50 protein-coding genes and 1 pseudogene (1 of these 51 running past the window's edge) are annotated in these 56,622 nt (G+C 66.5%); 17 read left to right on the forward strand and 34 right to left on the reverse strand.

The features are described 5' to 3' along the window. On the reverse strand, window positions 1-475 hold the 5' portion of the coding sequence (gene tpiA, locus AC1DIQ_RS02320; protein ID WP_121038430.1) for a triose-phosphate isomerase. It extends 281 nt beyond the left edge of the window; 475 of the gene's 756 nt are visible here — the first part of the coding sequence; its start codon is at window positions 473-475; the stop codon falls past the left edge of the window. Window positions 476-1,144: 669 nt separating this feature from the next. After that, window positions 1,145-2,080: an isopenicillin N synthase family dioxygenase gene (locus tag AC1DIQ_RS02325; protein WP_121038433.1), complete on the reverse strand. Its 936-nt coding sequence runs from the start codon at window positions 2,078-2,080 to the stop codon at window positions 1,145-1,147. Window positions 2,081-2,477: 397 nt separating this feature from the next. Between AC1DIQ_RS02325 and AC1DIQ_RS02330 the strand changes: the two genes are divergently transcribed. Continuing rightward, window positions 2,478-3,629: a glycosyltransferase family 4 protein gene (locus tag AC1DIQ_RS02330; RefSeq protein WP_121038436.1), complete on the forward strand. Its 1,152-nt coding sequence runs from the start codon at window positions 2,478-2,480 to the stop codon at window positions 3,627-3,629. Beyond that, entirely contained in the window at window positions 3,616-4,470 is an 855-nt protein-coding gene (locus tag AC1DIQ_RS02335; RefSeq protein ID WP_121038438.1) for a polysaccharide deacetylase family protein, read from the forward strand. The genes AC1DIQ_RS02330 and AC1DIQ_RS02335 overlap by 14 nt, the downstream gene beginning before the upstream one ends. A gap of 72 nt (window positions 4,471-4,542) precedes the next feature. On the opposite strand, the gene glmM is transcribed toward AC1DIQ_RS02335, so the two are convergent. From glmM to trpB, 5 genes are all read right to left on the reverse strand, one after another. Then, on the reverse strand, window positions 4,543-5,895 hold the full coding sequence (gene glmM / locus AC1DIQ_RS02340; protein WP_121038441.1) for a phosphoglucosamine mutase: 1,353 nt from the start codon (window positions 5,893-5,895) through the stop codon (window positions 4,543-4,545). Then, on the reverse strand, window positions 5,895-6,779 hold the full coding sequence (gene accD / locus AC1DIQ_RS02345) for an acetyl-CoA carboxylase, carboxyltransferase subunit beta (RefSeq protein WP_019182669.1): 885 nt from the start codon (window positions 6,777-6,779) through the stop codon (window positions 5,895-5,897). Before accD ends, glmM begins: the two co-directional genes overlap by 1 nt. A gap of 138 nt (window positions 6,780-6,917) precedes the next feature. Beyond that, on the reverse strand, window positions 6,918-7,730 hold the full coding sequence (trpA, locus tag AC1DIQ_RS02350; RefSeq protein ID WP_121038444.1) for a tryptophan synthase subunit alpha: 813 nt from the start codon (window positions 7,728-7,730) through the stop codon (window positions 6,918-6,920). A 1-nt stretch (window position 7,731) separates the two neighbouring features. After that, on the reverse strand, window positions 7,732-8,430 hold the full coding sequence (locus tag AC1DIQ_RS02355) for a hypothetical protein (RefSeq protein ID WP_478049386.1): 699 nt from the start codon (window positions 8,428-8,430) through the stop codon (window positions 7,732-7,734). Continuing rightward, window positions 8,427-9,653: a tryptophan synthase subunit beta gene (trpB, locus tag AC1DIQ_RS02360; RefSeq protein ID WP_121038450.1), complete on the reverse strand. Its 1,227-nt coding sequence runs from the start codon at window positions 9,651-9,653 to the stop codon at window positions 8,427-8,429. Before trpB ends, AC1DIQ_RS02355 begins: the two co-directional genes overlap by 4 nt. 95 nt (window positions 9,654-9,748) lie before the next feature. On the opposite strand from trpB, the gene AC1DIQ_RS02365 reads away from it, so the two are divergent. Further along, complete coding sequence (locus AC1DIQ_RS02365) at window positions 9,749-10,639, forward strand: LysR family transcriptional regulator (protein WP_478049387.1); 891 nt, start codon at window positions 9,749-9,751, stop codon at window positions 10,637-10,639. 75 nt (window positions 10,640-10,714) lie between these two features. Here the strand turns inward: AC1DIQ_RS02365 and AC1DIQ_RS02370 are convergent, their stop codons facing one another. From AC1DIQ_RS02370 to prmB, 8 genes are all read right to left on the reverse strand, one after another. Beyond that, complete coding sequence (locus AC1DIQ_RS02370; protein WP_088433287.1) at window positions 10,715-11,371, reverse strand: phosphoribosylanthranilate isomerase; 657 nt, start codon at window positions 11,369-11,371, stop codon at window positions 10,715-10,717. Continuing rightward, window positions 11,368-12,141 carry a tRNA pseudouridine(38-40) synthase TruA gene (gene truA / locus AC1DIQ_RS02375; RefSeq protein ID WP_121038456.1) on the reverse strand — a complete coding sequence of 258 codons (774 nt, stop codon included), beginning with the start codon at window positions 12,139-12,141 and terminating at the stop codon, window positions 11,368-11,370. The genes AC1DIQ_RS02370 and truA overlap by 4 nt, the downstream gene beginning before the upstream one ends. 49 nt (window positions 12,142-12,190) lie before the next feature. Further along, complete coding sequence (locus AC1DIQ_RS02380) at window positions 12,191-12,574, reverse strand: VOC family protein (RefSeq protein ID WP_121038459.1); 384 nt, start codon at window positions 12,572-12,574, stop codon at window positions 12,191-12,193. Then, entirely contained in the window at window positions 12,571-14,640 is a 2,070-nt protein-coding gene (locus tag AC1DIQ_RS02385; RefSeq protein ID WP_478049388.1) for a motility hub landmark protein FimV, read from the reverse strand. Before AC1DIQ_RS02385 ends, AC1DIQ_RS02380 begins: the two co-directional genes overlap by 4 nt. A gap of 88 nt (window positions 14,641-14,728) precedes the next feature. After that, window positions 14,729-15,754 carry an aspartate-semialdehyde dehydrogenase gene (locus AC1DIQ_RS02390; RefSeq protein WP_102788063.1) on the reverse strand — a complete coding sequence of 342 codons (1,026 nt, stop codon included), beginning with the start codon at window positions 15,752-15,754 and terminating at the stop codon, window positions 14,729-14,731. A 161-nt stretch (window positions 15,755-15,915) separates the two neighbouring features. Then, the gene (locus tag AC1DIQ_RS02395; RefSeq protein ID WP_478049389.1) at window positions 15,916-16,971 is read right to left on the reverse strand and encodes a 2-hydroxyacid dehydrogenase; all 1,056 of its coding nucleotides are present in this window, start codon (window positions 16,969-16,971) and stop codon (window positions 15,916-15,918) included. Beyond that, window positions 16,964-18,067, reverse strand: a complete 1,104-nt coding sequence (gene aroC, locus AC1DIQ_RS02400) for a chorismate synthase (RefSeq protein ID WP_152154511.1) — start codon at window positions 18,065-18,067, stop codon at window positions 16,964-16,966. The genes AC1DIQ_RS02395 and aroC overlap by 8 nt, the downstream gene beginning before the upstream one ends. Continuing rightward, window positions 18,064-18,993 (reverse strand): 50S ribosomal protein L3 N(5)-glutamine methyltransferase, encoded by a 930-nt coding sequence (prmB, locus tag AC1DIQ_RS02405; RefSeq protein ID WP_478049390.1) that lies wholly within the window; start codon window positions 18,991-18,993, stop codon window positions 18,064-18,066. Before prmB ends, aroC begins: the two co-directional genes overlap by 4 nt. 511 nt (window positions 18,994-19,504) lie before the next feature. Between prmB and AC1DIQ_RS02410 the strand changes: the two genes are divergently transcribed. Then, a complete protein-coding gene (locus AC1DIQ_RS02410; protein WP_478049391.1) occupies window positions 19,505-20,155 on the forward strand; it encodes an SCO family protein in 651 nt (216 codons plus the stop codon). Continuing rightward, window positions 20,152-20,994 (forward strand): archaetidylserine decarboxylase, encoded by an 843-nt coding sequence (gene asd, locus AC1DIQ_RS02415; protein WP_461770137.1) that lies wholly within the window; start codon window positions 20,152-20,154, stop codon window positions 20,992-20,994. Before AC1DIQ_RS02410 ends, asd begins: the two co-directional genes overlap by 4 nt. Before the next feature lie 152 nt (window positions 20,995-21,146). Here asd and AC1DIQ_RS02420 read toward each other — a convergent pair whose 3' ends face one another. Both AC1DIQ_RS02420 and AC1DIQ_RS02425 read right to left on the reverse strand, forming a co-directional pair. Then, window positions 21,147-21,488, reverse strand: coding sequence for a ribonuclease E inhibitor RraB (locus AC1DIQ_RS02420; RefSeq protein WP_121038480.1), 342 nt, complete (start codon window positions 21,486-21,488; stop codon window positions 21,147-21,149). 114 nt (window positions 21,489-21,602) lie between these two features. Next, the gene (locus tag AC1DIQ_RS02425) at window positions 21,603-23,207 is read right to left on the reverse strand and encodes a transglycosylase SLT domain-containing protein (RefSeq protein WP_121038484.1); all 1,605 of its coding nucleotides are present in this window, start codon (window positions 23,205-23,207) and stop codon (window positions 21,603-21,605) included. Window positions 23,208-23,328: 121 nt separating this feature from the next. Between AC1DIQ_RS02425 and AC1DIQ_RS02430 the strand changes: the two genes are divergently transcribed. Both AC1DIQ_RS02430 and greB read left to right on the forward strand, forming a co-directional pair. Continuing rightward, window positions 23,329-24,834, forward strand: a complete 1,506-nt coding sequence (locus tag AC1DIQ_RS02430; protein ID WP_478049392.1) for a helicase HerA-like domain-containing protein — start codon at window positions 23,329-23,331, stop codon at window positions 24,832-24,834. 55 nt (window positions 24,835-24,889) lie between these two features. Beyond that, a complete protein-coding gene (gene greB, locus AC1DIQ_RS02435) occupies window positions 24,890-25,393 on the forward strand; it encodes a transcription elongation factor GreB (protein ID WP_478049393.1) in 504 nt (167 codons plus the stop codon). 22 nt (window positions 25,394-25,415) lie between these two features. Here the strand turns inward: greB and AC1DIQ_RS02440 are convergent, their stop codons facing one another. Next, a complete protein-coding gene (locus AC1DIQ_RS02440; RefSeq protein ID WP_478049507.1) occupies window positions 25,416-26,246 on the reverse strand; it encodes a DUF3025 domain-containing protein in 831 nt (276 codons plus the stop codon). Next, window positions 26,246-27,610: a 30S ribosomal protein S12 methylthiotransferase RimO gene (gene rimO / locus AC1DIQ_RS02445; RefSeq protein ID WP_121038495.1), complete on the reverse strand. Its 1,365-nt coding sequence runs from the start codon at window positions 27,608-27,610 to the stop codon at window positions 26,246-26,248. Before rimO ends, AC1DIQ_RS02440 begins: the two co-directional genes overlap by 1 nt. Window positions 27,611-27,814: 204 nt before the next feature. On the opposite strand from rimO, the gene AC1DIQ_RS02450 reads away from it, so the two are divergent. The 3 genes from AC1DIQ_RS02450 to AC1DIQ_RS02460 are packed head-to-tail and all read left to right on the forward strand — an operon-like array spanning window position 27,815 to window position 29,094. Further along, window positions 27,815-28,492 (forward strand): dienelactone hydrolase family protein, encoded by a 678-nt coding sequence (locus AC1DIQ_RS02450; protein WP_461770139.1) that lies wholly within the window; start codon window positions 27,815-27,817, stop codon window positions 28,490-28,492. Further along, window positions 28,489-28,911 (forward strand): HIT domain-containing protein, encoded by a 423-nt coding sequence (locus AC1DIQ_RS02455; RefSeq protein ID WP_121038502.1) that lies wholly within the window; start codon window positions 28,489-28,491, stop codon window positions 28,909-28,911. The genes AC1DIQ_RS02450 and AC1DIQ_RS02455 overlap by 4 nt, the downstream gene beginning before the upstream one ends. A 15-nt stretch (window positions 28,912-28,926) precedes the next feature. Beyond that, a complete protein-coding gene (locus tag AC1DIQ_RS02460) occupies window positions 28,927-29,094 on the forward strand; it encodes a LiaI-LiaF-like domain-containing protein (RefSeq protein WP_019182647.1) in 168 nt (55 codons plus the stop codon). Window positions 29,095-29,214: 120 nt separating this feature from the next. Here AC1DIQ_RS02460 and dcd read toward each other — a convergent pair whose 3' ends face one another. Both dcd and apbC read right to left on the reverse strand, forming a co-directional pair. Continuing rightward, window positions 29,215-29,787, reverse strand: coding sequence for a dCTP deaminase (dcd, locus tag AC1DIQ_RS02465; RefSeq protein WP_088433273.1), 573 nt, complete (start codon window positions 29,785-29,787; stop codon window positions 29,215-29,217). Window positions 29,788-29,887: 100 nt separating this feature from the next. Further along, a complete protein-coding gene (gene apbC, locus AC1DIQ_RS02470; RefSeq protein ID WP_183073681.1) occupies window positions 29,888-30,745 on the reverse strand; it encodes an iron-sulfur cluster carrier protein ApbC in 858 nt (285 codons plus the stop codon). A 204-nt stretch (window positions 30,746-30,949) separates the two neighbouring features. Here apbC and AC1DIQ_RS02475 point away from each other — a divergent pair, with 204 nt between their 5' ends. From AC1DIQ_RS02475 to AC1DIQ_RS02490, 4 genes are all read left to right on the forward strand, one after another. Further along, entirely contained in the window at window positions 30,950-33,751 is a 2,802-nt protein-coding gene (locus AC1DIQ_RS02475) for a TonB-dependent receptor domain-containing protein (protein ID WP_121038505.1), read from the forward strand. A gap of 530 nt (window positions 33,752-34,281) precedes the next feature. Next, window positions 34,282-37,095, forward strand: coding sequence for a TonB-dependent receptor plug domain-containing protein (locus tag AC1DIQ_RS02480; protein ID WP_461770140.1), 2,814 nt, complete (start codon window positions 34,282-34,284; stop codon window positions 37,093-37,095). A gap of 219 nt (window positions 37,096-37,314) precedes the next feature. Further along, window positions 37,315-39,423: a M13 family metallopeptidase gene (locus AC1DIQ_RS02485; protein WP_282262111.1), complete on the forward strand. Its 2,109-nt coding sequence runs from the start codon at window positions 37,315-37,317 to the stop codon at window positions 39,421-39,423. A 144-nt stretch (window positions 39,424-39,567) separates the two neighbouring features. Then, complete coding sequence (locus AC1DIQ_RS02490; RefSeq protein WP_121038511.1) at window positions 39,568-41,580, forward strand: M13 family metallopeptidase; 2,013 nt, start codon at window positions 39,568-39,570, stop codon at window positions 41,578-41,580. A gap of 100 nt (window positions 41,581-41,680) precedes the next feature. Here AC1DIQ_RS02490 and AC1DIQ_RS02495 read toward each other — a convergent pair whose 3' ends face one another. The 7 genes and pseudogenes from AC1DIQ_RS02495 to AC1DIQ_RS02525 form a co-directional block, all read right to left on the reverse strand. Further along, entirely contained in the window at window positions 41,681-42,355 is a 675-nt protein-coding gene (locus AC1DIQ_RS02495; protein WP_121038514.1) for a rhomboid family intramembrane serine protease, read from the reverse strand. Window positions 42,356-42,444: 89 nt separating this feature from the next. Next, window positions 42,445-42,897, reverse strand: a complete 453-nt coding sequence (locus tag AC1DIQ_RS02500) for an MGMT family protein (RefSeq protein ID WP_428999405.1) — start codon at window positions 42,895-42,897, stop codon at window positions 42,445-42,447. Beyond that, the gene (locus tag AC1DIQ_RS02505; protein WP_152154425.1) at window positions 42,804-43,724 is read right to left on the reverse strand and encodes a DMT family transporter; all 921 of its coding nucleotides are present in this window, start codon (window positions 43,722-43,724) and stop codon (window positions 42,804-42,806) included. Before AC1DIQ_RS02505 ends, AC1DIQ_RS02500 begins: the two co-directional genes overlap by 94 nt. Window positions 43,725-43,846: 122 nt before the next feature. After that, complete coding sequence (gene gorA, locus AC1DIQ_RS02510; protein ID WP_478049394.1) at window positions 43,847-45,202, reverse strand: glutathione-disulfide reductase; 1,356 nt, start codon at window positions 45,200-45,202, stop codon at window positions 43,847-43,849. Then, window positions 45,199-45,342, reverse strand: a pseudogene (locus AC1DIQ_RS02515) (amino acid dehydrogenase); the annotation flags it as partial. The gene gorA and the pseudogene AC1DIQ_RS02515, both read right to left, overlap by 4 nt. Window positions 45,343-45,357: 15 nt before the next feature. Beyond that, a complete protein-coding gene (locus AC1DIQ_RS02520) occupies window positions 45,358-46,605 on the reverse strand; it encodes a DUF418 domain-containing protein (RefSeq protein ID WP_121038520.1) in 1,248 nt (415 codons plus the stop codon). Window positions 46,606-46,688: 83 nt separating this feature from the next. Beyond that, complete coding sequence (locus AC1DIQ_RS02525; RefSeq protein WP_088433264.1) at window positions 46,689-47,168, reverse strand: FKBP-type peptidyl-prolyl cis-trans isomerase; 480 nt, start codon at window positions 47,166-47,168, stop codon at window positions 46,689-46,691. 111 nt (window positions 47,169-47,279) lie between these two features. Between AC1DIQ_RS02525 and AC1DIQ_RS02530 the strand changes: the two genes are divergently transcribed. The 3 genes from AC1DIQ_RS02530 (at window position 47,280) to AC1DIQ_RS02540 (ending at window position 50,310) form a co-directional block, all read left to right on the forward strand. After that, window positions 47,280-47,819 carry a C40 family peptidase gene (locus AC1DIQ_RS02530; RefSeq protein WP_282262091.1) on the forward strand — a complete coding sequence of 180 codons (540 nt, stop codon included), beginning with the start codon at window positions 47,280-47,282 and terminating at the stop codon, window positions 47,817-47,819. A 131-nt stretch (window positions 47,820-47,950) separates the two neighbouring features. Then, complete coding sequence (locus AC1DIQ_RS02535; RefSeq protein WP_121038526.1) at window positions 47,951-48,727, forward strand: C40 family peptidase; 777 nt, start codon at window positions 47,951-47,953, stop codon at window positions 48,725-48,727. Between the two features lie 245 nt (window positions 48,728-48,972). Then, on the forward strand, window positions 48,973-50,310 hold the full coding sequence (locus AC1DIQ_RS02540) for a sigma-54 interaction domain-containing protein (protein WP_478049395.1): 1,338 nt from the start codon (window positions 48,973-48,975) through the stop codon (window positions 50,308-50,310). A gap of 36 nt (window positions 50,311-50,346) precedes the next feature. Here the strand turns inward: AC1DIQ_RS02540 and AC1DIQ_RS02545 are convergent, their stop codons facing one another. From AC1DIQ_RS02545 to AC1DIQ_RS02570, 6 genes are all read right to left on the reverse strand, one after another. Continuing rightward, window positions 50,347-51,663 (reverse strand): hypothetical protein, encoded by a 1,317-nt coding sequence (locus AC1DIQ_RS02545; RefSeq protein ID WP_478049396.1) that lies wholly within the window; start codon window positions 51,661-51,663, stop codon window positions 50,347-50,349. 48 nt (window positions 51,664-51,711) lie between these two features. Next, the gene (locus AC1DIQ_RS02550; RefSeq protein ID WP_478049397.1) at window positions 51,712-52,476 is read right to left on the reverse strand and encodes a hypothetical protein; all 765 of its coding nucleotides are present in this window, start codon (window positions 52,474-52,476) and stop codon (window positions 51,712-51,714) included. A gap of 9 nt (window positions 52,477-52,485) precedes the next feature. Beyond that, complete coding sequence (locus AC1DIQ_RS02555) at window positions 52,486-53,145, reverse strand: C39 family peptidase (RefSeq protein ID WP_226956711.1); 660 nt, start codon at window positions 53,143-53,145, stop codon at window positions 52,486-52,488. Between the two features lie 183 nt (window positions 53,146-53,328). Beyond that, window positions 53,329-54,807: an adhesin gene (locus AC1DIQ_RS02560; RefSeq protein ID WP_152154177.1), complete on the reverse strand. Its 1,479-nt coding sequence runs from the start codon at window positions 54,805-54,807 to the stop codon at window positions 53,329-53,331. 44 nt (window positions 54,808-54,851) lie between these two features. Beyond that, on the reverse strand, window positions 54,852-55,490 hold the full coding sequence (locus AC1DIQ_RS02565) for a hypothetical protein (RefSeq protein WP_478049398.1): 639 nt from the start codon (window positions 55,488-55,490) through the stop codon (window positions 54,852-54,854). After that, window positions 55,487-56,017, reverse strand: a complete 531-nt coding sequence (locus AC1DIQ_RS02570) for a hypothetical protein (RefSeq protein WP_478049399.1) — start codon at window positions 56,015-56,017, stop codon at window positions 55,487-55,489. The genes AC1DIQ_RS02565 and AC1DIQ_RS02570 overlap by 4 nt, the downstream gene beginning before the upstream one ends. Window positions 56,018-56,622: the final 605 nt, after the last annotated feature.

Here is a 56,622-nt window from a genome sequence, read left to right on the forward strand (position 1 = left end):
CGAAGCCGGCGGCGCCGACCAGTTCCAGCACCGGGGCGAGCTGGGCGGCGATGACCGCCTCGGTCTGATGGGCCTCGCGCTGTTCGAGGGTTTCGCCCACGCACAGGATGGGGGTCAGGCCGGCATGCAGGGCGGCGGCGAACTTGCGCGCGACCAGCTCACTGCTTTCGGCATGGTACTGGCGGCGTTCGGAGTGGCCGACCAGGCCATAGCGGGCACCGACTTCAGCCAACATGGTGGCCGAGACTTCGCCGGTGTAGGCGCCCTTTTCGTTGCTGCTGACATCCTGGGAGCCAAAGGCGACGGCGCGCCCTTCGAAGGCTTCGACCAGTTCGCCCAGGTATGGGAGCGGCGGCAGGACCACGACTTCGACGCCCTGCAGTGGGAGGTCGGCAACCAGGTCACTGACCAGGTCGGTGGCGAATTGGCGGCTGCCGTGCAGCTTCCAGTTACCGGCGACGATCTTGCGGCGCATGGCGGGGGCTCCTTTGGGTATCAGCCGGCCATGATAACGGATGCAACGAAATGGCGTTGGCGAGAAAACGCTTACATTTCAATTGGATATTTATTTTTCGTTGCGGCCCCAAGTCAAAAGCAAGGGCGACGGGGCCGGTGGACGTGCCCGGACTGGGCGGGCGTGGGTGGGTTGGCGGGACACGCCGTAAACCCCGCTCCGCGGCCCGGCCCAGCCGCTGGCGGCTGTGCGTTCGAACGCATGCGAGGCAGTGCCTCGCAAGCAATGCGCTCTCACCCATGGGGGCTCGAGATGCGCCTTCCATGGCGCATAACGGTCCCGCCAACCCACCCACGCCCACCCTCTGACAGTGTGTCGGCTTGCATGGGACGGCTAAGACGCGGTGGGTCGGCGTTGAATCTGCCCTGCTCTCCGGCGAGGCAATCTGTCGGGGCGAGCGCTGCCATGCCCAGCCGGGACCGTCGGGCGCCATGGATGGCGCACGTCGAGCCCCCATGGACGGGTTTACGGCGCGTCCCGGCTGGGCATGGCAGCGCTCGCCCAACACGGGGCAGCGAATAGCCAAATGCAACCAGGGCAGCAATGTTTGGAGCCAGCCAGAGGCAGGCAATACACGAAACGAAGAAGGCCGCCTTTCGGCGGCCTTCGTTCTTGCTCCGGTAGGATCGCTTACTTCAGCTTGATCTCGCGCAGGCGCTCTTCCAGGAAGCCGTGGGCGGTGATCGGCTCCGGGTAGCGGCTCGGGTTTTCCGGGGTGATGCAGGTCGGCAGCACGTCGATCAGGAAATCCGGGTTCGGGTGCAGGAAGAACGGCACCGAATAACGCGGCTGGCGCGCCTGCTCGCCCGGGGGATTGACCACGCGGTGGATCGTCGAGGGATACACATGGTTGGTCAGGCGCTGCAGCATGTCGCCGATGTTGACCACGATGGTGTCCGCGTCCGAGGTGAACGGCACCCACTTGCCCTCGTGCGACTGCACTTCCAGGCCGGCGGCGCTGGCGCCGACCAGCAGCGTGATGAAGTTGATGTCGCCATGGGCACCGGCGCGCACGTTCGGGATGTTCTCCGCGGTGATCGGCGGGTAGTGGATCGGACGCAGGATCGAGTTGCCGTTGTTGGTCTTGTCGGCGAAGAAATCCTCCGGCAGGCCAATGTGCAGGGCCAGCGCCGACAGGACGCGCGAACCCAGCTTGTCCAGCGCCTGGTAGATGGCGTAGCCGCGTTCACGGAAGTCCGGGACCTCGCTCGGCCACAGGTTCGGGGCCATCACGTCACGGTACTTGGAGTCGTCCGGGATCTCACGACCGATGTGCCAGAACTCCTTCAGATCGAAGTGCTGCGAACCCTTGGCGGTCTCCACGCCGAAGGCGGTGTAGCCGCGCGCGCCGCCGCTGCCGGGCACGTGGTACTGGCGCTTGGTCTCTTCCGGCAACGCGAAGAAGGCCTTGAAGACCTCATACGCGGCGTCGATGTCGGCCTGCGGAATGCCGTGGTTGCGGATGCCAGCAAAGCCCCATTCGCGGTAGGCCGCACCCAGCTCGGCCACGAACGCGTCGCGGTCGGTGTCAAAACGGGTGATATCGAGGGTGGGGATCTGGCTCACAGCGATTCCTGCTTGTTCATGGTGGTCGGTGGGCCAGCTGTGGCCCGGCTGAACATTGTGCCAGAACGGGCCAACCCCGCCACCGATACATTGATACAAACCGATACAATGCGCGCGCCCAGACGGCCAGAACGGGCTAACGGCGACGCTCACGCGCCGCCCCCCTTTACTCCCAGCGTCGCCCGGTCCGCCTCATGGATGCCCTGCCCTCCCCTCATCGCCGACGGCGTTGCGCTGGCTCACGCCGGCAGGGCCCAGCGTGTGGCCAATGGACCCGCATGACCCTCCACCCACGGCACCGCACAGCGCATGGGATGCGCTGGCGCGATCCCGCAGGCAATGACGATGGCCGCCCGCGCATGCCACGGGCGCTTTTCCACACATGGACTGTCCACCGATGAACGTGCCACTGAAAATTCTCCATACCGAGGCTGCCAAGGGATTTGGCGGGCAGGAGATCTACATCTATCGCCACATGCTGGCCATGCGCGAGCGCGGCCATGACGTCTCCCTGCTCTGCCAGCCCGGCGCCCGCCTGGGCGAGATGGCGCGCGAAGCCGGCTTCACCGTCCACGCGCTGAAAATGGGCGGCCTGCTGCGCATGCTGCGGGGGATCTGGTCAGTCTCGCGCCTGGTGCGCCGCCAAGGCTACGACGTGGTCAACACCACCAGCCGCCGCGACAGCCTGATCGCCGCTGCCGGCGCACGCCTGGGCGGCACGCCACTGGTGGTGCGCTCGCGCCACCTGATGAGCCCGATCAACTCGCTGCTGACCTACACCGGCCTGCCCCACCGGGTGATGACGGTGAGCAGTTTCGTGAAGAAGCTGATGGTCAGCCGCGGCATCGAGGACGCGCACGTCGGCATCGTCCCGCCGATCGCAGTACCGCCGCAGTGGTCGCAGATCGCCAAGCGCGATCCTTGGCAGTGCCTGCAGGACACCCGCGCGGACGTGCGCGCGGAGCTGGGCTTCAACGACGAACAGATCGTGGTCGGCTGCGTCGCGGTGCTGCGCGAGCCCAAGGGCCACCTGGAACTGCTGCAGGCCATGGCGCCGCTGTGCCGCGCCGATGCGCGCGTGCAGCTGGTGATCGTCGGCGACGGCCAGCCGGTGATGGACCGCCTGATCGCCCTGCGCGAGCAGCTCGGCATCGCCGCCCAGGTGCACTTGCTGGGCTACCGCCAGGGCGCTTGCCGGCTGATGACCGGTTTCGATATCTTCGCTCTCGCTACCCACAAGGAGGCAGCCGGCACGGTGTTTCTCGAAGCTGCGTACGTCGGCGTGCCGATCGTCGCCACGCGCGTGGGCGGCGTGCCGGAGATGGTGGTGGAAGGCAGCAACGCCCTGCTCGCACCGCTGGGCGATCAGGCTGCGTTGACCAACGCACTGCGCACCCTGATCGAGCAGCCCGACCGCCGCCAGCAGATGGGCCTGGCGGGCTGGGAGTGGATGCGCAGCGCCCACCGTTTCACCCCGACCGGTCACACTGAAGCGACCGAACACTATTACCACCAGTGGTTGAAGGAACTGGGCCATGGCCAACGCTAGATCCGTCCCGGTGCTGATGCACCACCATGTCTCCCCCTCTCCGGGGATGATCACGGTGTCGCCGGAGAACTTCGAAAGCCAGATCGCCTGGCTGGCGGCCAACGGCTGGACCTCGCTGACGCTGGACCAGTACGCAGGCTTCCTCGCTGGCAAGCCGACCCCCGCCAAGTCGATCGTGATCACCTTCGATGACGGCTACCTGGACAACTGGGTGTACGCGCACCCGATCCTGGCCAAGTACGGCATGCACGCGGTCGTGTTCGTGGTCACCGGCTGGATGGGCGAAGGCGATGTCCGCCCGCATGCCGGCCAGGCCGGCGCCACCCTGCCCGCAACGCCGGACCATCGCGGCTGCGAGGCGGCGATCCTGCGCGAGAACCGCCCGGACGAGGTGATGATGCGCTGGAGCGAAGCGCGCGCGATGATCGCCGCCGGCACGTTCGAGGTGCACTGCCATACCCACACGCACACGCGCTGGCTCAAGCAGGATATCTCCCGCGAGCACAAGCGCCAAGGCATCAGCGGCGACCTCTCGGTGGCACGCGAAGTGCTGCAGCAGCAGCTGGGAACGGTCTCGGACACGCTGTGCTGGCCGTACGGCGATTTCGACGAGGACTACGTGCAGATCGCACGGGCGCAGGGCTTCAACTACCTGCATACCACGCATCCGTTCGGCCGCAACGTGGTCGGCGGCGATCCGGGGCACATCTATCGGTTCGCGATCCGCAACCGGCCGGCGAGCTGGCTGCGCAAGCGCATCGCCTACAGTTACCACCCGTTGATCGCACCCCTGTTCAATCGCTTCAAGGCGAAGAAGAAGAAGATGGTGGCGGGGCCGTAACGCACCACGCCGCTGCAACGAAAACGCCCCGGTCTCCCGGGGCGTTTTCAGTTTCCGGCATCCCTGCCCGGCTCAGGCCGCGGCAGCTGCCTTCACCGCTGCCGAGAGGCTGTCCAGCGTGGACTGCATCAGCTCGGCGCTGTCGGCCTCGACGGTGACGCGCACCACCGGCTCGGTGCCCGAGGGGCGCAGGAACGCACGCCCACGCCCTTTCACTGCCTGCTGCGCAGCCGCCAGCGCGGCCTGCACGCTCTCGGCCTGCACGGTCGCCTTGGCCGCGCCCTGCAGACGCACGTTGACGGTCTTCTGCGGCACCTTGTTGAGCACCGACAGCGCCTGGCGCAGCGAGGTCCCGTCACGGCGCAGCACTTCCAGCACCTGCAGCGCGCTGACGATCGCATCACCGGTGGTGGCGCGATCCAGGCACAACAGGTGACCGGAGGCTTCGCCGCCGAGCACGCCATTGTTTTCCACCAGGGCCTGATGCACGTAGCGGTCGCCGACGTTGCTGCGCTGGAACGGGATGTTCAGCCGTTCCAGTGCCTGCTCCAGGCCGAAGTTGGTCATCAGCGTACCGACCACCGGACCATGCAGGCGCCCACTGCGCTGCCAGGCCTGGGCCAGCACGAACAGCAGATCATCGCCATCGACCGGATTGCCCTGGTCATCGGCCATCAGCACGCGGTCGCCGTCGCCGTCGAAGGCGATACCGAAATCGGCCCCAACCTCACGCACTTTCGCAGCGAGATTGTCGATGTGCATCGAGCCGACGCCATCGTTGATGTTCAGGCCGTTGGGCGCATCGCCGATGCTGATCACCTCCGCGCCCATCTCGCGGAACAGCAGCGGGGCGACGTGGTACGTAGCACCGTGCGCGCAGTCGAGCACGATCTTCAGCCCGCGCAGATCGAACCCGCGCGGCACGCTGGCCTTGCAGAATTCGATATAGCGGCCAACCGCATCGCGGGCACGCATGGCCTTGCCCAGCCGCTCGGACTCGACCGTGGTGAACGGCGCATCGAGCGCGGCTTCCAGCGCCAGCTCGGTGGCGTCATCGAGCTTCTCGCCATCGGCGGAGAAGAACTTGATGCCGTTGTCGTAGTGCGGGTTGTGCGAGGCGCTGATGACGATACCCGCATCCGCACCGAGGGTGCGGGTGAGGAAGGCTACCGCCGGCGTCGGCATCGGGCCGAGCAGCTGCACATCGGCGCCGGCGGCGACCAGCCCGGCTTCCAATGCGGCTTCGAACATGTAGCCGGAGATACGGGTGTCCTTGCCGATCACCACCACCGGGCGGTGCCCGTTGCGCTCGGTCAGCGCACGCCCGAGCGCATTGCCCAGGCGCAGCACGAAATCGGCGGAGATGACGCCCTCACCGACCTTGCCGCGGATGCCGTCGGTGCCGAAATACTTGCGCGACGCCATCAGGCCGCCGCATCCGGTGCGGGTGCGGGCTGACGCGCCAGCATGGCCAGGATCTCCGACAGGCGGTCACGCATCTCGCGGCGGTCGCAGATCTGATCGATCGCACCGTGCTCGAGCAGGAACTCCGAGCGCTGGAAGCCTTCCGGCAGCTTTTCGCGCACGGTCTGCTCGATCACGCGCGGGCCGGCGAAACCGATCAGTGCCTGCGGCTCGGCGATGTTGATATCACCCAGCATCGCGAACGAGGCCGACACGCCACCGGTGGTCGGATGGGTCAGCACCGAGATGTACGGCAGGCCGGCATCGCGCAGGCGACCCAGCGCGGCCGAGGTCTTGGCCATCTGCATCAGCGAGAACAGGCCTTCCTGCATGCGCGCGCCGCCACTGGCGGAGAAGCACACGTAGGGCGCGCCGATCTCCAGCGCCTTTTCCGCAGCCAGCGAGAAACGCTCACCGACCACCGAGCCCATCGAGCCGCCCATGAAGGCGAAATCGAAGGCCGAGGCAACCAGCGGGCGGCCCTTCATCAGGCCCTGCATGGCGATCAGTGCGTCGTACTCGCCGGTGTTCTTCTGCGAGGCCTTGATGCGCTCGCTGTACTTTTTCTGGTCCTTGAACTTGAGCAGGTCCGTCGGCCCCAGGCGCGCACCGATCTCGGTGGTGCTGTCCGCATCGAACAGCGCGGCCAGGCGCGCACGCGCGCGGATGGCCATGTGATGGCCACACTTGGGGCAGACTTCCAGGTTCTCTTCCAGCTCAGGACGGTAGAGCGCGCTGCCGCAGCTGCTGCACTTCTCCCACAGGCCCTCGGGGACGCTGCGCTTTTTGCTGGGGACGTTGTCGGTGCGGATGCCAGACGGCATCAACTTGCTGAGCCAACTCATGCGGGATGCTACTTCCGTTCAGGGCGGCCCGGGGGCCGCAAAGGCGGACAGTCTAGCTCACCGTTTCCATGCTCGGGCACCCCCCGGCGGTTGCCGGGGGGCTGACGTAAACCATTCTGGTACGTACGTTTACGTGCTTCAGGCGGCGTCGAGGGCACGTCGCAGCGGCGTGAGGAATGCCTGCGCGGTTGCTGCCGCAGCCGTGGCGTCGGGCGCCTCACCCAGTGCAGCCACCAGCGCACTGCCTACCACCACGCCATCGGCCTCCACGGCCATGGCCGCGGCACTGGCCGCATCCTTGATCCCGAAGCCGGCCACCACCGGCACGCTGGAGCGGCGGCGCAGGTCGCGCAGGCGGGCACTGGCCGCACTGCTGTCCAGGCGTTCGGACGCGCCGGTCACGCCGGCGAAGCTGACGTAATACAGGTAGCCCTGGGCCATCGCGGACAGCGTATCCAGGCGGGTATCGGCGGTCGTCGGCGAAGCCAGCAGGATCAGCGCCAGGCCGGCCGCGGTGAAGATCTCGCGGGTTTCTGCCGCTTCTTCCGGCGGCAGATCGACCAGCAGGATGCCGTCCACGCCGGCGGCGATGGCGGACTGCGCGAAGCGGGCCGTGCCGTGGATCTCGACCGGGTTGAGGTAGCCCATCAGCACCACCGGGGTAGTGGCGTCGTCCTTGCGGAACGCGGCGACGGTTTCCAGCACATAGCGCAACCCTGCCCCACGGGCCAGCGCACGCTCGGAGCTGCGCTGGATGGTCGGGCCGTCGGCCATCGGGTCGGAGAACGGCACCCCGAGCTCGATCACGTCCGCACCGGCGGCGGCCAGTGCATGCATCACCGGCACGGTAGCCTCCAGGCCTGGATCGCCGGCGGTGATGAAGGGGATCAGCGCCTTGCGGCGCTCATCGCGCAGGCGGGCAAAACAGGCATCGATACGGTCCACGGACATCTCAGGCACATCCTTCAATCAGTTCAACGGCGCCACTGGCGCCCCAGTACAGCTTCGATATCACCCCGTCGAAGATCTCCAGCCGGATCGCCAGATCCGAACCGGGGTCCTGCCAGGTCAGGTACTCGCCCGTTTCCGGGTCATAGGCATGCGGTGCGCGCGTACTGCCGGGCGGCAGACGCTTGAGCGCTTCATCCAGCGTCATGCCCAGGCGCAGCCCGAACGGCCCCGGCTGGGTGATGGCCTCGTAGGATTCCTCGATCGGGGCCAGCTCGAAGCGCTGCACGTGGTCATCCTCGACCATCATCGAGACGCCTTCGGGCAGGTTGCCACGCTCGTAGTACTCGCAGGCGCCGCTGGGCTCGCCTTCGCTCAGGCCGGCCGAATGCCACGGGCCATCGGCGGCGAGCTCGGTGAAGCGCTGCCCGATCACCACATCGCCGGCATGATCCAGCGCGACCGAGACTACCGACGGCGCAGCGTCATCCACAACGGGCGCATCGGCAGCCTTGGGCGGTTCCGGCGCGTCCTCGATCGGGCGGTTGGCAATGTCATCGTCATTGCTCGCCAGCTGCCGCGCCGGCGCCACCGCGCCCAGAGGCGCGGCAGGGGCCGGCAACACCGGCGGATCCGGCGGCGCGCAGCCGGTCAGGCCGACCACCATCAGCAGCGCACTTCCCTGGCGCAGCAGCGGATTCACAGAACGAGACCCTCGCGGGCAGCGATGGTGTGCACGTCTTTGTCGCCACGGCCGGACAGGTTGCACAGCACCAGCTTGTCGCGCGGCAGATCGCGCGCGATCTTGATCGCCTGGGCCACCGCATGGCTGGATTCCAGCGCGGCCAGGATGCCTTCGCTGTGGGCCAACTGGTGGAACGCAGCCAGCGCTTCGTCATCGGTGATACCGACATACTCGGCGCGGCCGGCATCGGCCAGGAACGCATGCTCCGGGCCGACGCCCGGATAATCCAGGCCGGCCGAGACCGAATGGGTTTCGGTGATCTGGCCGTCATCGTCGCAGATCACATAGGTGCGGTTGCCGTGCAGCACACCCGGGCGACCGGCCGCGATGGAGGCAGCATGGCGCCCGGTCTCGATGCCGTCGCCAGCGGCTTCGGCGCCGACGATGCGCACGTCGCGGTCGTTGAGGAAGGCATGGAACAGGCCGATTGCGTTGCTGCCACCACCGACGCAGGCGGTGATCGCATCGGGCAGGCGGCCGTAGTCGGTCAGCATCTGCGCGCGCGCTTCACGGCCGACGATCGCGTTGAAGTCACGCACCATGCGCGGGTACGGGTCCGGGCCGGCGACGGTGCCGATGATGTAGAAGGTGTCGCGCACGTTGGTTACCCAGTCGCGCATCGCTTCGTTGAGTGCATCCTTGAGCGTGGCCGAGCCGGAGGTGACCGGCACCACCGTCGCCCCGAGCAGCTTCATGCGGTAGACGTTGATCTTCTGCCGTTCGATGTCGGTGGCACCCATGTACACCACGCATTCCAGGCCCAGCCGGGCGGCCACGGTGGCACTTGCCACGCCGTGCTGGCCGGCGCCGGTCTCGGCGATGATGCGCGTCTTGCCCATCCGCGCGGCGAGCAACGCCTGGCCGATGGTGTTGTTGATCTTGTGCGCGCCGGTGTGGTTCAGGTCCTCGCGCTTGAGCAGGATCTGCGCGCCGCCGACCTGCTGGCTGAGGCGCTCGGCGTGATAGATCGGGCTGGGACGGCCCACGTAGTGGGTCAGGTCCTTGTCGTAGGCGGCGATGAAGGCCGGATCGCGCCGCGCTTGGTCATAGGCGGCCGCCAGTTCCTGCAACGGTCCGATCAGGGTCTCGGCGACGAAACTCCCGCCATAGCGGCCGAAATGGCCGTTGGCATCGGGGTAGGCGTGGAAATCGACGATGGGGGAGACGGGGGAAGCAGACATAGCGCGACAGCCGGTGGAGACAGGCTGCCAATTTAACGCACCTGTCATGACAGGAATATCGATAATATCTGCCACGACCTGTCAGGAAAACTCACATGATCGACGGACCGTTGCCCCCGCTCAATGCCCTGCGCAGCTTTGAAGCGGCCGCGCGGCTGGGCGGGGTTGGCCGTGCCGCCGAGGCACTGCATGTCACCCATGGCGCGATCAGCCGCCAACTGCGCCTGCTGGAGGAACACCTCGGCGTCGTGTTGTTCCAGCGCGAAGGGCGTGGGCTGCGCCTGACCCGCGCCGGCGAGGATCTGCAGGCCGCCTGCGAAGGTGCCTTCGAGCAGATCCGCGAGGCGGTGGTGGCGCTCAAGCGCCAGCAGCGGCCCGAAGCGCTGGTGCTCGGCTGCAGCGGCAGCATCCTGGCGCGCTGGATGATTCCCCGCCTGCAGGCGCTGCAGACCGCCCTGCCCCAGCTGCCGCTGCATTGGTCCGCCCAGGACGGGAGCTTCACCGCCGGGCAACAGGGCCTGGATGCGGTCCTGCTGCTCGCCCAGCCGCCGTGGCCCCGTGGCTGGCAGGTGCGCGAGCTGGCGCCGGAGCGGGTGGGCGTGGTGGTGAGTCCGCAGCACCCGGCCGCCGCGCGGCTGGCGCATCAGCCGCCCCCCTCCTTGTTGGGCGAATCGCTGTTGCATACGACCTCACGCCCGCAGGCGTGGCCGGCCTGGGCCCTGTCGCATGGGCTGGAGCCGGCACAGCTGCAGCTGGGCAGTGGCTTCGAGCATCTGTATTACCTGCTGGAAGCGGCGGTCGCCGGACTGGGCGTGGCGATCGCGCCAGAACCGCTCGTGGCCGATGAGCTGGCCGCCGGCCGGCTGCTGGCACCCTGGGGATTCGGCGCGACCGGGGGGTTTTGGGTGCTGGCCACGCCGGAGGGGGCGGCGGATCCGCGGGTGGATGCGCTGGCCGGGTGGCTGCAGGAGCAGCTGAAGGGGTGAGTGCGCGGGTGTATCAGGCTGCCGGCCAACGGCCGGCACTACCGGGTGCTGGGTGCCAGGCCCAGGGTGGGCGGATCAATCCGCTTCGTGGCAGTCGGCGCGTCGCACTTCTTCGACGAACTTGCGCATCTTGTAGCCGTCCTTGATGCCCGGTTCGGATTCGATGCCACTGGACACATCCACACCCCACGGCAGCGTGGCCACGATCGCGTCGAACACGTTGTCCGGGGTGATCCCGCCGGCCAGCAGGAAGGGCCGGTGCAGGCCGGTCGGCAGGCGGGTCCAGTCGAAGGCCACGCCCGTGCCACCGCCGCCACCGGGGGCGTGGCTGTCGAACAGGAAGCCGGCCGCGCTGGGGTAGCGCAACTGCAGCTGGCGGGCGTTGACCTCGTCCTTGCCCCCCATCGCCACGGCCTTCAGGTACGGCATGTTGAAGCTGCGGCAGAACGATTCGTCTTCGTCGCCGTGGAACTGCAGCAGGGTCGGCCGCACAGTGCGCAGCACTTCGCGCACCTCTTCCTTGGTGTTGTCGCGGAACAGGGCCACCACGTCCACCATCGGTGCGATCGCCTGGCGCATGGCGCGCGCCTCGGCCGGGGCGACCCGGCGCTTGCTCTCGCGGGCGAAGATGAAGCCGACGGCGTCCACGCCGAGCTCGCCGGCCAGGCGCACATCGCCGGCACGGGTCATGCCGCAGAACTTGATACGGGTGCGGTAGAAGGAGCGGCTCATAAGGTGACCTCGGCAGGCAGCTGCCAGTTGTCGGGGTACAGGGGACCAACGAAGACCAATCCCTGCGGCGGAGCGGTCGGGCCGGCCACGGTGCGGTCGCGCCCGGCCAGCAGTTGCCCCATCCACGCGACCGGCTGCTCGCCACAACCGACCAGGATCAATGAACCGACGATATTGCGCACCATGTGATGAAGGAATGCATTGGCCTGAACGGCGACCTCCACGACCTCGCCCTGACGGGTCACCGAGAGCGACTGCATGTGCCGGCGCGCGTGCAGGGCCTCGCACTGCACGCTGCGGAAGGCGCTGAAGTCGTTCTCACCCAACAGGGCCTGCCCGGCCGCGTGCATCAGCTCGGCATCCAGCGGCCTGCGCTCCCAGCTCAGGGTCTGCCGATAGAGTGCCGGGCGGACCTGGCGGTTGAGCAGACGGTAGCGGTAGCGGCGCGCGCGCGCGGCGAAGCGCGCATGGAACTCGTCGGCCACCGGTACGCACCAGCGCACAGCGATGGAGCGCGGCAGGCGCGTGGTGGTGCCCAGCATCCAGCTGCGCGGATCACGCACGACATCGGTATCGAAATGCACGACCTGGCATTCACCGTGCACCCCGGCATCGGTACGCCCCGCACACACGACCTGGATCGGCGCATTGGCCACCGAGGACAGCGCATCCTGCAGGCTGGCCTGCACGCTTGGGCAGCCGCTCTCACCGAGCTGCTGCCAGCCTTTGAATTCGCTGCCGTCGTATTCCACGCCCAGTGCGTAGCGCATGGTGAACCTCAATGGTTTGGGGGGGCCGGCGCAGGCGCCGGGTAGTGCATCAGACGGCGTCGCGCTCGGACCATACGGCCAGCTCGTTGCCGCCGGGCTCCACGAACTGGAAGCGGCTGCCACCGGGGAAGGCGAACACCGGTTTGATGATCTGCCCGCCCTGGGCCAGCACGGCCTCGAGCATGGGCTGCAGATCATCGGCGTAGATCACCAGCAATGGCGCGCCGCCAGCGGAGGCCGTCTGCGGCTCAGCGCGGAAGAAGCCGCCCTGGAAACGGCCATCGTCGAAGGCGGTGTAGTCCGGGCCGTAATCCACGAACGACCAGCCGAACACCTGCTCGAAGAAGTGGCGGCTGGCGGCGGGATCGCGCGAGGCGAACTCGACATAGTCCAGGCGCCGTTCGCGGGCGGCCAGCGGGCGGGCGTCGCTCATCCCAGTCGCGCCAGCAGTTCGCGCGCCTCGGCCTGGCTGTGCGGGTCGGCGCCGACGGCCACTTCGTGCAGCAGGGTCCGCGCGGTCTCGGCATCGCCGAGGTCCAGGTAGGCGATGGCCAGTTCCAGTCGATCACGACCGGGGCTGCCGATGGGCGCGGTGGGCGCGGTGGGCGCGGTGGGCGCGTTGTCGGCGACCGAGTCGGCACTATCGAGGGTGACGTCATGGCCGGCAGTCACCGGCTCAGCGTCGGCCGCGAGGGTGTCATCGCTTTCGACTGCTGGACGTTCGGCAGTGGCCGTTTCATCGGGGAATTCGAACACGCCGCGGAACGACGGCTGCGCGGCAGCTTCCAGCGCATGCGCTGGCGGCTCGATCAGCGGCGTCGGCTCGCGGAACAGCGCATCGTCTACGTTCACATGCTGAGCGTCGGCCTCGATGCTGTACGCAGACGCCGCCGTCGCCTCTACCTCGGGCAACACCGGCGCTTCGTCCGTCGCGGTAGCACTCCAGCGAGGATCGTCGAGGGCATCATGCGGATCGGCGTCGTGCGTGGATGACGCCAGCGGGAAGACCGGCTCGCGGCGCAGCCCGGCGTAGACGTCGGCCTCTGCAACGGTCTCTTCGTCGGGCACGCGCTGCGCGTCCTCCTGCTGCGCGGCCAGTTCGTCCACATAGTCGGCTGCGGGGACGGCCGCGGCCAATGCCGCGCCATCGAGCCCATCGCGCGACAGCGGCGGCAGCGGCGATGGCTTGCGGCGGCGTACCAGCGCCCATCCACCGACCACCAGCAGCAGCACGACCAGGCCCAACCAGTACCAGCCACCGCCGGCGCTGTCACGCGTGCCGGGTGCCTGCTCCAGGCGCTGTTGCGCAGCGGCCAGATCGTTGTCCTTCATCGTGATCAGGGATTGCTGCTGGGCCTTGAGCTTTTCCAGCTCGGCCACGCGTTCGCGCAGTTCCTGGATCTCGGCATCGCGCGTGGCGACGTCTTCCTTGGCCTGTCGCAGTTGTTCGTTACCCAGCATGTCGCCCTCGGTGCCGGCAGCGGTGCCGGTGGTTGTGCCTGCGGTGGTGCCGGCGGCGGCGACGGCCGGCGCGATTTCCAGGCGTGCGCCCTGGCCAGCAGCGGTCGGTGCGGCCGGGGCCGGAGACGGCGCGGCGGCCACCCCGCTGTCGGCGGGCTGCGGGATCGCAGCGCGCGACTGCCGCCATTGCGCGGTGTGCTCGCGCACAATCGCCGCAGCCTGTTGTGCATCGATCTGGGCAAGCCCATCGGCGCCCGGCGTGCGCAGCACCGCACCCTGCTTGAGCAGGTTCACGTTGCCACGGATGAAGGCCTCGGGGTTGGCCCGCAGCAGCGCGATCATCGCCTGGTCGCGGTTGATGCCCTGCTCGCGCGCCAGCGAACCGGCGATCTGCGAGAGCGTCTGTCCGCGCTGGACGGTGACGCTGCCGTCGGCGGCGACGGGCGCGGCCGGGGCGGCCTGTGCAGCCCTCGGCGCGGCCGGCCGGGGTGCGGCGGCGGGTTCAGCACGGCGCGGCGGCGCAGCGACGGCTGCCGCCTCCGGCGCAGGCTCACGGATGATGGCGTTGGACATCGCGCCCGCCGGGGCGACGATCTCCGGCTCGGCCACGGCGGCGGCGCTGTTGGGCGCATCCACCAGGGCGGAATACTCACGGACCAGACGGCCCTGCCCCCAATCGGCTTCGATCAGGAAATTCAACGCGGGCGTCGCCACGGGCGCATGACTGCTGACGCGCACCACGGCGCGGCCCTGCGCATTGCGGGTCAACTCAAACTGCAGCTCGCTGACCAGTCCGGACGGCGGTTCCAACCCGACCCGGGCGAAGGTCGCCGGCGAGGCCAGCGCAACGCGGAGGTTTTCCAGCTCGGACGGATCGGCGGAAATGACCGGGATTTCGGCCAGCAAGGGTTGGCCCGGTTTGGACAGCACCCGGATATCGCCCAGGCCCAGGGCCATGGCGGAACTGCTGGCCAGGGCCAGCAGCAGCGTCGACACATACTTGAGCGGACGCACTGCGCCCGGAGCCCGGTTCTTCATGGCGGCCAATATAACGGCTCCCCCCGTGATCGGCGATGTTTCAATGCGGGTGGTCGGCGGCATCCCCATGCCGCCGACCACGACGCGATCAGCCTTCGGCGGCGACCAGTTCGGCCAGCTGCACGGCATTGAGGGCAGCGCCCTTGCGGATGTTGTCCGAGACGATCCACAGGTTCAGGCCGCGCGGATGGGACAGATCCTCACGGATGCGGCCGACGTACACCGCATCGGTGCCCGACGCGTGAGTGACCGGGGTCGGATAACCACCCGCTTCATGCTTGTCGACCACTTCCACGCCCGGCGAACGTGACAACAGCTCACGCGCGGCATCCGGGGTGACCTTGTCGCGGGTTTCGATGGTGACCGCTTCGGAGTGGCCATAGAACACCGGCACGCGCACGGCGGTCGGGTTCACCAGGATGCTGTCATCGCCGAGGATCTTGCGGGTTTCCCAGACCAGCTTCATTTCTTCCTTGGTGAAGCCGTTGTCCTGGAAATCATCGATGTGCGGGATCAGGTTGAACGCGATCTGCACCGGGAAGCGCTGTGGGTCGATTTCCTGGAAGCTGAGCAGCTGGCCGGTCTGCTTGCCGAGTTCTTCCAGCGCCGAGCGACCGCCGCCGGACACCGACTGGTAGGTGGCCACGTTGATGCGCTCGATGCCGTACTGGCGGTGCAGCGGCGCCAGTGCGACCAGCATCTGCATGGTCGAGCAGTTCGGGTTGGCGATGATGCCGCGCGGGCGGTTCTTCAGCGCCTCCGGGTTCACTTCGGAGACGACCAGCGGCACGTCATCGTCGTAACGGAAGGCCGAAGAGTTGTCGATCACCACCGCACCGGCGGCGGCGAACTTGGGGCCGAACTCCTTGGAGACGCTGCCACCGGCGGAGAACAGCGCGATGTCCACGCCGTTCGGATCGAAGGTGCTCAGGTCCTGGACCTTGATCTTCTCACCCTGGTACTCGATCTCGCCACCGGCCGAACGCGAGGACGCGAGCAGGCTCAGCGTGGCGATCGGGAAGTTGCGCTCAGCCAGGATGGCCAGCATGGTTTCGCCGACAGCACCGGTGGCACCGACGACGGCGACGTGGAAACGACGATCTGGATTGCTCATGAAAACCTCTGTTGGGTGTACCGACCCGTGGCCGATACGTAACGTGCGTTGGGGATGTGTACCGACCAACGATCGGTACCTGCCGTGCCTTGGAGATATGTGCCGACCATCGGTCGGTACCTACCGGTTCGGGAACCTCGCCTGTTGGCCAGCGCGGTTCCCTATCGTTTTGCGTCGTCGATTTTTTTGCCGCCCACGGTCGCGCCGCCGGTTTTCACGGCAGCGACAGCGTCGGCGTTGATCGCGCTCGGCGGGTGGCCGGCATCCGGGCCCTGCCCCAGTGCGGCGGTCAGGTTGTCCACGGCCAGCTGCACCATCGCCCGGCGGGTGGCCTGGCTGGCGCTGCCGATATGCGGGGTCAGCACGATGTTGTGCAGGGCGAGCAGTTCCGGGCGCACCGTCGGTTCGCCTTCGAACACATCCAGCCCGGCGGCGGCCAGGCGCCCGTTGGCCAGTGCATCGGCGAGCGCCAGCTCATCCACGATGCCGCCGCGGGCGATGTTGATCAGCGTGGCGGTCGGCTTCATCTTTGCCAGCGCATCGGCACCGATGATGTGGTGCGAGGCGGCGTTGTACGGCAGCACGAGCACGAGGTGATCGGCCTGCGCCAGCAGCGTATCCAGGCCCACGTACTGCGCGCCGACCTCGGCCTCGGTGGCCTCGGGCAGCCGCGAACGGTTGTGGTACAGCACGCGCATGCCGAAGCCGTGCGCACCGCGACGGGCAATGCCCTGGCCGATGCGGCCCATGCCGAGGATGCCCAGCGTGCTGCCGTGGATGTCCGCACCGAGCATGGTCTGGAACGACCACTGCCCCCACTGCCCGTCACGCAGCCAGCGCTCGGATTCGGTGATGCGGCGGGCGGTGGCCATCAGCAGCGCAAAGCCGAGATCGGCCGTGGTTTCGGTCAGGACATCAGGGGTATTGCTGGCCAGGATGCCGGCGGCGCTGAGCGCGTCGATATCCAGGTTGTTGTAGCCCACACCGACGTTGGCGATCGCGCGCAGCTGGGGCGCGTTGGCGATCTCGGCTGCACCGATGCGTTCGTTGAGGGTGATCAGCGCGCCGTCGACGTGGGCCAGCTGTTCGGCCAGTATCTGCGGCGTATAGCGGGTGACGTCGCCGGTCATGGTCAGGTCGAAATGCTGCCCGAGCTGTTCGACGACATCGTCGAACAGGGGCTGGCTGACCCAGACCTTGGGGCGCCGATCAGCCATCGATCGTGCCCGGGATGCGCGGGGTGATCTGGCCGACATCACCGCACTGGGCGCGGTGGCGCAGCGCCTGGTCCATCAGCACCAGGGCCATCATCGCCTCGGCGATCGGGGTGGCACGGATGCCCACGCACGGATCGTGACGGCCGGTGGTGATCACCTCGACCGAGGCACCGGTGGCGTCCACCGTGGCACCGGGCAGGCGCAGGCTGGAGGTCGGCTTGAGCACGATCGAGGCAGTGACCTGCTGGCCGGTGGAGATGCCACCGAGGATGCCGCCGGCATGGTTGCTGGCAAACCCCTGCGGGGTGAGCAGGTCACGGTGTTCGGTGCCCTTCTGCGCGGCACTGGCAAAGCCATCGCCGATCTCCACGCCCTTCACCGCGTTGATGCTCATCAGCGCGGCCGCCAGATCGCCATCGAGCTTGCCGTAGATCGGCTCGCCCCAGCCCGGCGGTACGCCGTCAGCCACCACGTTGACGCGCGCACCGACCGAATCACCGGACTTGCGCAGCGCATCCATGTAGCTCTCCAGCGCAGGCACCTGATCGGCGACCGGCCAGAAGAACGGATTGTCTTCCACCGCCGACCAGTCAAAACCGGTCGGGATGATCTCGCCCAGCTGCGAGAGATAGCCACGCACGGTGACGCCATGCCGCTGCAGCAGCCACTTCTTGGCGATGACACCGGCGGCGACGCGCATGGTGGTTTCGCGCGCGGAAGAACGACCACCCCCGCGCGGATCGCGGATGCCGTACTTCTGCCAGTAGCTGTAGTCGGCATGGCCCGGGCGGAACTGCTGGGCAATGTTGGTGTAATCCTTGCTGCGCTGATCCGTGTTGCGGATCAGCAGCCCGATCGGGGTACCGGTGGTGCGGCCCTCGTACACCCCGGAGAGGATCTCGATCTCATCCGCTTCACGCCGCGCGGAGGTGTGCCGGCTCTTGCCGGTGGCCCGCCGCTGCAGATCATGGGCGAATTCGTCGGCGCTGATCTCCAGCCCCGGCGGACAGCCGTCCACCACGCAGCCGATCGCCGGACCGTGCGATTCGCCGAAGGTGGTAACGGTCAGCAGTTTGCCGAAGCTGTTGGAACTCACGGCCGCTGCGCTGCCAGTTCGGTGATGCGGGCGCTGTGCGCGATCAGTTCGCGGCACTCCACGGCGAAGATGCCCATCTGGCCGACCTTGAACTCGACCCAGCGGAAATCCACTTCGGGCAGCAGCTTGTACAGGTGCTGCTCGGACTCGCCCACTTCACAGATCAGCAGACCATCCTCGCTCAGGTGCAGCGGGGCGTCGCGCAGGATCTTCAGCACCAGGTCCAGGCCGTCGTGCCCGGCACGCAGGCCCATTTCCGGCTCGTAGGCGTATTCCTGCGGCAGGGCATCGGTCTCGTCGTTGGTGACGTACGGGGGATTGGTGACGATCAGGTCGTAGTGACGGCCGGTCAGGCCGTTGAACAGGTCGGACTTGAGCAGGGTGACGTTCTGCGTCTGCAGACGTTCCTTGTTCTCTTCGGCCAGCGAGAGTGCTTCGTCGCTGAGGTCGACGCCATCCACCTCCCAGTTCGGGTAGTAGTGGCCCATGGCGATGGCGATGCAGCCCGAGCCGGTGCACAGGTCGAGGGCGCGATGGACATCGCGGCCGGCCAGCCACGGCTCGAAGCCGCACTCGATCAGTTCGGCGATCGGGGAGCGCGGCACCAGGGCGCGGGTGTCGCTCTTGAAGCTCAGGCCGGCGAACCAGGCCTCACCGGTGAGGTAGGCAGCCGGGATGCGCTCGTCGATGCGGCGCTGGAACAGGTCCAGCACGCGGACCTTTTCGTCCTGCAGCAGGCGCGCCTGGCCGTAGGCGGGGCCGAGGTCATGCGGGAGGTGCAGGCTGTGCAGGACCAGCTGGGTGGCTTCGTCCAGGGCGTTGTCGTAGCTGTGCCCGAAGGTCAGCCCGGCGGCGTTGAAACGGYTGGTGCCGTAGCGGATCAGGTCGATGATCGTGTGGAGTTCGGCGGCCGTTTCGGCGGTCATGGCGGGGCAACAGGCAATGTGGCCCCCGATTATAGGCGCTGGGGCGGGCCGGGGCATCCGTTGCAGTCGAAACGAGCCACGGCCACGGCCACGGCCACGGCGAGGATCAAGACAGAAGCCAATGCGGCGGTTGCCAGTCCGTGGGCTGGCGTGGCGGGGGTGGGAGGGCGGGACACGCCGTAAACCCATCCCTGGGGGCTCGACAAGCGGCATCCATGCCGCTTGACGGTCCCGCCCTCCCACCCCCGCCACGCCTTTGACAGTGGGTTGGTTCTTTCGGGAACAGCCAAGGCCAAGGCGATAGCGCACGAATTACGCATCGAAGGCGTTTTTTGTAGTGCCGAGCCATGCTCGGCATTTCGCCAACAGCAATCCGTGCCCTGCCCCAGACGCTGAGGTTTCGACGCTCGGCAGTGCAATTGGCACTGCTTACCCACCCGTGCCGACGCCCCTCCCGACAATCCGGCGTGGCTGCCTCTATCATGGTGGCCACTTCCGGGACGGGGCCCTTATGTTCAATCGCAATGTCGGCATCATCCTGCTGATCGCCCTCGCCGCCGGGCTGGGACTGGTCGTGGCGCAGAAGGTCTTCGCGCCCAAGCCGGGCGGTGACCGCCCCGCCACCGAGTCGATCACCTTCTATCCGCAGCCGCGCCCGCTGCCCGATTTCAACCTGGGCCAGTCCGACGGCACCCGGCTGATCCCGGGCGAGCTGAAGGGCCACTGGACCCTGGTGTTCCTGGGCTTCACCTTCTGCCCGGATGTGTGCCCGACCACGCTGGCCGATCTGGCCCAGGCCCAGAAGCAGTGGGAAGCCCTGCCCGAGACGCTGCGCCCGCGGCTGGTCTTCATTTCGGTCGATCCCGAGCGCGATACGCCGGCACGGCTGGGCGAGTACGTGCATGCGTTCCATAAGGACACGCTGGCCGCGACAGCCGATGTGCCCTCGCTGGAGCGTTTCGCCACCTCGCTGGGCTTCGTGTTCCAGAAGGTGCCGGGCAAGCACTTCGATGAGAATCCCGAGGATTACACCCTCGAACACTCGGCCAGCCTGGCCGTGCTGGATCCGGAAGGCCGCTTGGCCGGTCTGATCCGCCCTCCTTTCCAAGCGCAGGCCATCGCCCGCGACCTGCACCTGCTGACCGAGAAATCCGCCCCATGAGTTTGATGACCACGCTGAGCTACGCCCTGCCCCATCGCCTGCTGTCGTCCATGGCGCGCAGACTGGCGTATTCCAGCAACCCGCGGGTCTCGCGCTGGCTGATCGACACCGTAACCGCCAAGTTCGGCGTGAATCTGGCCGAAGCCGCCAATCCGGACCCGCGCAGCTACCCGACCTTCAACCAGTTCTTCACCCGGGCGTTGAAGCCGGGCGCGCGCGTGGCCGATGCCGATCCGCGCACGCTGGTGATGCCGGCCGATGGCCGGATCAGCCAGCTGGGCAAGATCGAGGACGGGCGCATCTTCCAGGCCAAGGGCCAGTCCTTCACCGCCGCCGAGCTGCTGGGCGATGCCGAGGATGCCGAGGTCTTCCACCACGGCCTGTTCGCCACGGTGTATCTGTCGCCGAAGGATTACCACCGCGTGCACATGCCATGGACCGGCACGCTGCGCGAGACCGTGCACGTGCCGGGGCGGTTGTTCAGCGTCGGCCCGGCCGCGGTGAACAGGGTGCCGGGGCTGTTCGCCCGCAACGAACGCCTGGTCTGTCACTTCGATACCGACTTCGGCCCGATGGTCTCGGTGATGGTCGGCGCGCTGCTGGTCTCCGGCGTGGAGACGGTGTGGGGCGGCGAGGAGATTCCGGCCTACGGCGATACGATCACGCGCAAGGATTACCGTGGCAAGGGCATCACCCTGGAACGCTTCGCGGAGATGGCGCGCTTCAACTACGGCTCCACCGTGATCGTGCTGCTGCCGCCCGGTGTGGCCGAGTTCGCGCCGCACCTGGATGCAGAGCATGCGGTGCAGCTGGGGCAGGCGCTGGCGACCCTGAAGTGACGGTAGTGCCGGCCGCTGGCCGGCATCGCAGGTATTCCGGGTAGCCGGCCAGCGGCCGGCACTACTGGTAGACCATGCGATCCGCACCAATGAAAACGCCCCGGTTTCCCGGGGCGTTTTTCGTTGTGTCCGGTTCGATCGGATCGCGCCGATCAGATCTCGACCGGGCCGACGTCCATGCCGTCATAGTCTTCCACGCCGTTCGCTTCGGCCAGGGCCTGCAGCTCATGGTTGCGGGCATCCAGCGAGGCTTCGGTGTGCACCTCGGCGCGCTCCACGTGCAGCACGTGGTAGGGGTCTTCGCCTTCTTCAAGGTCCGGCTCGAACACTTCCACCAGGGTGTAGCCCAGTTCGACCAGCTTCTCGCCCAGGCCGTGCAGCGGCTCCGGCGTGGTGTTGACGAAGAAGTAGCCCCACAGCATCGGGCCGTTAAGGTCCCAATCGGTGTTTTCACGGATGTTGGCGAACATCTCGTTGATTGCGGTGATATCCATCTGGGTGTCCTGTATGCGTGTTGCGGTGAGCGCCGGCACGTGGCCGAGGCTGCGATGGATGTGCTGGGCCGGGCGGCCACAGGCGTGATGCCGGCGAGCCTACCCGGTTATGGCTTACTTGTCGCAGCCCTGCAGCTTGATGCTCTGGCCCTGCTTGAGGGAATAGGCCGGCGCCTTGAGGCCGTTGGCCCGGGCCAGGGTCGGCACATCGCACTGGAACCTAGCGGCGATCTTGCCGAGGGTCTCGCCCTTACCGACCTTGTAACTGCGGGCCGGCTTGGCCTTGGGCTTGGCGGCCGGGACGGCTACCGGCGCGGCCGGGGTCACCGCGGGCATGGCCTGCGGCTGGGCGACCGGCACCACGCTTCCCACCGCCACGTTGCCGGTGTAGCTGACCGCCGTAGGCCGCACGATCGCCGCATTGAGGTCGGCGGTGATGAGGGTGCGGGCCAGATCGGCGCGCGGGCCGCTGACGCAGAACCGGTTGTACAGGCCGGCGATGCGGGTGGTCGCGTTGATGGTGGTGCCGGCCGGAATCCAGCCGTCGGCCTCATAGCGCGGGTTGAGGTTGCGCAGTGCACGCATGTAGCCGTCGCGGGTACCGCTGCTGCCCAGGCAGATGGTCAGCTCGTAGATCGTGGTCGACTTGGCCAGGCGGATCGTGGCCGGCTGCGCGCTGATCTTGGGGAACTCCACGCCGTACTGCTGCGGGTGCAGATAGATCCACGCCGCGGCGATCACCATCGGTACGTAGTCCTTGGTCTCGCCCGGGAACTGGTTGTAGACGCTGTCGGTCCAGAAGCCCTGCCCCGGGTACTGGCGGAACACGCGGATGGCGCGCCCTTCACCGCCGTTGTAACCGGCCAGCGACAGCTCGACGCTGTTGTTGAGCTCACGCATGCGTTCGTTGAGGTAGGTCGCGCTGGCCTCGGCGGCACTGCGTGCGTCGAAACGCGTGTCGAACCCGGTGCCATCCGGGCCGAGCCCGAAACGGCGGCCGGTGGCCGGCATGAACTGCATCAGCCCGGCGGCGCCGGCACGCGAGGAGGCGTGCACGCGCCCGTTGGATTCCTTGGCCATGATCCCGAACAGCAGCGCTTCGGGCAGGCCGCGCTTTTCCCACTCCGGCCACATCACCGCACGCAGGTTCTGGTAGTTCTCGTAACTGGTGAGCAGCGCCGGGCGCATGTCGGTCAGCCAGCGGCGGATGCCGGCCTGCACGGCCGGGTTGTACTCGACCATGGTATCGAAGGCGTGCCGCTTGTCGTTGAGCAGCGCGGCAGCGCGGGCCGCTTCGGGCACATCGGCGGCCAGCGGGCCGACATGGTCCGGGTCGGCCTCCAGCAGGGTGCCGTCGGCGATGGCCGTGCCGTCCTCGCTGTCCTGCTGGCTGTCGGCGTTGCTCTTGAGCAGGCGCTTGTAAGTCGGCAGCAGGTTGCTGACCTGGCAGCCCTTCTGGGCCACGCAGGCGCTGATCACATCCTCCATGTCCTCCAGCGCGGCGTCGGCCTCGTTGGTGCCCTTGGGGTCGGCATTGTTCACCAGCACCAGCGCCGCGTTGTAGCGCTTCTCGGCGGCTGTCATGCGCTGGTCGAGCGCCTCCACCTTGGCCTTGTCGCGGGCAGAGACGCGCTGGGCATGGGCCTCGGGGACGATCGACAGCATCGCGGCAACGGCCAACAGCGGCCAACCACGGACAAGCAAGACAGGAACGGGCATTTTTGGCACTGTGTGCGAACGATGGGGCAGAGTAGCCGCGCCGCTTGCATCGGGGCAACCCGTCTGCCGGCCGGCCAACGCCGACGTTTAGAATCCCGCCTATTCACACTGCGAGTTGACCATGGATCCGATTCTGCTCGGCAAAGGCATCACCGACGATATCCCCGTGACCCTGCTGCCGCGCCTGGGCAACCGCCACGGCCTGGTGGCCGGCGCGACCGGCACCGGCAAGACCGTCACCCTGATGACGCTGGCCGAGGGTTTCTCGCGGATCGGCGTGCCGGTGTTCCTGGCCGATGTGAAGGGTGACGTGTCCGGCCTGGCCGTACCCGGTGCCGGTACCGAGGCGCTGCTGCAGCGCGCGACCGACCTCGGCGTGACCGACTACGCGCCCGCTGCCAGCCCGACCGTGTTCTGGGACCTGTACGGCAAGCTCGGCCACCCGGTACGCACCACGGTCAGTGAAATGGGCCCGACCCTGCTCGCGCGCATCCTGGAACTCAACGATACCCAGGCCGGCGTGCTGGACATCGTATTCAAGCTCGCTGACGACCGCGGCCTGCTGCTGCTCGATCTGGATGATCTGCGCGCCCTGCTCGGCCTGGTCGCCGAGGAGCGCAAGGACATCTCCACCGAATACGGCCTGGTCAGCGCGCAGACCGTGGCGGCGATCCAGCGCTCGCTGCTGCGCCTGTCACAGGACGGCGGCGAAGCGTTCTTCGGCGAGCCTGCGCTGGAGCTGGCCGACCTCATGCGCGTCAACCACGATGGCCGCGGCGTGATCGGCATCCTCGCCGCCGACCAGCTGGTGCTCAAGCCGCGGCTGTATTCCACCTTCCTGCTGTGGCTGCTCTCGGAGCTGTTCGAAACGCTGCCGGAAGTGGGCGATCTGGAGAAGCCGAAGCTGGTCTTCATCTTCGATGAGGCGCACCTGCTGTTCGATGACGCACCGCCGGCGCTGGCGCAGCGCATCGAGCAGGTGGTCCGGCTGATCCGCTCCAAGGGCGTGGGCGTGTACTTCTGCTCGCAGTTCCCGGATGACGTGCCGGCCAGCATTCTCGGCCAGCTCGGCAACCGCGTGCAGCACGCGCTGCGTGCGTTCACCCCGCGCGACCAGAAAGCGGTGAAGGTCGCCGCCGAAACCTTCGTGCCCAACCCGAAGCTGGATGTGGCCGCCACGCTGGCCAAGCTGGGTACCGGTGAAGCGCTGGTGTCCACGCTGCAGGACAAGGGCATCCCCTCGCCCGTGCAGCAGACCCAGATCGCGCCACCGCGTTGCCGGATGGGCGCGATCACCGAGGCCGAACGTGCGCAGGTGCGTGCCGGCAGCCCGGTGGGCACCCGTTACGACACCGCGATCAACCGCGAATCGGCAGCCGAACTGTTGGCGCAGCGCGCGCAGAAGACCGTCGAACAGGCCGATGCACCCAAAGCCCGTACCCGCCAGCAGGATGAGGCGCAGGAAGGTGGCTTCGGCCAGAGCATCAAGGATGCGATCTTCGGCACCAAGCGCCGCCAGGGCATGATCGAAACCATGGCCAAGCAGACCACGCGCACCGTCGGCACCAAGCTGGGCAACCAGATCGTGCGTGGCCTGCTCGGCGGTATTTTCGGCGGAAAACGCTGATACTTCGTGTCGCGCCCTGTGGCGCGGCACCTTTTGAAGAGCACAAGCAGACCTGATGTCGCGTTGGCGTCCCCCCGCGGAAAAAAGCACGGCCCTGATCACCGCACAGGGCCACCAGCGGCTGAAGACCGAACTGGATGAGCTGTGGCGGCACATACGCCCGGAAGTGGTGAAGGCACTGGCCGCCGCCGCCGCAGAAGGCGACCGCTCCGAGAATGCCGAATACACCTACCGCAAGAAACAGCTGGGCGAGATCGATCGGCGCGTGCGCTACCTGACCAAGCGGCTGGAAGCACTGCGCATTGTCGATACCGCGCCGACCGATCCAAACGCGGTGTTCTTCGGCGCGACGATCGAGCTGGAGAATGTCGACTCGGGCGACATCCACGTGTACCGCATCGTCGGCCCGGACGAGACCGATGCCGGTGCAGGCTGGATCAGCATCGATTCGCCGTTGGCGCGCGCGCTGCTGAAGAAACGCGTGGACGATGAGTTCGAGGTGGAGCTGCCCAGCGGCCGCCATGGGTTCGCGATCCTGTCGGTGGCGTACCCCGGCTGACAGGGTGCATCCACGCATGGAATCACCCCAGCGCTGCGGGATACACACGGCCCTCGCGCAACGGGCGGAAGTAGTCGGCCCGCGCATGGAAGGCCGCATCCTGGTGGACGTGCCACCCGGGTATCCCCGCCAGTGGCAACGGCCGCAGCTCCAGCGGATCAGTGAGCACTGCACCGTCCGTGATTGCCCGCGCAGCCACGGCAATCGCGGCGGCATCGTCATCGCCCTGCACCACCACGCACTTTCCCACCAGCAAGCGCTCCGGGACCAAGGCCTGCTCCAGCAGCGCATGCCCGATCACTGCCGCGACGGCGATGTCGCCGTGTCGCCACAGCCCTGCCCCATCCCCGAACAGCGCCTGCCAGTCGTGCTGGTCCCACGCACGCAGCAGCGCCGGTTCGCGCACACGCACGATCACGCCGCTCTCGTCGAATTGGGTCAACGCGGCCTGCGCCCGGTTGCGCTGCCCTGGCGCCATCGCCGCGATGTGCCGGCACTGCTGCCGGTTGAGCGCGCGCTTGATGGCGGGGTAACGCGCCCAGATCAGGGCATTGAACAGGTCATGCCAGTTGGCCGCACGCGTGGCGATCTGGCCGCGCTCGGCAATGCGGGTTTCATAGTGCAGACCGTCGGCCAGCAGCGCCTCGTCCTGCTCGGCAAGATGCGTGTCCGGCAGCGCGAGGCGTGCATCGAGCGATGCAATGGCGGGCCAGTTCGGCGCGAGCATCAGGTCCTGGAAGTCGCTCAGCCCGGCGTAGATCGGCTGCGCGAAACAGGCCGCATCCACCGCATCACGCGGCGGCGCGATGAAGCGGCGTCGACCGCCGTGATCGGCCGTCGACGCCGCTGCGATCACAGCACCTGCAGATCGAACGGCTTGCGCGCTTCTGCCGCGATGATCGCGTCACCGAACAGGTCGTGATCGTCGCTCTCGGTGATCTCGACATCGACGAACTGGCCGACACGCAGCTTGGCTTCATCGGCGTTCTGGATATGCACCAGGCCGTCGATCTCCGGCGCATCGGCCTTCGAACGGGCCACCGCGATGCCGTCTTCGATGGCATCGACCAGGCACTGCTGCACGGTACCGATCTTGGCCTCCAGGCGCGCGGCGGAGATCTCCGCCTGGCGTTCCATGAAGCGGGCCAGGCGCTCCTGCTTCACTTCTTCGGGCACCGCACCGGGCAGATCGTTGGCGGTCGCGCCGGTGACCGGCGAGTAGGCGAACGCGCCCACGCGGTCCAGCTGCGCCTCGTCCAGGAAGCTGAGCAGCTCCTCGAACTCGGCATCGGTCTCGCCCGGGAAGCCGACGATGAAGGTCGAGCGCACGGTGATGTCCGGGCAGAGCTGGCGCCAGCGCTGCACGCGCTCCAGGGTCTTGTCGACCGCGCCCGGGCGCTTCATCAGCTTGAGAATGCGCGGGCTGGCGTGCTGGAACGGGATATCCAGGTAGGGCAGGATCCGGTTCTCGGCCATCAGCGGCACGATCTCGTCCACATGCGGGTACGGGTAGACGTAATGCATGCGGGTCCACGCATCCAGCTCGGACAGGCCTTCGCACAACGCCTTCAAGCGGGTCTGGTAGGCCTTGTCACGCCACATGCGCTCGGCGTACTTCACATCCACGCCATAGGCCGAGGTGTCCTGGGAGACCACCAGCAGTTCCTTGACGCCCCCCCGCACCAGCCGCTCGGCTTCGCGCAGCACCTCATCGACCGGGCGCGAGACCAGCTTGCCACGCATCGAGGGAATGATGCAGAAGCTGCACGTGTGATTGCAGCCTTCGGAAATCTTCAGATAGGCGTAGTGGCGCGGGGTCAGCTTGATACCGTAGTCGGGCACCAGATCCACGAAGGGATCGTGCTTGGGCGGCAGCGCAGCGTGGACGGCCTCCATCACGCTCATGTAGTCCTGCGGGCCCGACACCGCCAACACGTTCGGGTAGGCCTCGCGGATCTGCTCGGGGCGCTTGCCCAGGCAACCGGTGACGATCACCTTGCCGTTGGCGTTCATCGCCTCGCCGATCGCATCCAGCGACTCGGTCACGGCCGAATCGATGAAGCCGCAGGTGTTGACCACCACCACGTCGGCCGCGTCGTAGGAGGGAACGATGTCGTAGCCCTCGGACCGCAACTGGGTGAGGATGCGCTCGGAATCGACAAGGGCCTTCGGGCAGCCAAGGCTGACGAAGCCGACTTTGGGGTTCAGCTGGGACATGGATCGCAAGGACTCTGGGGGCCTGGGCCCATGCCGGAATGGCGTGGGGACCTGGGGCCGGAAACGGCGGCAAGTATACCGGCGTTCAGCCCGCGCCCCTGAACCGGATCGGGCTGATCCCGCCAGATCCGGCATGCCCGCTGACATCGCGCTAACCCGCGCGGGGCCGATAATGAATGCCTGAACCAACGGGAGTCTCGCACCATGGGTGAGTGGATCACACTCGATACGCATTACGGACCGGTCCGCGCCTGGCAGGCGACGCCGGAAGGCAAGCCGCGCGGGGGTCTGGTGGTGATCCAGGAGATCTTCGGCGCCAACCCGCACATCCGCGCGGTGGCCGACGATTACGCCGCCAAGGGCTATGCCGTGCTGGCCCCGTCGTTCTTCGATCTGGTCGGGTCGGCCCCGGACAGCACCGAACCGCCGGAACTGCCTTATGACAGCGATGGCGTAGCCGCCGGCCTGGCCATGGTCGACGAGCTCGGGGTCGAAAAGGCGCTGGAGATCGTGCGGGCGGCCGCCTCGCGGCTGGCTCCGGCCGGCAGGGTCGGCACCGTCGGCTATTGCTGGGGCGGCAGCATCGCCCTGCTCTCCGCGCTGCGCCTGGGCCTGCCCTCGGTCAGCTATTACGGGGCCCGCAACGTGAAGTACCTGGACGAGACGCCCAAGGCGCCGGTCATGTTCCACTTCGGCGCGCAGGACAAGAGCATCCCGCCGGAGGCGATCAAAGCCCACCGCGAGAAGCTGCCGCAGATGGCCACCTTCGTCTACCCGGCCGATCATGCCTTCAACCGCAGCGTCGGACATGCGTATGATCCAGACAGCGCCCACCTGGCGCTGGAACGCACCCTGGACTTCTTTGCGGAGCATCTTGGATGAGCGAGTTCGAACTGGATTCACGCCTGGCCACCGACAGCGTACTGGTGGCAGAAGGGCCGTTATCGCAAGTGCGATTGATGAACGATGAAAGGTACCCCTGGTTGATCCTGGTCCCGCGCCTGAGCGGCGTGACCGAGTGGATCGATCTGGACGGCGAGCAGCAGGACAAGCTGCGCACCGAATTGAACCGGGCGTGCAAGGCGCTCAAAGGCACGGATGGGGTCGAGAAGATCAACATCGGCTCGCTGGGCAACATCGTGCGCCAGCTGCATTTCCATGTGATCGGGCGCCACGTCGGCGATCCGGCGTGGCCGGGCCCGGTCTGGGGCCAGGGGCAGGCACACCGTTTTGATCCACAGGTGCTGGCCGAGCGTGTCGCACACTGGAAGGAACGGCTAGGATATTCGCCCCAGCCCTAGCGGACCCTGCCCCTGATGCGTTCCAACCTTGTCGCCGCCATCGTCCTGATCCTCGTCGGCCTGTTCCTGCTGGCCAGCAATCTGGGCTGGACCAACATGAACATGGGGAAGCTGATCCTCACCTGGTGGCCGGTCGTGCTGGTGGCCGTTGGTATCGGGTTGCTGTTCGGCCGCGGCAAATAACGCCAGCCGGGAAGACGGAAACGAAAAAAGCGCGGAGTGATCCGCGCTTTTTTCCTGTGTGCTGTCTGGTGCCGGCCAGCGGCCGGCACTACCGGTCACGCGGCAGTGGACCCAGGGTGATCAGGTGCGCGGCAGGGTGACGCCGGTCTGGCCCTGGTACTTGCCGCCGCGATCCTTGTACGAGGTCTCGCAGATATCGTCCTTGTCGGCCTGGAAGAACAGCATCTGCGCCACGCCTTCATTGGCATAGATACGCGCCGGCAACGGCGTGGTGTTGCTGAATTCCAGGGTGACGTGGCCCTCCCATTCCGGCTCCAGCGGGGTCACGTTGACGATGATCCCGCAGCGCGCGTAGGTGCTCTTGCCCAGGCATACCACCAGGGTGTCACGCGGGATGCGGAAGTACTCCACGGTGCGCGCCAGCGCGAAGCTGTTGGGCGGGATGATGCACTCATCGCCGACGATGTCCACGAAGCTGCCCGGATCGAAGTGCTTCGGGTCCACGATGGTGGAGTTGATGTTGGTGAACACCTTGAACTCGCGCGAGCAACGCACGTCGTAGCCGTAGCTGGAGGTGCCGTAGCTGACGATGCGCTGGCCGTTGGCCTGCTTGACCTGGCCGGCTTCGAACGGCTCGATCATGCCCTGCTGCTCGGCCATCTGACGGATCCAGCGGTCACTCTTGATGCTCATGTAAGGGGGTCCTGGGCTGCGCCGGTTCGGGCCCGCCATTATGCCGCAGCCCCCCTGCCCCGGCACGCGTAGGCGGGGCCGCTGCGGCGACCGCCCCGGCTCAGATCAGCGAGGACAGGATCGGAATGCTGGCCCGCGGGCGCTTGGCCACTTCCTCGATCAGGCGCTGCGCGGCGCGCAGATAGGCCTGGGCGGCCGAGGATTCCGGCGCGGCGGCGGTGATCGGGGTGCCCGCATCGCCCTGCTCGCGGATGCCGATTTCCAGCGGGAGCGAGCCCAGCAGCGGCACCCCGTACTGGGCAGCCATGCGCTCGCCGCCGCCTTCGCCGAACAGATGCTCCACCTGGCCGCAGTTGCTGCAGGTGTGCACGGCCATGTTTTCGACAATGCCCAGCACCGGCACCTCGACCTTCTCGAACATCTTCAGCGCCTTCTTCGCATCCAGCGTGGCGATGTCCTGCGGCGTGGTGACGATCACCGCACCGGCCAGCGGAATCTTCTGGGTCAAGGTCAGCTGGATGTCACCGGTGCCCGGCGGCAGATCGATCAGCAGATAGTCCAGGTCGTCCCACAACGTATCGTTGAAGAACTGCGTCATCGCCGAGGTCGCCATCGGACCGCGCCAGATCATCGGCGTCTCGTCCTCGATCAGATACCCGATCGACATGGTCTCCACCCCGAAGGCGCGCATCGGCTCGATCGACTTGTTGTCCGGACTCTCCGGGCGACCGCTCAGGCCAAGCATCGCCGGTACGCTGGGGCCGTAGATATCGGCATCCAGCAGGCCCACGCGCGCGCCGAGCGCGGCAAGTGCGACAGCCAGGTTGACCGCGGTGGTCGACTTGCCGACCCCGCCTTTGCCTGACCCCACCGCGATCACGTTGCGGATGCGCGGATGCGGCGACAACCCCTTCTGCACTTGGCTGGCGTGGGGACGACGCGTCTGGCTGGCACTCACTGCGGGCACTCCGGAAACACAACAATGGGACGCACCACTATACAACCTTGACTGCACCTGACTGAAAATCGCGATTGCTACGAAACCATGCAATTTTCGTTAAGTTCATGTTACGGTCGAAACGCACTACGTTGAGCGTTTTCCGCGCGTTCCGGGAGGGAATCATTGGCGTCAGTGCTTTCTGTTTTGTTCTATGGACTATCAATGAATTACAGCACCACCGCACGTCGCAACACGCTCGCCGCTGCATTGTTCTCGGCCCTGATCGCCACTGCAGCCGCTCCGGCCATGGCACAGGATAAAGCCACGACGCTGGACAAAGTCACCGTCACCGGCTCGCTGATTCCGCAGACCGATATCGAAACCCAGACTCCGGTGATGTCCATCACCGCGCAGGACATCCAGACCCGCGGCTTCACCAGCGTGGCCGAAGTCCTGCAGCAGTCCTCGCTGACCACCGGCGGCCTCCAGGGCGGCCAGACCTCGGCGTCCTTCACCCAGGGCGCGGAAGCCTCGGGCATGTTCGGCCTGAATCCGGGCTACACCAAGTACCTGATCAACGGCCGTCCGATGATGTCGTACCCGGCGCTGTACAACGGCGGCGATACGTTCAACAACATCAGCGGCATTCCGATCGACATCGTCGAGCGCATTGAAGTCCTGCCGGGCGGCCAGTCGTCGCTGTACGGTTCGGACGCCATCGCCGGCGTGGTCAACATCATCCTCAAGGAACGCATGGACGGCGGCAGCATCTCCGTTCGTGGCGGCACCTACACCGAAGGCGGCGGCAACAGCGTGCGCTTCAGCGGCGCGCATGGTTTCAGCGCGTTCGATGACCGCTTCAACGCACTGGTCAACGTGCAGATCGAGTCGAGCAACCCGATCTGGGGCTACCAGCGCGACCTGACCCGCACCACCAATGCCAACGGCTACACCGCACAGCTGCCGAGCAATGATTTCGCCGTCATCGACGCCGATACCAACCGCCTGTACATGATGGACCCGAACAACTGCGCCAACGTGGCCGGCCAGTTCGGCGGTACCACGGTGCTGGGCAATCGCCCGACCGGCCAGTCGTGCGGTACCTACTTCGGCGCCGGCTACAAGACGCTGAAGAACGGCAAGGACAGCGGCCAGTTCTATTCCGCGATGACCTTCGACGTCAACGACAACCTGCAGCTGTTCGCCGACGTGCTGTACAGCAAGGAAAAGACCGAGTACACCTCCGGCTCCAGCTACCTGTGGTGGGGCACCAAGAGCGGCATGGGCGGCTTCTACGACCAGTCCTCGGGCAAGGTGGTGAACCTGCAGCGTGCATTCGCACCGGAAGACATCGGTGGCCAGGGCTACAACGACGTCCTCAACAGTGACGAGAGCCGCTCCTACCAGGTGACCCTGGGCGCGAAGGGCATGGCCGGCAACTGGGACTACAGCGCCAGCTTCACCCGCGGTGAGTACAAGCTCACCGAAAACAAGTTCATGCGTTGGAAGGACCCGATCAACAACTACTTCGCCGAACACGTCCTGGGCCCGCAGCTGGGCACCACGGCCGACGGCTGGGGCATCTACAACCCGAACTACGACGCGTTCTACTCGCCGATCTCGCCGGAAGATTTCGCCAGCTTCACCGGCTACGCGACCAACCGCAGCCGTACCTGGCAGAACCTGGGCCGCGTGCAGATCACCAACGGCTCGCTGTTCTCGCTGCCGGGCGGTGACGCCGGTTTCGCGGTCGTGGTCGAAGGTGGCAGCGAAGGCTGGGATTACTCGCCCGACCAGCGTCTGCTCGACGGCCAGGTGTGGGGTTCGTCGGCCGTGGCCGGCAATGGCCACCGCAGCAACTATGCGGTGACCTCCGAGCTGCGCATGCCGGTCCTGGAGCAGGTCACGGTGACTGCCTCGGGTCGCTACGATGCGTTCAAGATCGCCGACAACACCGTCGACAAGGCCACCTACAGCCTGGGCCTGGAATACCGCCCGATCGACAGCCTGCTGTTCCGCGGCAAGTACGGCACCGCGTTCCGCGCACCGACCCTGTCCGATGCCTTCCAGGGCAAGAGCGGGTACTACGCGGCCAACTCGACCGATTACTACCGCTGCGGCACCCTGGGCTATGCACCGGGCAACACCGCCGACTGCCGTTACCACGACAACGTCTCGGTGTACTCCGAGCGTGCCGGCAACCCGGACCTGGAGCCGATCACCGCCGACGTCTGGAACGCCGGCGTGGTCTGGGCACCGATGCCGAACCTGTCGATCTCGGCCGACTACTACAACTGGAAGATCGAGAACGAAGTCGATACGGCCAGCACCGACCAGTTGCTGCTGGCCGAGTACTACTGCCGCAACGGCCTGCCGAACGGTTCCTCGGCCAGCTGCCAGAACGTGGCGGACTGGGTCGTGCGCGACGCCGCCGGCAACCTGAGCAGCCTGTACACCCCGAAGATGAACGTGGCTCGCCAGAACCTGCAGGCCGTGACCGTCGGCTTCAAGTATCTGCAGGACATCGGCCGTTTCGGCTCGCTGCAGTTCTCGGCCAACTACACCAACATGCTCAAGCGTGAAGTGCAGTCGCAGCCGGGCGAGGAGTTCCAGGATCTGCTGGGCAACCCGATCGCGATGTGGAACTACGACAACTTCGCCAAGGTCCGCAGCGATGCGTCCGTGGGCTGGTCGGTCGACAAGTTCACCACCACGCTGTACGCGAACTACATCGGCAAGACCCCGAACTACCTGGCCGGCATCAATGGCTATGACTACGTCCACCCGGCATCGGGCAAGGCCGCAGGCAAGTGGGGTTCCTACACCACGTACAACCTGAGCGTGAACTATCGCGCACAGGACGACCTGACGCTCTCGCTGATGGTCAACAACGTGTTCAACAAGATGCCCGACGGCCAGGCTTACAGCTACCTGGGCACCTCGGGTGCGCCGTACAACACCGGCCTGTACAACGCATACGGCCGTGCCGTGTACGTCCAGGCCAAGTACGACTTCGGCAAGTAATCGCCGCAGGCAACACCGGCGACCGTGCAGGGCCCTGCCCTGCCGGTTCGCCAACCGGAACGCCCCGAAAGGGGCGTTTCGCGTTTGTGCACCTGCAACCGGCGTGATGCCCGTCCGCCTGCCTGGCTACAGCGACACGTGCCGCCTCAACAGCGGCATGTGCATGTCCGACGTTTTCATGGCGCGATGCGCCTATGGGACAGGCATATGCACACCGATCTCAGTTGTTAATTACGAGCCATATTCAGCATTCACTCATTGACGAAACATAAATAAAATTTCATTTAGTCCCAGGCAATTGTTTTTCAACGCCTTTCACTTTCCGTCAACGCTCAGCACTTATCGACGATGACCATTCAGCGAATTTCACGTTAAGCGTGTGTTACGTTCGCCGCACGCCGGTTTCAACTGAACGCAGAATGAAACCACCAAGGACGGCCGCCCAGGCCTGATACCGGTTCGTTGTTGAACGCAGTCAAGAAGTCCCATGGAAGGGAAAGCCACGACATCACTACTACACGGGGTTGCACATGTCTTGCCAAGGTAATTCGATCTCGCGTCATCCGCTTGCCGCCGCCGTTCTCACCGGCCTGCTGCTCACCAGCGCCTCCGTCTTCGCACAGGACAACGCCGCCACCAATCTCGATCGTGTCACTGTCACCGGGTCCTTGATCCCGCAGACCGAGATCGAGAACCACACGCCGGTCCTGACTGTCACCGCCGAAGACATCCAGACCCGCGGCTTCACCAGCATCTCCGAAGTCCTGCAGCAGTCTTCGCTGACCACCGGTGGCCTGCAGGGCGGCCAGACCGCCGCCTCGTTCACCCAGGGCGCTGAAGCGGCCGGCATGTTCGGCCTGGATCCGGGCTATACCAAGTACCTGATCAATGGCCGGCCGATGCTGCAGTACCCGGCGCTGTACAACGGCAGCGACGCGTTCAACAACCTCAGCGGCATTCCGATCGACATCGTCGAGCGCATTGAGATCCTGCCGGGCGGCCAGTCCTCCCTGTACGGCTCGGATGCGATCGCCGGCGTGGTCAACATCATCCTGAAAGAACGCATGGACGGCGGCGTGCTCAACGTCCGCGGGGGCGCCACCACCGAAGGCGGCGGCAACAACATCCGGGTCAGCGGTGCCAAGGGCTTCAACAGCGCCGATGACCGCTTCAACGCACTGGTCAATGTGCAGTACGAAAAGAGCAACCCGATCTGGGGCTACCAGCGCGACCTGACCCGCACCAACAACCGCGTCGGCTACAGCGCGCAGGTGCCGGCCAACGATTTCCTGGTCTATCTGCCGGCGGACAACAACGCGTTCGTGATGATGGATCCGACCCGCTGCGCCAGCGTCGCCGGCCAGTTCGGCGGCACCACCGTGCTGGGCACCCGCGCGGCCGGCGAGTCCTGCGGCTCGGCGTACGGCGCCGGCTACCGCACACTGAAGAACGACAAGGAGAGCAGCCAGTTCTACAGCTCGATGACGTTCGATGTGAACGACAACTTCACCCTGTTCGCCGATGCGTTGTACAGCCTGGAAGAGGTCAAGTACACGCCGGGTTCGGGCTATACGTTCTGGGGCAGCGACCTGAGTTTCGGCGCGTTCTATGACCAGGACACCGATCAGTACATGAACCTGCAGCGCGCGTTCGCGCCTGAAGACATCGGGCCGAACGGCTACAAGGACATCCTCAACACCGACCGCAACAAGGCCTACCAGGTCACCTTGGGCGGGCGTGGCACGTTCGGCAACTGGGACTACAGCGCCAGCTTCAGCCGCGGCGAGTACAAGCTCACCGAGCGCGGCTTCGTGCGCTGGGCCGATGACATCGACAGCTACTTCGAAGACCGCGTGCTCGGCCCGGTGCTGGGCACCACCGATGACGGCTACAACATCTACAGCCCGAACTGGGGCGCGTTCTATTCGCAGCTGCCGGCCGGTGATTTCCAGAGCTTCACCGGCTACACCTACAACCAGAGCAAGACCTGGCAGAACCTGGGCCGCTTCCAGATCACCAACGGCTCGCTGTTCACCCTGCCCGGTGGCGATGCAGGTTTCGCCGTGGTCGCCGAAGCCGGCAGCGAAGGCTGGGACTACCGCCCGGACGAGCGCTTGATGGATGGCAGCGTGTGGGGCACCACCTCGGTAGCCGGCAATGGCCATCGCAGCAACTACGCCGTCACCTCCGAACTGCGCCTGCCGCTGATCGACTCGCTGACCGTCACCGGTTCGGGTCGCTATGACGCCTACAAGATCGCCGACAACACCATCGACAAGGCCACCTACAGCGTCGGCGTGGAGTTCCGTCCGATCGAAAGCCTGCTGTTCCGCGGCAAGTACGGCACTGCGTTCCGTGCGCCGACCCTGCCCGATGCCTTCCAGGGCGAGAGCGGCTACTACGCCAACGGCGCGGTCGATTACTACCGTTGCGGCCAGCTCGGCTACGCCCCGGCCGATACCCTGGCCTGCCCGTACGGCAACGAATCGGTGTTCGGCGTGCAGGCCGGCAACACCGAGCTGGAACCGATCACCGCCGATGTCTGGAATGCCGGCGTGGTCTGGGCACCGATGAACAACCTCTCTGTCTCGGTGGACTACTACAACTGGAAGATCGACAACGAAGTCGACACCCTGAGCTCGGACCAGCTGCTGCGCGCGGAATACTACTGCCGCAATGGCCAGGGCAACCCGACCTCGGCCAGCTGCGAGAACGTCGCGGACTGGATCACCCGCGATGCCGCCGGCAACATCGAGCAGATCTTCACGCCCAAGCTCAACGTCGCGCGCCAGAACCTGCAGGCCCTGACGGCCAGCTTCAAGTACGTGCAGGACATCGGACGCTTCGGCTCGCTGCAGTTCGCCAGCAACTACACCAACATCCTCAAGCGCGAGCTGCAGCCGCAGCCGGGCGATGACTACCTGGATCTGCTGCGCGACCCGTATGCGATGTGGTACTACGACGCCTACGCCAAGGTCCGTACCGATGGGTCGGTGGGCTGGGCCAAGGACCGCTGGACCACCACGCTGTACTTCAACTACATCGGCAAGACGCCGAACTACATGTCCTACCTGGGCGAGAGCTTCGACTACGTCCACCCGTCCGGTTACAAGGCTGGCAAGTGGGGCTCGTACACCACCTACAACCTGAGCGTGAACTACCGGGCGTTGGACAACCTCACCCTCTCGGTGATGGTCAACAACGTGTTCAACAAGATGCCCGACGGCCAGGCCCACAGCTACGCCGGCAACATCGCCTCGCCGTACAACAGCAGCATCTACAACCCGTACGGCCGCGCGGTGTATGTGCAGGCCAAGTACGATTTCGGCACCAAGACCAACTGAGCCGCCCCCAGGGATGACACCCCCAGGCCCCGCCGCAAGGCGGGGCTTTTCTTGTCCGCCCGGGGCCAGGGCCACGTCCGCAGTTGACCGGATCGGGCCTCTTGCCATCGGCCATGACCTTCGACACCCTTGCAGGCCGGGCCAGCGGCGTATCGTCTGGCCCACAGGCCCTTCCGGGCCATTCCTGCATGACTTTCCGGCCTGGAGGCCAATCACGTGATCGCTCGTACACCCAAACTGGTACTGCTGACCCTGGCCGTTTCGGCCGCGCTGGTCGGCTGCGGCAAGAACGAAACCCCGGCCACGGACAGCGCAGCCTCCACCGCCGCGCCGGCGGCCCCCGCCGCCACCGAGTACACGCTCGACGAGAGCAAGCTGCCGGCCTACAACGCCTTCCACCCGTCCGATCTGGACACCAGCATGGACGCCTGCGGAGCGTTCGGTGACTACGTCAACAGCAAGTGGCTGGCCGCCAATGAGATCCCGGCCGACCGCACCAGCTGGGGCGCCTTCACCATCCTGGACGAGCGCTCGGTCGCCGTGCAGCACCAGCTCGCCGAGCAGGTCGCGGCGGTCAAGAACCCGGCCGGCATCGAAAAGATCGTCGGTGACTTCTGGGCCACCGGCATGGACGAGGCCAAGATCAATGCCCAGGGAATTGAGCCGATCAAGGCCGAGCTGACCGCCATCGACGGCCTGCAGGACAAGGACGCGATCGCCAACTACCTGCGCACCAGCGCGGCCAAGGGCGAGAACGTGCTGTTCGGCTTCGGCCCGGAAGCGGACTTCAAGAATTCCAGCATGAACCTGGCCTACGCCAGCCAGGGCGGCCTCGGCCTGCCCGACACCACTTACTACACCGACGCCAAGAACGCCGACAAGCTCAAGGCCTACCAGGCCCATGTGGCCAAGGTGCTGGAACTGGCCGGCGTGGCCACGGCCGATGCCGAGAAGCAGGCCGCCGATGTGGTCAAGTTCGAAACCCGCCTGGCCAAGGCCTCCAAGTCCAGCGTCGAGCTCTCGCGCGATGTCTCGCTGTTCTACAACCCGGTCACCGTGGCCGATGCGGACAAGCTGACCCCGAACTTCAGCTGGACCGAGTTCTTCAAGGCCCAGGGCATCGCCGCGCCGGAGAAGTTCTCGCTGGCCATGCCAAGCTTCCACCAGGAAGTGAGCAAGGCGCTGGGCGACACCGATCCGTCGGTGTGGCGCGCCTACCTGCGCTTCCACACCGTGGACGGCGCCTCGCCGTACCTGGCCGATGCCTTCGTCAACGAGAACTACAACTTCTACGGCAAGACCCTGAACGGTCAGAAGGAGCAGAAGCCGCGTTGGAAGCGCGTGCTGGGCACCATCGAAAACGATGCCGGCGATGCGTTCGGCCAGCTGTACGTCAAGGTCGCTTTCTCGCCGGAAGCCAAGGCCAAGATGGAAGAACTGGTCAAGAACCTGGCCGCCTCGCTCAAGGAGCGCATCCAGGGCCTGACCTGGATGAGCGACGAGACCAAGGCCAAGGCGATCGCCAAGTGGGAAACCTTCACCCCGAAGATCGGCTACCCGGACAAGTGGCGTGACTGGAGCGGCCTGACCACCGGTCGCGACAGCTACCTGGGCAACGTGCGCGCGGCGAACGAATTCAATTACAAGTTCGCGCTGTCCAAGATCGGCCAGCCGGTGGACAAGACCGAGTGGGGCATGACCCCGCAGACGGTCAATGCCTACTACAACCCGCTGCAGAACGAGATCGTGTTCCCGGCCGCCATCCTGCAGCCGCCGTTCTTCGACCCCAAGGCGGATGATGCGCTGAACTACGGCGGCATCGGTGCGGTGATCGGCCACGAAATGACCCACGGTTACGACGACCAGGGCAGCCGTTTCGGGCCGACCGGCAACTTCGAGAACTGGTGGACCGAAGCCGACACCAAGAACTTCAGCGGCCTGACCGGCAAGCTGATCAAGCAGTTCGATGGCTACAAGGTGGATGGCCAGCCGGTCAACGGCAAGCTGACCCTGGGCGAGAACATCGCCGACCTGGGTGGCCTGGCCACCGCCTACGATGCCCTGCAGAAGGCCTCGGCCGGCAAGGAAGACCCGAAGGTCGACGGCTTCACCCGCGACCAGCGCTTCTTCTTCAACTGGGCCACCGTGTGGCGCACCAAGTACACCCCGGAGAACATGAAGGTCCGTCTGGCGACCGACCCGCATGCCCCGGCGCAGTTCCGTGCGATGGGCGCCCCGTCGAACCTGCCGACCTTCGCCGCTGCGTTCCAGTGCAAGGCCGGTTCGCCGATGGTGCGCGCAGGCGACCAGCAGGTGGTGATCTGGTAAACCATCGCGCCCACGCGTGAGGTGATGCGTGCAAAGGCCCGGGATCTCCCGGGCCTTTGCTTTTGCGGCGCATGCTCCCCATCACGCTCGTTTCGCTTTGCTTGGTACACTCGCGCGATCCCAATCCTGCTGGATTCGCTTTACATGTCCAACCTCCGTCCGCTCGCCATTGCCCTGGGCCTGAGCCTGGCCTCCCTGGTCATCGCACACGATGCGCACGCCGCGCCGAAGAAGAAGGCCGCCGCCCGCGCGCCGGCCGTCAGCGCCCAGTGCAGCGACTTCTACGAGGCCACCAACGCGACCTGGCTGAAAGCCAATCCGGTGCCGCAGACCGGTGCCACCACCGCACTGGGCCAGCTGGCCGACCGCGCGCGCCAGCAGCAGCGTGAACTGCTGGATGGGGCGATGACCGCACCGCAGGGCAACGTGCAGAAGCTGCTCGGCGACTTCTGGGCCAGCGGCCTGGACGAGGCCGCGGTGGAAGCCGACGGTTCCAACCCGATCGCCCCGTTGCTGACCCGCATCAACGCGATCAAGAAGGCCAAGGACGTGCCGGCCTCGATCGCCGCGCTGCACCAGGTCGGCATCCCGGTGGCCTTCAACTTTGCCCCGGACGTGGACCTGAAGGCGCTGGACCGCCACATCGGTTACTTCATGCAGGGCGGCATGGGCCTGCCGGACCCGGCGTTCTATACCCGTACCGATGCCGACACCGTCGCGCTGATGGCGCGCTACCGCACTTACGTCAAGCAGGTGCTGGCGCTGACCGGTACCCCGGCTGACAAGCTCGATGCCGAATCGCAGTCGGTGATCGCGCTGGAGACCGAGCTGGCGCGCAATGCGCAGTCGCTGGCCGGCATCAACAATCCGTTCAACAACTACGCGCCGATCTCCACCAAGGAGCTCAACAGCCGTTACCGCAACCTGCAGCTGGAGGCCTTCCTGAAGGCACAGGGCGTCAATGACGACCTGGTCTCGCTGTCCGATCCGGCGCTGTTCAAGCAGCTCGACGGCATGGTCACCCGGCTCAAGCCGGAACAGTGGAAGGTGTACCTGCGCTGGCGCGTGGGTGATGCGATGGCCCCGTACCTGTCCAAGGCCTACCGCGATGCCGAATTCGAATTCCGTGGCCGTGTGATGCGTGGCCAGACCCTGCCGCCGGCGCGCTGGGAGCAGGTGCTGGATGCGATCAACGTGGCTGCGGGCCCGATGGTCGGCCGCGAATATGCGGCCAAGCACCTGTCGGCCGACGACCGTCGCAAGGCAGCGCTGGTCGTGGACAAGATCCGCGAAGTGCAGATCGATGCGGTCAAGCGCAGCACCTGGATGAGCGATGAGGCCAAGACCGAAGCACAGGCCAAGCTGGCTGCGCTGAAGATCGAGATCGGCACCCCGCTGCGCGATCTGGACTACACGGTGCAGCCGATGGGCCGCGGCAGCTTCGGCGGCAACATGCTGATCGCCTCCACCTGGCGCCACCGCGAGGAAATGAAGCGCATCGGCAAGGGCAACGCCGACCGCCGCTGGGACGTGCTGCCGCAGCAGCCGGCACTGGCGTATGACATCGCGCAGAACCGCCTGATCGTCACCGCCGCCGTGCTGCAGGGCCCGGTGTTCAATGCCAAGGGCGATACCGCCGACCTGTTCGGCAGCTACGGCGCGCTCGTCGCGCACGAACTGACCCGTGCGATCGACGCCAAGGGCGCGCTGGTGGATGCCAAGGGCGAACTGCGCAGCTGGTGGACCCCGGCCGACAAGACCGCCTGGACCCTCTTCGGCAACCGCGTGGCCGCGCAGTACAGCGGCTACGACTACCCGGGCGTGAAGGGTGCCAAGGTCAACGGTGAACTCACCCGCGAAGAGAACCTGGCCGACCTGGCCGGTCTGGAACTGGCGTGGGAGGCTTACAAGGCTGTCGAACCGGCGGCCAAGCCGGCCGCCCAGCAGGGCTTCTTCCGTGCGTGGGCGAGCCTGTGGCCGCAGCAGCTGTCGCCGAACGTGGCCGCCCAGCGCGTGACCTCGGACATCCTGGCCCCGGGCCGCTGGCGCACCAATGGCCCGCTGTCCAACCTGCCGGCGTTCGGTGCCACGTTCACCTGCAAGCCCGGCCAGCCGATGCAGCGCGTGGACAACGACCAGATCAAGGTCTGGCGCTGAGTCTGGCTATGTAGCAAACGAAAAGGGCGCCCACTGGGCGCCCTTTTCCTTTAACGGGGACGGAGGTGGTTATTAACTACCTCCGTCCCTGTTATTTGCCTTACTTGATGCTGCGCAGGTGGTTGGGACGCTTCGGCGGGCCCGGCGGACGTCGGTTGTTGAACGGTGGTTGGCCGCGCCAGTAGCGGATCAACAGCCAGCCGAACAGCATGCCGCCCAAGTGCGCGAAGTGGGCCACGCCAGGCTGCCAGCCGGTGGCGCCCAGCATCAGTTCCATCGCGCCGAACACGATCACGAAGGTACGTGCCTTCATCGGGATCGGCGGGAACAGCAGCATCACCCGCTGGTTGGGGAACAGCATGCCGTAGGCCAACAACAGGCCGAACACGCCACCCGAAGCGCCCAGCACCGTGGCCGGGTCGGCCAGCATCATGCCGACCAGCAGCTGGCACAGGCCGGCACCGGCGACGCACACCAGGTAATAGGTCAGGAAGCGTTTTTCGCCCCAGGTCTGTTCCAGCGGCGCACCGAACATGAAGAGCGCGAGCATGTTGAAGAACAGATGGCCGAAGCTGCCATGCAGGAAGCCATAGGTCAGCAGCTGCCAGGGCTGGAAATTGCCGCCCGGCGAGAACGGATCGAAGCCGCCCCCCAGAGGCTGCAGCATGAAGGGCTCGAACGTGGCATTGCCAAGCAGGAACGGCTGCTGCAGCAGGAACAGCAGGGCATTGGCGATCAGCAACGCTTTGGTGACAGTGGGCAGGCGCGGAAACATGAGGGCATCCTTTGGAACTGCGCCCATCATAGCCGCAGCACCCGGCCGCGATCTGCGCGCCAGCGCGGGCATTCAACGCGCAGGCAGCGTCAGCCCGGTCCCCACAGGGCGGCATCCAGATCATTGGCACCGGCCACCGGCATGCCCTTGACCCGCCCCCGCTCGATCGCCACGCCCTCGGCGCGCAGCCGCTGGCTCTGTTCTTTCCACCCGGCCGAGCCTTCCGGCATCGCGATGCGCCCGTCCGAGCGCAGCACGCGGTGCCACGGCAGTTCCGGGTCGTCATTCATGCCAAGCACGCGTGCGGTCAGCCGCGCCCTGCCCGGCAGCCCGGCCTTGGCGGCGACCTGGCCATAGCCCATCACCTGCCCGCGCGGAATCGCCCGGATCACCGCCAGAATCCGTGCACGCGCCTGCGCCGCCGGGTCATCGCCCACGGCGGCCGCGTTCACGCGCGGACCCGGCTGACCAGCAGCACGCCGAGCAGGACCAGGGCCGTGCCGAGGATCTGCCACGGCCCCATGGGTTCGTCGAGCAGCCATAGACTCATCACGATGGTGGAGACCGGACCGAGCATACCCACCTGGGCGGCCAGCGACGAACCGATCCGCTTCACCGCCAGCATGATCGCCATCACCGGCAGCACCGTGCAGACCGTGGCATTGATCAGCGACAGCCAGTACACCGGCGTGGGCGCCTGGCCCAGCGCGGCCATCGGGTGGAGCACCGCGAAGTGCAGCACGCACAGCACGCAGGCCACGCAGCTGGCATAGGCGGTCAGGCGGATCGCACCGATCCGGGCCACCACCTGGCCACTGCCGAACAGATACAGCGCATAGCTCAGCGCGCTGGCGAACACCAGCGCACTGCCCAGCACGATGCGCCCGCCTTCCAGCTGCAGGTCATGCCCGAAGGCCAGCAGGACGCCGAGATAGCTGAGCACCAGCGCCGCCACCTGCCAGCGACCGGGGCGCTTTTTCAGCAGGACCAGGCTGATCAGCAGCACCAGGGTCGGGTTCAAGTACAGGATCAGCCGTTCCAGTGTCACGCTGATGTACTGCAGGCCCTGGAAGTCCAGCAGGCTGGACAGGTAGTAACCGGTGAAGCCCAGCGACACCACCCGCCCGCGGTCGCCCCACGACAGCGCCGGCGCGCGCCGGGCCGACCACACCGCCAACACCGCGAACAGCGGAAAGGCCATCAGCATCCGCAGCGCCAGCAGCGTGGTGGCGTCCACGCCATGCCGATAGGCGAGTTTGACGATGACCGCCTTGCCCGAAGCAGCGATCGCGCCGATCGCGGCCAGTGCGATACCGCCGGCGGCGATGCGGCTGGAGGACGTGGGCAGCAAGGAGGCGGGAGAGGACATCAGGACGGCGGACAGCCGCACGGAGGCGGCTGGGCAGCAGGTGGGGCGGCCATTGTCGCATGCGTGGCGGCACTCCCGGATCCCTGCTGCGGCTGCGGCAGGTGCACGCCGCTGATGCGCGTTCAGCGCATCAGTACGACTTCTTCTGCGGAGGTTGGATGGATCGCCACGGTGTCGTCGAACTGGGCCTTGGTCACACCCATCTTCACCGCCAGCGCGAACCCCTGCAGGATTTCATCCGCAGACTCGCCCAGCAGGTGCACGCCGACCACGCGCTCGTCCTCGCCCACGCAGACCAGCTTGAACAGGCTGCGCTGGGTACCGTCAGCCAACGCCTGCAGCATCGGGCGGAAGTTGCTGCGGTACACGCGCACATCGCCGTATCTCGCACAGGCCTCTTCTTCGCTCAGCCCCACCGCGCCCAGGGCCGGATGCGAGAACACCACACTGGCCACGTTTTCATAGTCCATCTTCGCCTGGGGCTGGCCACCGAACAGGCGGTCCATCAGCTTGCGCGCCGCGGCGATCGCCACCGGGGTCAGGCCAACCTTGCCGGCGATGTCGCCCACCGCATGCACGCTGGGTACCGCGGTGGTCTGCCACGCGTCGACCTCGACCTCGCCCTTCTCACCGACCACCACACCCACGGCCTCCAGCCCGAGATCGGCACTGTTACCGCGCCGGCCAGTGGCGAAGAACACGGCATCGAAGTGACCATCGGCGGGCCCGTCGTGCCCGAGCGCCACCACCGCATCACCATCACGCTGCAACTCACGCAGGCGATACCCGAAATGGAGCTGGACGCCCTGATGGCGAAGATTATCGGCGAGCTGTCCGGTCAGTTCCGCATCGAAGCGCTCCAGCAACCGTTCACCACGGACCAGCAGGGTCACGCGGCTGCCGAGCGCCTGCAGCAGCCCGGCCAGCTCCACTGCGATGTAGCCACCGCCCACGATCGCGACCCGCTCCGGCGCACTGCACAGATTGAAGAAATCATCGGAGACCAGGCCCAGTTCGGCACCGGGAATGTCCGGGCGCTGGGGATGGGCACCGGTTGCGATCAGAATGTGCGCGGCGCTGATCCGTACACCATCGCTGCACTCCACGGTGTGCGCATCCACGAGGCGGCCACGACGCGGCACCCGCACCACCTTGTTTTCATCCAGGCGCTTGAGATAGCTGGCATGGATGTTGGCAATGTAGGCCTGGCGATGTACCACCAGCTCTTTCCAATCCAGTGATGGGCGCACCGGCACATCGAATCCCATCGCTGCAGCCAGGCCGATGCGTCCGGACAGATCGGCGGCGAGCCACATCGCCTTCTTCGGCACGCAGCCGACATTGACGCAGGTGCCGCCGAGCTCGCCCGGCTCCAGCATCGCCACCCGCTGGCCGTGCTGCGCGGCGCGGAACGCCGCGGCCAGGCCGCCGGAACCACCGCCCAGCACGATCAGGTCATAGTCGTATTGCGTCGTCATTGGCATCGCTCAACTCGGTAAGGGGCAGGATCGATCACCGGCGCGCGGCCGTTGATCAGGTCTGCCATCAACTGGCCGGTGCCGACGCTCATGCTCCTGCCCAGCATGCCACGACCGGCTGCGATCCAGACGTGAGGGTGCGCGGCACCGCCGTGTCAGGCCCGGCGCAACGGCGGCCACTGCAGATAGGTCATCGCGCGCCAGATCCACTCCAGCGGCCCGAACCGGAAGTACCGCAGCCACGCATGGCTGATCGCGAGCTGCAGCGCGAACAGCGCCAGCGCGAACGGGATCTGCCACAGCCGCGGCATCGTTTCGAACGCGCCCCATCCATAGCCATAGAACACCCAGGTACAGACCAGCGACTGGCCGATGTAATGCGTGAGCGCCATCCGCCCCATCGGCGCCAGCATCTGCAGGCGTGCGCGCCAGTGCACGATCCAGGCCAGATAGCCCAGGCACATCAGCAGCCCGGCCAGTGCACTGATCGCATACGCCACGCCGCTGCGCAGATCCAGCGTGCCAGGTGCCTGATAGGGGTGCCAGATCGCACTGCCCAGCATCAGCACCAGCCCGACCGGCAACGCGATCCAGCGCAGCCGTGCATACAGCCGCGCAAACCGCTCGGGTTCGGCCAGCGCGCCACTGCGCGCGAACCAGCTGCCGATCAGGAACATGCCCAGCACTTCCGGACCGATCACGAAGATGCCCGACAGCATCGCGCCGAGATCACGCAGGCGCTGTCCCACCGCCTGCCCCCAGCTGCCATGCGCGTACGCCTGGCGCTGCAGCTCGATCGTGCGTTGGGCCTGGGCGATGGCCTCGCGCAGCGGTTCCTGCGTGTGCTCCATGCTGGCCATCCAGCTCATCAACGCCCCCAGCACCAGCACCAGGGCGGCAGCGCCCAGATAGCTGATCGCGCCCATCGCGGGCAACCAACTGCGCGGCGCCTCGCGGCAGGCGAGCAGCAGCAGCGAGATCAACGCGTAGATCACCAGGATGTCGCCGGACCACACCAGCACCGCGTGGCACAGGCCGATCAGCAGCAGTGCCGCGCTGCGGCGCAGATAGAACGGTGCGAATGCGCGACCGGCCGCGTCGGCGCGCTGCGCCATGACCGAGAACCCCGCGCCGAACAGCAGCGAGAACAGGGTGAAGAACTTGCCCTGGACCAGCACGTAGATGGCCGCATCGGCCCAGTAGTCCGCGCCCTGCCAATGCGGATCGATGCCGGTGAAGGACAGGTCCAGCGGACCGCTGAAGGCCTCCATGTTCATCAGCAGGATGCCCAGCAGCGCGAACCCGCGCAGGATGTCGATGACGGCGATGCGCTCGTGGGCACCCACCGGCTGCAAAGGAGAAGAAGCTGCGTTCACAGGCAATCCGCTGACCAGGCCCGCCATTATGCCGTGCGCGCGGGGGCCTGCCGCACGAACGAAAACGGCCCGCCGAAGCGGGCCGTTGGATCAACGCGGGGTTGCAGCACTCAGTGCTGGTGGCCGCCGTCGCCGTGCACGTGGCCGTGCTCGATTTCTTCCTTGCTGGCTTCGCGCACGTCAACGATCTCCACGTTGAAGTGCAGGTCCTTGCCGGCCATCGGGTGGTTCAGGTCGACATCGACCACGCTCATGCCGACCTTCTCGACGGTGACCGCGCGCGGGCCAAAGTTGGTCTGCAGCACGACCTGCTGGCCCGGCACCAGCTTGCTGGTGCCGAAGTGCTTCTTGGGCACGCGCTGGGTCAGGCCTTCGCGGCGCTCGCCGTAGGCATCGGTCGCCTTCACGTCCACCTCGAAGGTGGCGCCGGCTTCCTTGTCCATCATGGCGTTTTCCAGGCCCGGGATGATGTTGCCGTGGCCGATCAGGATCGCCAGCGGATCACGGTCCTTGGAGCTCTCGATCGGCTCCTGGCCCTGCTCGGCGACGGTGTAATGGAAACGGACGACGCGGTCTTTTTCGATCTTCATGCGCAACTCTGGTCTGGAGACTGCCGAGGGCAGACGGGTGAGGCGGGTTGTGGCCTGCCGGATACGCCGCCATCATGACGGCCTTCTAAGGTCGCGCATTATCCGGACAACATGCACATGACGCCAGTTTCGCGCCTGACCCGCCTGCCCGGCCGCCTGGCCCTGCTGGCGATCATCGCCCTGCTGAGCGCCTGTGGCGGCGGCAAGACCACCCGCCCGGCCCCGCCGCCCGCCTCCACCCAGGTATGGCCCAGCGTGGCCCCGAACGACCCGCAGGCCGCCAACGCAGTGCTGATGCGCGCCATCGGCCTGGTGGGCACGCCCTACCGTTACGGCGGCAACACCCCGGAATCCGGCTTCGACTGCAGCGGCCTGGTCGCCTATGTCTACCGCGAGATGCTTGATCTGCGCCTGCCGCGCACCTCGCGCGATCTGGCCGCCGTGCAGGGGCCGAAGATCGATCCCAAGCGCCTGGCGCCGGGCGATCTGGTGTTTTTCGGCAACAAGGGCAACGTGTTCCATGTCGGCATCTATGTCGGTGAAGGCCGCTTCGTGCACGCCCCCAGCACCGGCGGCACCGTCCGGCTGGACTCGCTCGGCGGTCCCTACTGGAAGGACCACTACACGGGGGCGAAACGCGTCCTTAACTAACCTGAACAGGGGTAAGGTCCAATTTTGTGACCAACATCACATAGTTGTAAACGAAAAATTAACGGAATTTGTACCTAATCACTGCGCTTACACGGCATCATCACCCATCGTTTTTATTCAGTGACCGCCGCGTGACGACAGACGACCTGACGTGCAAAGGCCAGACCGCCGCCATCCGGCGACGCGCCCGCCCCGCTTTCCTCGCTGCAGCACTCTGCCTGGCCAGCCTTCCGGCCTGGGCGCAGTCCGCACCGACGACCGCTCCCGAAGTTGCTGCTTCCCCCGTCACTGTCACCCCCGATTCTTCCGCGCCGGCCAAGCCCAAGGCTGATGCGCCGGCCCGCAGCAAGGCCGATGCCGCTGCCAGCGCCACCCTCGCCGCCCTGCTTCCGCATCTGGCCGCCAACGACACCATCCCGCTCATGGACCGCTCGGCGATGTTCGCCGGTGATCTGAGCCGCCTGCTCGCCAACTACGACGCCAGCACCGGCGCCATTACCGTGGCCGGCGACGCCGCCGAAAACGGCAAGGTCCAGTCCCTGCTGCGCCGTGCGATGACCCTGCTCGGCACCCCGTACCGCTGGGGTGGCACCTCGCCGGACAGTGGTTTCGACTGCAGCGGCCTGGTCGGCTATGTATTCCGCACCGCGCTGGGCGTGGAACTGCCGCGCGTGTCGCGCGAAATGGCCCATGACGGCGCAGCCGAACTGATCAACGACCGCAACGCCCTGGCGGCGGGCGACCTGGTGTTCTTCGGCCGCAAGGGCCGGGTCGACCACGTCGGCATCTATGTCGGCGAAGGTCGCTTCCTGCATGCCCCGAGCACCGGCAAGGACGTCCGCGTCGACAGCCTGGTCAGCGGCTACTGGGGCGGCAAGTTCATGCAGGCCCGCCGCGTCGATCTCTGACGCGCCCTGCTGAACCGATGGATCGAAGGCCGCTGCCCCGCAGCGGCCTTTTTCGTTGGGCCCGGCGATGGCCGCTGACCGGCCCAACCCGCGTTCCTTTCTTTGTCACCGCCTGTTTTCCAGCGGGCGACACGCCCGGCGCACGCGCGCCGCGGCGGGGGACGGACCCGGACGTGGGGCGGCACGTCCTGGGCAACCGATCAGGCAGCAGACACCGCCCGTGATCCTCGTCGACAAGGTGACGCATGGCGGCTGTCCCCGATTTTCCTGCCCGGTGTGTGATCTGGTTTGGGCAGCCCCTCGCGCTTGAACGGGCGACGCTGGCTGCGGCCGGCTGGCAGGTGCGCGGCGTCGCCCCCGAGCAGTGCGCCGGCATCGGCATGCGTGGCAGCGATCAGGTCGTCGGCCTGCTGGACCTGCGTACCGTGGTCCCGGCCAACCTGGCCCACCTGCAACAGCTGCTGGTCGACCACCGCCACATGAGCCTGCTGGCGTTGTTGCCGGCCGCTCCGCTGCGCGCCTCGCCGGTGCTGGATGCGCTGCTCGCCGCCTGTGTGGATACCTACACCGCCCCGATCGATCTGCCGCGCGTCGTGCAGCGGCTGCAGCAGCTTGCGGGCGCCGAACCCCTGCCCGCGCCCCATGGCCCGCAGTCCCTGATCGGCGACAGCGCGGTCCTGCAGGTCACCCGCGCGGCCATCCGCAAGTACGCACCGGTAGACCTGCCGGTACTGATCACCGGCGAAACCGGCACCGGCAAGGAACTCGCGGCACAGGCACTGCACGCGCTGTCCGCGCGCCACGCGCGTCCCTTCCTGGCGGTGAACTGCGGCGCCATCCCGGCCGCGCTCGTCCAGTCCGAGCTGTTCGGCCACGAGCGGGGCGCCTTCACCGGTGCGGCAACGCGGCGCCTGGGCCTGTTTGAATCGGCCAGTGGCGGCACCGTATTCCTGGACGAGATCGGCGACCTGCCGCTGGATGCGCAGACCAATCTGCTGCGTGTACTGCAGGAAGGCACCGTCGAACGCGTCGGCAGCAACCGGCCGCTGGCGGTGGATGTGCGTGTGTTGGCCGCCACCCACGTCGATCTTGAAGCCGCGGTCGAACAGGGCCACTTCCGGCGCGATCTGTTCTATCGGCTCAACGTGCTGCGCCTGCCCCTGCCACCGCTGCGTGAGCGCGGCAACGATATCGCGATGCTGGCCCACCATTTTCTCGCCAGCTTCCGGCATCGCCACGTCACCCGGGCGCGTGGCTTCACCGCCGATGCCGTCCAGGCGCTGGAGCGCTTTGCATGGCCGGGCAATGTGCGCGAGCTGCTCAACCGGGTACAGCGTGCAGCGATCGTCAGCGATGCCGAACTGATCACCGCCGCGGATCTGGAGTTGAGCCAGCCGCTGCTGCCCATCACCGCGCACGGCCTGCACGGCGCAAAGCAGGTCGCCGAACGGGAGACCCTGCTGCATGCCCTGCGCCAGAACGACTTCAACATCGCCGCCTGCGCCCGCCACATGCAGGTCTCGCGGGTGACTGTCTACCGGCTGTGCCGCAAGCACCAGCTGGCGCTCCCCGAACTGCGCTGACCCTTGGACGGTGGCGTAGCACCCTGCGCAGCGCGCCTACAAGCTGTACGGCACCTTGAAGGCCAGAGTGAAGTCCGGTGCATCGGGGGTCAGGCCGATGCCCAGCAGGCTCACCAGCGTGGTTTTCTGGTTGAGGGCGTAGGTGATGCCCAGGTTGAGCGTGCCCGCGTTGGCGTCACTGCCGATCACCTTCAGCCACTGGCCGTTCTTGTAGCGCGTGGAGGCGCGCGCGCTCAGCTTGTCGCTGAAGGAGATGCTCAGGCTGGTGCGCTCGTTGAACGCGAACGCTACGCCGGCACCGAAGTAATACGAACCGCCCAGCTTCACATCCCCCGGGTTGGTGGTGTCCGGGTTCGCATCGATGTCATCGAAGCTGCGCGGGAAGGAATGGATGTAACCGATGTTGGCGAACAGGATCGCCGGATCGGCGGTCTTCACTGCGGACAGCCCGACGTTGGCCTGCCACACCCCGTTGCCGGTGGGCTGCTGCTCGGGCACGGCGAAGCGGATGAAGTCATCGTCGTCGCGCTCGAGCACCTTCCAGTCCAGCCCATACGGTGCACGCCCGGTCGGCGCGGTCGCGCCCACGGTCAGCACGGTTTCCGGCAGCCGCCCACGTTCGGCGAACAACCGATAGTTGGCGCTCACGCCAACATCGCCGATGCCGTTGCCGGTGGTTTCTTCCTGCGCGATCGCCGCCGCGGAACCGCCGGCGCCGCCCTTCTGGAACACGGTCTTGCGAGCGAGATACGGGACGTCCAGGTTCAAGGTAAGGCGCGGACTGACACCCCAGCGCGCGGCCAGGTTGTAGGTCAGCGTGTCCGACTCGACGTTCTCGATGGCGATGTTGCCCAGGAAGATCGCATCCAACGCCAGGAAGCCGTTGAGGCTGAGCTGCTTGCGGTCATAGCGCGCGTAGGACAGGCTGTTTTCGATCGTGAAGCGGCGACTGAACAGCGCGGCCTGCTGCTGTTTGACGTCATCCACGCTGCGCCGCGATTCCTGTTTGGCCTGCTGCGCTTCGGCCGCCGAGCTGGCGTAACCATCGGCGCTGGCCGGTGTGGCGGGCGTGCCAGCCGGCAAAGCCTGCTGAGGTGGAGGTGCGGCACCGGCGACCGGCGCGGTCTTGCCGGTCAACCGCGCCTGCATGGCCTGCACCTGCATGTCCAGCTCGCGCAGGCGGCGTACTTCCTGCGCGTAATTGGCTTTCAGGCTTTCCAGCTGCGCCATCAAGGCCTTGACGTCGGCTGCGTCATCGGGCGCCGGCTGTTGTGCCTGTGCCTGGGCGGACGCAGCCGCCATGAGTGCCAGCGCCGCCAGCGCCAGCGGTGTTGCGCGGATCATCGTGTGCATTGCCTTGGCCCACTGTTGTGTTGTCGCTCCCCCTGCCGTGCCGCAAGATCACTGGCCCGGCCCCATGCCTACCCCGCGTACCAGCGTCATCGCCTGCGCCACGTTCTGATTGAGCGGAACGTTGTTGGCCAGCGACTGCCGGACAAGGTCGATCTGCAGCCGGTTGGTCACCGACTGTCCATCACTGCCCAACACGATGCTCTGCCCGACGCTGCCGTTGCGGATCCACTGCTGGACCGCACCCACGCCCTCGATCTGCAGCTGCACCTTGGCCGTGTTGCCCTCCAGCTGGGCCAGCGCGCTGACGCCGCCCTGCTGCACGCTGGCCAGGTTCACCCCTTCGCCGGTGGGCGCAGGTGCGGTGCCATCACGTACGGTGAGCTGGGTGGCGTTGCTGGCCAGGTTGCCGTCACCGGCCACCTGGATGCTCTGACTCAGGCCAGCCACGTTCTGCAGGCCGCTGGAATCCGCGCTGCGCCCGGGTGTCACCGGCAGCGGTGCATCGGCAGCGGTCACACTCACGCTCGGTGCGAAGCTGATCTTCGGTGTGCTGCCGCCGTGGCTGAAGTCCATGCCCAGCTTCAGCGCGCTCTGTGCGGACTGCCCGCCGGCGGTCTGCCATTGCGAGACCATGGTGACGCCGAACCACGCCACGGTGTTGCCACCGACCGTGTAGCGGCCCCGCATGAGGTTCAATTCCGGATCGGGGATCTCGCTCAATCCCTTGCCGGGCCGGCTCTCGTCGGCATGCGCCGGCGCGATGCCCAGCAGGGCAAGCAGCACGATGCCGGGCGTCCAGGTTGCGATGTTCATGGTGCCTCCTTAAAACAGATCGGCATGGGTGAATCCGAAATCGACCAGTTCCGCATCGGTGATCGGCCCCTGCCTGGCGTACAGCGAACGGGCACTCGGCCGTTCACCGGGCTGCAGCAGCACCGTGTTGCGATCGAAGTCACTGCCGATCACGACAAACACGGCGCGCGACGGCCACGCCTGGAGAAATTCGCTGACGGGAATGCTGCGGTTGCCCAGGATCGGGTCGGCGACATCCACCAGATCGCCGCGGACCTGTTTGAGGACCACGAAGTGGCGGAAGCCCCGCACATCCATCAACACCAGCCCGGGCACGCGCAGTGAGCGCAGGCGCTCTTCATTGACGCGGTAGCCGCGCCCACGCATGCCCATCGATTCGACGTAACGCTTGATGTCCAGCAGCGAGAAACCGCGCTGGTGGACCAGTTGTGGATCCGAGACCCCCATCATCCCTTCGATCACCGTGCTCTCATCGGCCTCCAGGTGGTAGGCGTAGCGCAGGATCGTGGCCAGGGCAGCTGCGCCACAGCTGTAATCGGTGTGTTGCCGTACGACATTGCGGAAGCGCCGTTCCTGCATGCTCTCCACGCGCTGGGTGAGGACCGCCCCGTTGGGCAGCACACCACTGAAGCCGACGTCGCCGGCACGCACGATGCCCATCGGCATCATCAGCACCGACAAGGCCCACACCAGCACCCACGTGCGCATACGAGTGGTCATGTAGTACTCCGGCTCAGGAAGGAGCCCCTGCCCCAAGGGGGAGAAGGGACAGGGGCTCCCGGGGAGCCCGGTCATTGGCGGATGACCGGGTTTGTTGCGCTCAACGCGTACTGCTTGCGAAAACGGACAGACTTACTGTTCCGGACCGCCGCCACCACCGCCGCCGGTGGAGGGCTGTGCAACCGCCAGGGCCAGACTGTTGGCCTGCAGGTTGCCGGTACCGGAGGCCACGTTCACCCCGATGTTGCCGGAGGCGCCGGAGAACGCACTGCCGGACAGCGCCGCGGTGTTGGTCGCATCCACGTTCACCCAACGGGTGGTGGAGACGGTGCCGCTCAGGCTCGCGTAGAGATCGGCCACGCCCAGTTCAACGAACTGGCTGGTGCCGCGCTCATCGGTATCGAACGCAATGCCGCCCACGCCCGGACGATTCGGGTTGGCGGTGGCATTCTGGATATCGCTATCCATGTCGATATGACCGGTTTCGCTGCCGCTCGGGTGATCCAGCGCGCCGCTCCAGGTATCCAGGTAGTAGTTGTCTTTCTGGTAGGCACTACCCGTGCCGCTGTAACGGCCCGCACCGACGGCCAACGTGGCACCGGCAACGCGACCACTCAGGTTCACATCCACGGTGTCGGTCATCGACTGCAGGTAGCCGGCGTTGCTGACGGTGTTGCCGGAGGACACCTGGTTGGAGCTGATGCTCGAGGTCGCATAGGCGCTGGTGGCGACCGAGGCGGCGAGCGCGTTCTTCTGCTCGTTGTTGTTGCCGGACGCGACGTTGGCACCGATGTTGCCGGACGCGCCGCTGAAGGCATTGCCACCCAGGCCCGCGGCGTTGGTCACGCCGGAATTGAGGGTGGTGTTGCCACCGCCGAACTGGTTGACGAAGACTTCCGCATCGGCCATGCCGAAGCTGAAGGACGCATCGGCCGCGGACAGCGAGGCCGCATTGTCCTGGGCATTGTTGTCGCCGGCGGCGACGTTGAAGCCCAGGTTGCCAGAGGCATCGGCACCGACGTCGTCGGCGATCGAGGCGCTGTTGGTCACCAGGCTGTTGCCGGCCAGGTTGTTGGTGACCGACTGGCGGTTGTCGATGACGGCGATGGCGGCCGAGTCGATATCGATCGAGCCGGTGATTTCCGGATCACCCGAGAAGCTGATGTCCGAGCTCAGGCGCAGGTCTTTTTCGATGTTGACATCAACGCCGTGGTTGTTCTTTTCCTGGCGTTCGTCGGCCTGGATGTTGCTGGTCTTGTTGACGTTCTCGGTGACGTTGCGGTTGCTGGTCACGTCGCGGTTGCTGGTGACATTGGTATTGCTAGTCACGTTGTCGTTGATGGTGGTGTTGGTGGTGCTGTTGTTGTTGCGGGTGTTGTTCCAGGTCCGGTTCCAGGTGCGCGAATCGGTATCGGTGTTGGTGGTGGTATTGGTTTCGGTGTTCGTATCGGTGTTGGTGTTGGTGCGCGTTTCAGCCACGTTGTGCAGGTGGTTGATGTTCGCGCTCTGGTTCTGGTTGTCGCGGTCATTGCCCCAGCCATTGGCGCCGGCGGAGGCGGATGCAGCGGCGACGGCGATGGCCAGTACGGTCCGTTTCATGTTGGTGTTCATGGTGCCCTCTCTCTCATCACAGACAATCGGGTGGATGTGACTACTCACGGGGTGGACTGCACCGAAATGCTCAGTTGGTTTGCGGTGGCGTTGCCGGATCCCGCGATCTGATTGAGTTGCAGGACGCCGTCGAATCCCTGCAGCGCGGAGGCTTCGACCGCCACCCTGCGAGTTCCGGCCGACCGACCGCTGTTGACGGCCCCCTGCCCCCCTGCTGACGCGAGCGCGCCCGACCCGGCCAAAGCCGCGTCGTTCGTTTCGCGTATGCCCTGTTGCGCCAGCGTGGCGGTGACGACGTTGAGCGTCGCGTTGCCATTGCCGCTGGCCTGGTTGATCGATGCGACGCCGCTGGCGCCGTTCAGTGCCTGGCCGCCGAGCGTGGCGCTGGCGTCCATGGCGGTGTCGCTGAGGCTGAGATTGTTGGACTGCTGCTGGCGTGCATCCACCTGGATGTGGGCGTTGCGGCCATTGGCGATGCCCATCAGGTTGGCCTGCTGGTTGAGGTCACCGGCCGCCATGTTGACGGTGATGGCGCCGTCGGAACCGGCCAGCGTGCGGCCATCGATGCGGCTCTGGTTGAGGTAGGAAAGCATCGCGGCGTAGTCGTTGCCCTGCTGGGCGTGTGCAGCCCAGGGAGCCAGCAACAGGCTGCTCAGCAGTGCCGTGCGCAGGACGGCGTTCATTTGCCGGGCCCGCCCGCAGGCTGGCCGAGCGGGAACTGGGCGAGTGCGCCACGCACCTGGTCGCCAATGCCGCGGGTCGCGTTGCCGACGGCGCCCATGGGGCCGCCGATGGTGTTGCTGAACTGGCCGCTGGAGAGCATGCCGCTGTCGGTGACTTTGCCGAGCGTGCCGTTGACCGTATGGCCGGTGACGCGTTCGATGGTGGTGGCGTTGCGGGGAATGCCGGCGCCGGTGTTGGAACCGAGCGAGGCGTAATCGTCGTCGCTGAGTTCATCCATGCCCGTGGAGGTGCCGAGGGCGTGGCCGATTTCGCGGCGCGGTGAGGGGTCTGCGATGAGGGCCATGCCGGGGGGCGCAGGGCGGTACGCAGGCCGTGCGGAGACGTCACGCAGCAGGACGATTTCGCCGGATTGTGCTTTGACGCCCTGGCGTGCGCCGGAGGCGTCGGCGGCGGCCGGCACGATGAGTGCGGCGGCAAGCAGCCAGAGTGTGGTGTGTCGTGTGCGGTGTGCGGCAACGCTGTCCATGGCGACCTCCGATGACATGCGAGGGGTTGGAGCAGCATTCGTGCCAAGTTGCGGACGCCTGTATTTCCGGGGTTTTTGTGGGAGTCCGGTTAATGGCGCGCAACATTGCTGTTACAGCGGCGTTAGCGTTTGTGCGTATGAATAGGTTTGGCGAAGGACGGCGTTGCGCTGAGAGGCAAGCGTGGTGCGGGTGTATCACGGGTGTTACACCGGGTGATACAGGGGGTTACGGTGCGGATTCAGGGTGGATTCCTGGCGAGCGTAGCGCGTCACTATTCACTGGCGGAGGCGGCCGGGCGTCGAGCGCTGGGCCACGCTACGCTTGCCGGCGAATGTCCCCCGGCGCCGGCCTGCGGCCGTCCCCTCCTCCTTGATTTCGCCCACAAGCGCAGCGCGGCCCATCGTGTCCAGCCACTGGCGCCTCACGGCAAGCACCGGTTTGCAGTACGCCTACCACCGCGGACCAGCCCCGAAGCGGCCGGTAGGCGCCTGGGCAAAATAAAGGAGGAGGCCGTCGCCGCCAGGCGGCGGCCGGGGGACATTTGCCGAGGGGCCTGCCGGTCGCTTCGGGGCGTAACGCTCGCGGCGACCCCAAGCGGAAAAAA

This window comes from Stenotrophomonas sp. 05L413, assembly GCF_056397945.1.

What these genes read in the sequence shown, in the direction of transcription:
- AC1DIQ_RS02330 (WP_121038436.1), top strand. Translation starts at nt 2,478, where the DNA reads ATGAACGTGCCACTGAAAATTCTCCATACCGAGGCTGCCAAGGGATTT.
- AC1DIQ_RS02335 (WP_121038438.1), top strand. Translation starts at nt 3,616, where the DNA reads ATGGCCAACGCTAGATCCGTCCCGGTGCTGATGCACCACCATGTCTCC.
- glmM (WP_121038441.1), bottom strand. Translation starts at nt 5,895, where the DNA reads ATGGCGTCGCGCAAGTATTTCGGCACCGACGGCATCCGCGGCAAGGTC.
- accD (WP_019182669.1), bottom strand. Translation starts at nt 6,779, where the DNA reads ATGAGTTGGCTCAGCAAGTTGATGCCGTCTGGCATCCGCACCGACAAC.
- trpA (WP_121038444.1), bottom strand. Translation starts at nt 7,730, where the DNA reads ATGTCCGTGGACCGTATCGATGCCTGTTTTGCCCGCCTGCGCGATGAG.
- trpB (WP_121038450.1), bottom strand. Translation starts at nt 9,653, where the DNA reads ATGTCTGCTTCCCCCGTCTCCCCCATCGTCGATTTCCACGCCTACCCC.
- AC1DIQ_RS02365 (WP_478049387.1), top strand. Translation starts at nt 9,749, where the DNA reads ATGATCGACGGACCGTTGCCCCCGCTCAATGCCCTGCGCAGCTTTGAA.
- AC1DIQ_RS02370 (WP_088433287.1), bottom strand. Translation starts at nt 11,371, where the DNA reads ATGAGCCGCTCCTTCTACCGCACCCGTATCAAGTTCTGCGGCATGACC.
- truA (WP_121038456.1), bottom strand. Translation starts at nt 12,141, where the DNA reads ATGCGCTACGCACTGGGCGTGGAATACGACGGCAGCGAATTCAAAGGC.
- AC1DIQ_RS02380 (WP_121038459.1), bottom strand. Translation starts at nt 12,574, where the DNA reads ATGAGCGACGCCCGCCCGCTGGCCGCCCGCGAACGGCGCCTGGACTAT.
- AC1DIQ_RS02385 (WP_478049388.1), bottom strand. Translation starts at nt 14,640, where the DNA reads ATGAAGAACCGGGCTCCGGGCGCAGTGCGTCCGCTCAAGTATGTGTCG.
- AC1DIQ_RS02390 (WP_102788063.1), bottom strand. Translation starts at nt 15,754, where the DNA reads ATGAGCAATCCAGATCGTCGTTTCCACGTCGCCGTCGTCGGTGCCACC.
- AC1DIQ_RS02395 (WP_478049389.1), bottom strand. Translation starts at nt 16,971, where the DNA reads ATGGCTGATCGGCGCCCCAAGGTCTGGGTCAGCCAGCCCCTGTTCGAC.
- AC1DIQ_RS02410 (WP_478049391.1), top strand. Translation starts at nt 19,505, where the DNA reads ATGTTCAATCGCAATGTCGGCATCATCCTGCTGATCGCCCTCGCCGCC.
- asd (WP_461770137.1), top strand. Translation starts at nt 20,152, where the DNA reads ATGAGTTTGATGACCACGCTGAGCTACGCCCTGCCCCATCGCCTGCTG.
- AC1DIQ_RS02420 (WP_121038480.1), bottom strand. Translation starts at nt 21,488, where the DNA reads ATGGATATCACCGCAATCAACGAGATGTTCGCCAACATCCGTGAAAAC.
- AC1DIQ_RS02425 (WP_121038484.1), bottom strand. Translation starts at nt 23,207, where the DNA reads ATGCCCGTTCCTGTCTTGCTTGTCCGTGGTTGGCCGCTGTTGGCCGTT.
- AC1DIQ_RS02430 (WP_478049392.1), top strand. Translation starts at nt 23,329, where the DNA reads ATGGATCCGATTCTGCTCGGCAAAGGCATCACCGACGATATCCCCGTG.
- greB (WP_478049393.1), top strand. Translation starts at nt 24,890, where the DNA reads ATGTCGCGTTGGCGTCCCCCCGCGGAAAAAAGCACGGCCCTGATCACC.
- rimO (WP_121038495.1), bottom strand. Translation starts at nt 27,610, where the DNA reads ATGTCCCAGCTGAACCCCAAAGTCGGCTTCGTCAGCCTTGGCTGCCCG.
- AC1DIQ_RS02450 (WP_461770139.1), top strand. Translation starts at nt 27,815, where the DNA reads ATGGGTGAGTGGATCACACTCGATACGCATTACGGACCGGTCCGCGCC.
- AC1DIQ_RS02455 (WP_121038502.1), top strand. Translation starts at nt 28,489, where the DNA reads ATGAGCGAGTTCGAACTGGATTCACGCCTGGCCACCGACAGCGTACTG.
- AC1DIQ_RS02460 (WP_019182647.1), top strand. Translation starts at nt 28,927, where the DNA reads ATGCGTTCCAACCTTGTCGCCGCCATCGTCCTGATCCTCGTCGGCCTG.
- dcd (WP_088433273.1), bottom strand. Translation starts at nt 29,787, where the DNA reads ATGAGCATCAAGAGTGACCGCTGGATCCGTCAGATGGCCGAGCAGCAG.
- AC1DIQ_RS02475 (WP_121038505.1), top strand. Translation starts at nt 30,950, where the DNA reads ATGAATTACAGCACCACCGCACGTCGCAACACGCTCGCCGCTGCATTG.
- AC1DIQ_RS02480 (WP_461770140.1), top strand. Translation starts at nt 34,282, where the DNA reads ATGTCTTGCCAAGGTAATTCGATCTCGCGTCATCCGCTTGCCGCCGCC.
- AC1DIQ_RS02490 (WP_121038511.1), top strand. Translation starts at nt 39,568, where the DNA reads ATGTCCAACCTCCGTCCGCTCGCCATTGCCCTGGGCCTGAGCCTGGCC.
- AC1DIQ_RS02495 (WP_121038514.1), bottom strand. Translation starts at nt 42,355, where the DNA reads ATGTTTCCGCGCCTGCCCACTGTCACCAAAGCGTTGCTGATCGCCAAT.
- AC1DIQ_RS02500 (WP_428999405.1), bottom strand. Translation starts at nt 42,897, where the DNA reads ATGGCTGCTCGACGAACCCATGGGGCCGTGGCAGATCCTCGGCACGGC.
- AC1DIQ_RS02505 (WP_152154425.1), bottom strand. Translation starts at nt 43,724, where the DNA reads ATGTCCTCTCCCGCCTCCTTGCTGCCCACGTCCTCCAGCCGCATCGCC.
- gorA (WP_478049394.1), bottom strand. Translation starts at nt 45,202, where the DNA reads ATGACGACGCAATACGACTATGACCTGATCGTGCTGGGCGGTGGTTCC.
- AC1DIQ_RS02520 (WP_121038520.1), bottom strand. Translation starts at nt 46,605, where the DNA reads ATGGCGGGCCTGGTCAGCGGATTGCCTGTGAACGCAGCTTCTTCTCCT.
- AC1DIQ_RS02525 (WP_088433264.1), bottom strand. Translation starts at nt 47,168, where the DNA reads ATGAAGATCGAAAAAGACCGCGTCGTCCGTTTCCATTACACCGTCGCC.
- AC1DIQ_RS02530 (WP_282262091.1), top strand. Translation starts at nt 47,280, where the DNA reads ATGCACATGACGCCAGTTTCGCGCCTGACCCGCCTGCCCGGCCGCCTG.
- AC1DIQ_RS02540 (WP_478049395.1), top strand. Translation starts at nt 48,973, where the DNA reads ATGGCGGCTGTCCCCGATTTTCCTGCCCGGTGTGTGATCTGGTTTGGG.
- AC1DIQ_RS02545 (WP_478049396.1), bottom strand. Translation starts at nt 51,663, where the DNA reads ATGCACACGATGATCCGCGCAACACCGCTGGCGCTGGCGGCGCTGGCA.
- AC1DIQ_RS02550 (WP_478049397.1), bottom strand. Translation starts at nt 52,476, where the DNA reads ATGAACATCGCAACCTGGACGCCCGGCATCGTGCTGCTTGCCCTGCTG.
- AC1DIQ_RS02555 (WP_226956711.1), bottom strand. Translation starts at nt 53,145, where the DNA reads ATGATGCCGATGGGCATCGTGCGTGCCGGCGACGTCGGCTTCAGTGGT.
- AC1DIQ_RS02560 (WP_152154177.1), bottom strand. Translation starts at nt 54,807, where the DNA reads ATGAACACCAACATGAAACGGACCGTACTGGCCATCGCCGTCGCCGCT.
- AC1DIQ_RS02565 (WP_478049398.1), bottom strand. Translation starts at nt 55,490, where the DNA reads ATGAACGCCGTCCTGCGCACGGCACTGCTGAGCAGCCTGTTGCTGGCT.
- AC1DIQ_RS02570 (WP_478049399.1), bottom strand. Translation starts at nt 56,017, where the DNA reads ATGGACAGCGTTGCCGCACACCGCACACGACACACCACACTCTGGCTG.